Source organism: Pseudomonas putida (assembly GCF_028682635.1).
GTDB classification, from domain to species: domain Bacteria; phylum Pseudomonadota; class Gammaproteobacteria; order Pseudomonadales; family Pseudomonadaceae; genus Aquipseudomonas; species Aquipseudomonas putida_AE.
Genome location: NZ_JANHLK010000014.1, coordinates 115343 through 171997, shown reverse-complemented (window position 1 = coordinate 171997; position 56655 = coordinate 115343). Strand labels below are relative to the sequence as shown.

Below are 56655 nucleotides of genomic sequence, written 5' to 3'. Positions count from 1 at the left end.
GTACTCGACTTTAAGCCAATATGATGGACCGCTATCAACGACGGAGGACTGCTGAAATGAGCCAATGGCCAGATACTCGTCTGCTTGACCTGCTTGGGATCGATCTGCCAATCATCCAGGCCCCCATGGCTGGTGCCACCACTGCGGACATGGTCATTGCGGCGAGCAACGCCGGCGGCCTCGGCTCGATGCCTGCCGCCATGCTGAGCGTCGAGCAATTGCGCGAAGAGCTCAAGCGCATCCGTCAAGAATGCCAGCGCCCGATCAACGTCAACTACTTCTGCCATCAACCACCGGCGGTGGACGAGCAACGCGCCCGGGACTGGAAGAACCTGCTGCAACCTTATTATCGCGAACTGGGTGTCGACTTCGATGCGCCGACGCCAGTATCCAACCGCGCGCCGTTCGATCAGGCCGCCTGCGAAGTGGTTGAAGAATTACGCCCCGAGGTGGTGAGTTTCCACTTTGGCCTGCCGGAAAAATCCCTGCTGGATCGAGTGAAAGCCACCGGAGCAAAAGTGCTGTCCTCGGCCACCACGGTCGAAGAGGCCATCTGGCTCGAGCAGCATGGCTGCGACGCAATCATCGCCATGGGTTACGAAGCGGGCGGACACCGGGGCATGTTTCTCAGTGATGACCTGAGCAGCCAGGTCGGCACCTTCGCCCTGGTGCCACAGATCGTCGATGCCGTTAAAGTACCGGTGATTGCCGCGGGCGGCATAACCGATGCGCGGGGTGTGGCGGCGGCATTCATGTTGGGGGCATCGGCGGTGCAAGTGGGCACGGCGTACCTGTTCACGCCTGAGGCCAAGGTCAGCGCCTCGCACCACAAGGCATTGCGCACCGCCAGGGAAAGCGAGACGGCGCTCACCAATATTTTCACCGGTCGCCCGGCACGGGGCATTCTCAATCGGGTGATGCGCGAACTCGGACCGATGAGCGCCCAGGCTCCGCGCTTCCCCCTCGCGGGCGGTGCATTGATGCCGTTGCGCGCCAAAGGCGAGGCAGACTTCAGTAACCTCTGGGCGGGGCAGGCGTTTACCCTGGGCGTCGAGTTGAGCAGCGCTGAACTGACCCGGCGCCTGGCCGAAGAGGGCTTGGCGAAATTGCTACATCGCTGAGGGTTTGTGGCGAGTGACACCCTCACTCGCCATAACCGCGCTGCAACGCATTCCGTTTACAGGCATTTCGCTATATATTCATCTATATAACGAATCACCCCTCGCAACACCTGCCCATGACGGAGCCGTTTCATGACCCTTCGCGCCTCACGTTTTGCACCCACCTGCCTGGCGAGCGTGCTTGCCGTGTTTGCCTTCGGCTCTGCCCAGGCGGACGAGGTGCAGGTCGCTGTCGCTGCCAACTTCACCGCGCCGATCCAGGCCATCGCCGCCGATTTCGAGAAGGACACCGGGCACAAGCTGGTGACTGCGTTCGGTGCCACCGGCCAGTTCTACACCCAGATCAAGAATGGCGCGCCGTTCGAAGTGTTCCTCTCGGCAGACGACACCACCGCGCAAAAACTTGAGGCCGAAGGCGACACCGTCAAGGGCTCGCGCTTCACTTACGCCGTCGGCACGCTGGCGCTGTGGTCGGCCAAGGAAGGCTACGTCGATGACAAGGGCAAAGTGCTGGCCGATAACACGTATCAGCATTTGTCGATCGCCAACCCGAAAGCCGCTCCCTACGGCCTGGCAGCGACCCAGGTACTGGCCAGGCAGGGCCTGACCGACAAGGTCAAGGACAAGATCGTCGAAGGCCAGAACATCACCCAGGCCTACCAGTTCGTGTCCACCGGCAACGCCGAACTGGGTTTTGTCGCCCTGTCGCAAATCTACAAGGACGGCAAGATCACCAGCGGTTCGGCGTGGATCGTTCCGGCCAACCTGCACGACCCGATCAAACAGGACGCGGTCATCCTCAACAAAGGCAAGGACAATCCGGCCGCAAAGGCACTGATTGACTACCTGAAGGGGCCAAAAGCCGCTGCCATCATCAAATCCTACGGTTACCAAATCTAAATGTCGCTGACGAGTGCCGACTTTTCCGCCATCTGGCTGACCCTGAAACTGGCGTCCCTGACGACCGTCATCCTGTTGCTGGTTGGCACTCCGCTGGCGTTATGGCTCTCGCGCACCCAATCCTGGTTGCGCGGCCCGGTCGGGGCGATCGTCGCCCTGCCCCTGGTGCTGCCGCCCACGGTGATCGGGTTCTATCTGTTGCTGGCGCTCGGCCCCCATGGGTTTGTCGGCCAGTTCACTCAATCCCTGGGCCTGGGCACCCTCACGTTCAGTTTTGCAGGCCTGGTGATCGGCTCGGTGCTGTACTCGATGCCGTTCGTGGTCCAGCCCCTGCAGAACGCTTTTTCCGCCATTGGCACCCGCCCTCTGGAAGTGGCCGCGACCTTGCGCGCCGGTCCCTGGGACAGCTTTTACAGCGTCACCTTGCCCCTGGCCCGCCCCGGTTTCATCACCGCGGCCATCCTCGGCTTCGCCCACACCGTCGGCGAATTCGGCGTGGTGCTGATGATCGGCGGCAACATCCCCGACAAGACCCGGGTGGTCTCGGTACAGATCTACGATCACGTCGAAGCCATGGAATATGCCCAGGCCCATTGGCTGGCCGGGGTCATGCTGGTGTTCTCTTTTGCGGTGTTGCTGGTGCTGTACTCCAGCCGTAAAACCAAAGCAGGCTGGAGCTGATCGATGATTCACACGCGTCTGAAGTTGAGCTATTCGGGATTCGCCCTCGATGTCGACCTGCAGTTGCCCGGCCGAGGGGTCACGGCGCTGTACGGTCACTCCGGGTCTGGCAAGACCACCTGCCTGCGCTGCATCGCCGGGCTGGAACGGGCCGACCAGGGGTTTGTCCAGGTCAACGATGAAGTGTGGCAAGACAGCGACAAGGGGATTTTCGTCCCGCCGCACAAGCGCGCACTGGGTTACGTCTTTCAGGAAGCCAGTCTGTTTCCTCACCTGTCAGTGCTGGCCAACCTGCAGTTCGGCCTCAAGCGCATCCCCCGGCAACAGCGCCGGGTCGACATGGCCCATGCGACCGAGCTGCTGGGCATCAGCCACCTGCTCGATCGCCATCCGCAGCACCTGTCCGGCGGCGAACGCCAGCGCGTGGGCATGGCACGCGCGCTGCTCACCAGCCCGACGCTGTTGTTGATGGACGAACCCTTGGCCGCGCTGGACGCTCAACGCAAAAGCGAGATCCTGCCTTACCTGCAACGGCTGCACGATGAGCTGGACATCCCGGTGCTGTATGTCAGTCACTCCCAGGACGAAGTCGCGCAACTGGCCGACCACATCGTCCTGCTCAGCGACGGCAAGGCGCTGGCCAGCGGCCCCATCGGCCAGACCCTGGCCCGCCTCGACTTGCCGCTGGCGCTGGGGGACGACGCCGGCGTGGTGATCCAGGGGCATGTCGCGGCCTATGACGCCCACTACCAGTTGTTGACCTTGCAACTGCCCGACACCGACCTGAACATCCGCGTGGCCCACACGCCGATGGCCGTGGGCCAGGCGCTGCGCTGCAAGGTTCAGGCGCGGGACGTCAGCCTGAGCCTGCACGGCGACGAACAAAGCAGCATCCTCAATCGCCTGCCGGTCACGGTGGTCAGTGAAATGGCCGCCGACAACAGCGCCCATGTGCTGGTGCGCCTGGATGCCGCGGGCAGCCCGTTGCTGGCGCGTATCACCCGCTATTCCCGGGACCACTTGAACCTGCACCCGGGCCAACGACTCTGGGCGCAGATCAAGGCCGTGGCGGTGCTGGCGTAAAGCCGGGGGCACGACTGCCGCGGCGCGGGGTCAATGGCTGTAACGGCCCCCTCGATCCCTCGCCCAGGACATTCGCCATGCCCGATGCACTGCCCCGTGACCTGCATTACGTCGATGACACCCAGCCGGGCATTACCCGACGCAAACTGCGTGGCAAATTCTGCTACTTCGAGCCCTCGGGCCAGCGCATCGTCGACCCGGAGGAGATCCAGCGCATCAATGCCCTGGCGGTCCCACCGGCCTACACCGACGTGTGGATCTGCACCGACCCGCGCGGCCACCTGCAAGCCACCGGCCGCGACGCCCGCGGGCGCAAGCAGTACCGCTATCACCCGCGCTGGCGAGAAGTGCGCGACAGCGACAAATATTCACGCCTGCGGGATTTCGGCCTGGCACTGCCGAAGTTGCGCAAACAGCTGGAAGCCTTGCTGGCGGCGCCGGGTTTCAGTCGCGACAAGGTCATGGCCACGGTCATCACCCTGCTCGACGCGACGCTGATCCGTGTCGGCAATGCCCAGTACGCCCGGGACAACCGCTCCTATGGCCTGACCACCCTGCGCGACCGGCATGTGGAGGTCAACGGCAGTGCGATCCTGTTCCAGTTTCGCGGCAAGAGTGGCATCGAACATCAAATTACCGTGAAGGACCGGCGACTGGCGCGGATCGTCAAGCGCTGCCAGGAGATTCCCGGGCAAAACCTGTTCCAGTACCTCGATGAAAACGGTGAGCGACACACCATCACTTCCGCCGACGTCAACGCCTACCTGCAAGACCTGACCGGCGCCGACTTCACCGCCAAGGATTACCGAACCTGGGCCGGCAGCGCCCTGGCCCTGTCGGTGTTGCGCGAGCTTGAGTGGCAACCCGAATCACAGGCCAAGCAGCATGTGGTGGCGATGGTCAAGGACGTCGCCCGGCAGTTGGGCAACACCCCGGCGGTGTGCCGCAAGTGCTACATCCACCCGGCGGTGCTCGAGGGTTTTCCCCTCGGCGCCCTGGCGCAATTGCCAAGGCCGAGGGTGCGCAAAGGCCTGCGGGCCGAGGAAGTCGCGCTGGCGATGTTGCTTGAGAAAATGGCGTCTGAACCGACGAACTGACCTGCCTATTTTTTGCACGATTGCAAATGGCTTCTATAGTAGATCTGTACACGAATCAGCTGCGGTGAAGCCATGGAAGACATTTTTGTCGTCAAGCGCTGCAACAAGATCATCATCCATGGACGCCGGGCTGGAGAAACCGTGCATCAACCCGCTGACGCCGCCGTCTGGTACCGCATCGCCGATACTCGCACCAATGGCTTCATCGGCGACGGCTACGATCTTGAACGCGATGCCCAATACGTATGTCGAGAGCTCAACGCCCGATCGCAAATGACGGTCCGGCAAGGCTGACGAGCATTCGCCAAGCGGTTACGGGTCTATACTGAGACAGTGCTGAAGGATCAGCGCCTCATCGGTGGAAGCTCGCTGGCGGCGGGCTTTTTACTGCCAATCTTCAGGTTTCTTAACGGAGGTGTTCCCCATGTCCGAAAAAGAGTCCATCACCACCCTGCTCACCCTGCTCGACTCCCGTCAGGTTCGCCTGGCTGCCGCGTGCAAGGAAATCGCCGACTGGGTCGATCATCAAGGCGGACACCCGACTGCGCTCAGGATCCGTGACCGGCTGAACGATATCGAAAAGGATACGCCGCTGATCCGCAACACCCTGTCGGCGCTGCGGCCAGTCGATCCGCCGCTGCCACGGTTCAGATAATTGCGATTCGGATACCGCTGCACAGACACGACCTGACGCGGGACACATGACCGGCGACACTATCGTCACCGCGTGTGTGTGTCTCTGCGATTCTGGCCCCCCAACCCAGCCCGGCGCTGGGATTTTTTACGCCCTCAAGCGGCGAACGTCAGCAAGCCTGGGTTGTCCAATGATCACCTCGCCACGAAGGAGGCGTTCAGATGGTTACCCACTTCAAAGTCAGCGGGCACCTCGCCTGCGGTCACACAGGCAACAACCTCACCTCAACCCGGGAACTGAATCGGGTCAAATGCAGAAGCTGTCGCAACACCGACGCTTACAAAGAGGCGCGCAAGAGCGAGCGCAACGCCGCCCGCCGCGCCGCACGCAAGGCAAGAACCCCTCATGTGCTCATAGACTGGCGCCAGGACTGGATCGAGCGCCTGTCCGCCATGGCAGGCCTGCAACGGCTGCCGCGGGGTTTTCATGGGCAGGGATTTGTCTAGAGGCAACAGGATTGGGGTCGATCCTGTCGACTCCGATCCTTGGTGGTCAATGGCACACCAGCCCGAGGATTTCGTGCAGTGACATGCGCTTGAAGGACTCCACCAACCTGCACCCTTCCTCTGGCCCGGACGACACCGCCAGCCGCATCGTCGCTTCGCCCAGGTGCCAGATCAAGAAAGCCGCATCCGCCAACTGCTGGGCGTCGGCGCCTGGTGTTACCCGCAACATGGCCTGGGCCAACAAGTCGCCAGCGATTCGACTCTCCTGCAGTTCCAGCTCGAGCAGTTGCTTGTCGGCCTGCATGCCGGACCAGATGTCACGCATCGCCGGTGTCGCCAGGACAATGTCGTAATACTGGTCGAGCAACGTCGAATAGGCCGCCTGCAACCCTTGCACATCCTCGACCTCCCCCAGCGCCTGTTCGATGCAGCGACGACTTTCAGCGTTATAGCGCTCGGCCAAAGTGCGGATGATCGAGCTCTTGTCGGGGAAGTATTGATAAAGCGAGCCAATTGAAATCTGCGACAGCGCGGCGATTTCACTCATCTTCACCTGGTCGCTGCCTTTGCTCGAAATCAAGTCCGTCGCCACGGCAAGTATGCGCTCCTGACGCTCGCGACTGCGTTGTTGCGCAGGGACGCGTCGAATCGTTGCCTGTTGGGGCGTTTCAGTGGCCTTGTCTGTCACTTGGGTTCCTCCCCTTTTCTATAACATGACGATGACTCACCTTAGCATTGTGTGAAGGCGTGCCCATACGTCGGTTTTTGCACTTCGGTCGATTGACGGAAAAACATGAGGGTTTATCATCTTTAAAACATGAGCATCACTCACATTGGTGGCTGGAGATGAACGCGATGACAACCTCTCAAGAAACCCTGCTGATTCTCGGCGCGACCGGCAAAACCGGTGGGCGCATCGTTCAACGCCTGCAAGCACTTGGCTTGCCCGTTCGCCAGGGTTGCCGAGGGGCGACCCCGGCCTTTGACTGGGAGGATCGATCGACCTGGGCCGCGGTGCTCCAAGGCGTCCACTCGGCCTACATCAGCTATCAACCCGACCTTGCGGTTCCAGGCGCCTTGGAGAGCATCCAGGCATTCACCGACCAGGCTGTTCAATCAGGCGTGCGCAAGTTGGTGTTGTTGTCGGGCCGCGGGGAGGTCGAGGCGCAACAGGCCGAACGCGTAGTGCAGAACAGTGGCGTCGACTGGACCCTGCTCAGGGCCAGTTGGTTCTGCCAGAACTTCAGCGAAGCGCACTTTCTCGAACCGATCCTCGAAGGTGAACTGGCCCTCCCCGTCGGACCGATCCCGGAGCCTTTTGTCGACGCAGAAGACATCGCCGACGTCGCGGTCGCGGCACTGACTCAACCCGGACATTCAGGCCAGCTCTATGAACTGACCGGACCACGCGCGCTGACATTCGCGGAGGCCGTCACGGAGATTGCCCAAGCCACCAACCGCGACATCGGCTTCCTGTCCGTACCGGCCGATGACTATCGCCAGGCGCTGGAACAGCAACAACTTCCATCGCCCCTGATCGACCTGGTCATGTACCTGTTCACCACCGTGCTCGACGGCCGAAACACAGCGGTCGCCGACGGCGTGCAACGCGCGCTTGGGCGTCCGGCGCGGGACTTCAGCGACTACGTCCGGCGCACTGCGGCGACGGGTGCCTGGAACCGTCCGATGTGAGGCATTGGCAACAATGGCCTTCCTCGGCTAGGGTCACTTTGCGTATCGAACCAAGGCGTCTTGATTGGCAGAAGTCAGCCCATGGAGGAAGCGATGTCATCCACTCGTAATGCCGAACAAACCTATCGCCAGTGGTCCAGCCCGATCCTGCTTGAACTCAAGGAGCGAGAACATCAAATGACCCCGTCGGACCGCGAGGCCCTGCAAACCATTCTGCTGGAAAGAAGACTGATCGATGTCGGCAATCCCAACGGCAGCGATCGACGCAAGGCAGACCTGAACGCTGAACACAAACAGGAGTAACGGCGCAAAGGACAGCAATAGACGAAGCCGAAACACACAAGGGTTTGCATTAGCTTTAGTCCGCAAACCCTTGATCTCCGGGAGCTCCCTAAGCAGCTCGTTCCAGGGCATCCAGCAAGTTGGCAAACTCCAGCGACAGCTTATGCCGAGGGGCGAAATGCACGAGGGGAACCGACACATCATGAGACTCGCGCATCTTCACCGAGCTGCTCAGGTAAACCGGCAGCACCGGCAAACCTTCGGCCATCAGCTCATCCACCAGCATCTGGTGCAAGCCGGTGTGACCGGTGAACTGGTTGACCACCACCCCTTCCACTGTCAGTGATTCATTGTGATCAAGGCGCAACTCTTCCACCTGGGCGATGACACGATACAACGCCTGGCGAGAAAACCTGTCGCAATCGAACGGAATCAGCAAACGGTCCGCCGCCACCAGCGCGCTGAAGGTGTAGAAATTCAGTGACGGCGGTGTGTCGATATAGATGCGCTCATAGTCTTCGGACAGTGCGATCAGCAACTTGCGCAGCTTGTTGATCTTGAACTTGCTCTCCAGTTTTGACTGCAGCTCGGACAGTTCGGCACTGGCCGTCACCAGGTCGAGATTGGCGTAAGGCGTGCGGGTGATGTTCACGCGATTCTTCCTGCCCTCGAACCCGCTGGACAAGGTCTGCTTGAAAAAATCGGCGATCCCCGCAGGAATGTTCTCGTTCATCAGCCCGGTGAGATAGTGGGTCGAATTAGCCTGGGGATCGAGATCAACCAGCAGCGTCCGGTAACCTTCGGCAGCACTGACGGCGGCGAGGTTGCAGGCAATGCTGGATTTTCCGACACCGCCTTTCTGATTGAATACGACACGACGCATGGGACTTGCTCATCCATGAAAAGGCCAGAGGCCGACTGAGGGAAACTGTAAGAAGTCGTGTCAATTCTATGACTGAATTATTACAGTATTGCGACAGTGGTTGGCGCAAGCCGCGAGTTAGAGCGCTGGGCTCATAAAAGAGCTCTTCAAGGCCTGTATCTCACATCAACGTTCGCCGAAGCGCTAGTGAAGTACTCGAACAAAACTCAGCCATGCCGGGCCTCCTGCTCGCGCATCCCTTGGATGATCGTCGACGCAGACAAAACAAGGTGAAGTGGGTTGTCCTTTGATACCGAGGCAACTTCTTTTTCATCTCATCACTGAGCTGATCGAGCGCCACAGCGGTGTTGGCCAGGGTGTAGTAGCCCAGCAGAACTCCGTCCTGCAGATACATGAACGTCCGGGAAATGTTACGCTTTTCGTCCTGACCAGCGTGCTGGGCAATATATGTGTTGAGGGCTGGATGAACTCCGCAGTCGAACGCAGCGCGATCTATCGACTTATCAAAGTCGACGGTGATGAAATCCATTAAAAGCCCTTAGCGTAAGGCAAGCAGATTGCGCAGCGCCTGATTAGGCTCGGGAGGATTGTCGAGCAGCTGGTATGCAGTGTCAGCATCCAGCACCGTCATGCCCTCGAAATCAACAGAGTCAGAAACCTGGGCCGACTGATCGTGCACAACGGAGCGGACCGCGAGGGCATCGACGACTTTTTTCAGGTCGCGAAGCTCCCGCTCCAGATTCTGAAGGTGCGGGACTCGTGGAGTACGAGGGGCTTTGTATACACCCGACTGACTCAGACCACTGCCGGCAAAAGCCTTTGCGGCTTGTCGCTCAACCACTTCGCTTGCACGCGAGGACACAACCACAATGCGATCGTCGCCGAGTCGGACGTCGAAATGCGCCTTCTTGCTGCCTGTCGGTGGCAGTGGTTTGTTTTCTGCTTGCTTGGTCACGGTGTTGCTCCTGTTGAGAAGCAAGAATATCACAAACTGCTTGACACCCCAGGGTTACGAAGTAACCGCCGATTTCAGGCGCTAATAATGTTTGCGGTAACCGGCGCGCTCCCAGTGAGTGAAGCGAACGAGCACCTGGCTGCCGATGCCAAGAAGATCAGGACATTGCTGCCATCAACGTTTACATGATCGTGCTCACAGGCGGCATCATGTACTCACCCTTGACCACGCTTTGTCCCGGGCTGTACAGGCGCAACAACAAGCTGAAGTCGCCCTTGGGTACCGGCAGCCAGTTGCTTTCCTTGTCAGCCCCTGGCGAAGGGTGTTGCAGGTAAATCGTCAGCGAACCGTCGGCATTCTTCTTCAGGTCCCGATTCTTGGTGCCGATTGAATAGCGATTGATCGGGTTGGGCTCGAAAAAGTGCTCACCGTCGTACGCCGATATTGACCAGAACGCCTCGGCCGGCGGTAGTTGATCGGCCGCAAATGTCAGGCTGTACGGCTTCGAGCCCTCAAGCCGTTCCCCGCGGCCATCGTAGTCGGTGCCCAGATACAGCGCGTCGTCCGGCTTGTTTTCCACATTGACCACCGGAATCTTGCCGATGCCCATGCCCCGCAGCACCACTTCGCCACGGATCATTTCCTGGCCGGTCACCACACCGGCGGCGGCATTGCCCATCCACGCCGCCTGTAGCTGCGTCTTGTCCAGCCCGGCATCGTTCAAGGCCAATTGGATCGCCTGTCCGGCCAAGCCCTTGAGCGTCTTGTCCAGGTGTTTGCCGAACGGCACCATGCCCACACCGGCAACGTATGCATTCATCTTCATGTCGAGGTTCTCAGATCCGTGAAATCAGGGTGCCGCCCTTGATGGCGAGCATTTCGTTGCAACCGTCCTCGATCATCGAGGCGCGGGCATCGCGCAGCAGCTTTTCGACCGGGTACTCGCGAGTGACGCCGTTGCCACCGAACAGCTGGATCGCTTGCGAGGCCACGTCGAAGGCGGTCTGCGTCGCGGTGATCTTGGCGGCGATGGAACCTTGCAGCGCCGGGCGTGGCGCCAGCTGGTTGAACAGCACCGCACGGCGCGCCAGGGCACGGGAGGCCTCGACGCGGGAGAACATGTGGAACAGGCGATAGCGCACGTTCTGGTGGACGATGATCGGCACCCCGCCCTGCTTGCGCTGGTGGGCGTAGGTGTAGGCGAGCTCATAGGCAGCACGGGCCACGCCGGTCCAGATCACGCCCATCAATGCGTTGGCCTCGGCGAGCACGCCCTGCTCGACCCTGGCGTAGTCTTCCGGCCCGGCCACCAGGTGGTCGAGCGGCAGGCTGACGTTGTCGAAATACAATTCACCTTGCGGCAGCGCACGCTGGCCCATCTTGTCCAGCGGTGCGCCGCGGCTGACACCGGCGCTGTCGAGCGGCACCAGCACCACGCAGCGCTGGTCGCGGCCGGAGCCATCGTCGAAACCGCAGAACAGGATGCAGGTTTGCGCAATCGGTCCATTGGACACCCAGGCGGACTTCTGCCCGTTGATGACGATGCGCTCGCCCTGGATTTTCGCGTTGCAATTCAATCGGCCATGCCCCACGCCGGGGTGGCGTACGTGGCCGCTGCTGTCGAGCATGTCGCTGCCATGGTCCGGTTCGGTAATGCCCCAGCAGCCCAGCGGGCGGTCGATGTAGCGCTGCATCAGGTCCTGCCGATCGACCAGGTCCAGGACAATGCCCGGGATCATGGCGGCGCCCAGCACCACGGCCAGGCCCCCGTCACCGTGCCCCAATTCCTCGAACACCAGGCTCATCAGGCGTGCGCGATCGGCCGCCGGCAAAGCCTGCAGATCGGCCAGGTTCAGGCCGAGCCCGGCGAACTCCTCGAACACCTGCCACAACGGCGAGTCGGCGGCGATCACCTGCGCCGGGGTCATCTGGTCGAGCTGCTGGCCGAGCGGTCGCATCACATTGCAGGCAAAGCGCCGCGCACTTTGCTGCATCGCCGATTCCAGCTCGTTGAGGTCGGCATCGAGGCCGGTTGGTTCAAGTTCCACTCGCAAGGCATACCCAGTCATTATTGTTTCTCTCGGGAAATGGCGGCAGCGGGCCGCACGCAAGGCGCGGCTGTCGCGACAAGGACGAGCTGGATGGTATGCGCAGGAACGAGGGGGATTGACCCCCTTGATGGGGGATGGGGGGTGTTCAGACTTGCAGATCAAGGGGCCCGCCTTGCCTGCCCGATTGCCGGGCAGGCAAGTGAATAACTACGGTTACCCAGGTCCTTGTTACAAGTGCCTGGGGAACAGTGCAGCGCTCAAAAACCTCGGATGAATCTTAACCACCTTGCGGTACCACACGAGCATCATTGCCTGAGCCCTGGATATACACCTTCGTCCCTTTAGCCAGGGAGGGATTGATCGGCTGGGTCACTGAGACCAGTACGCCACTGTTGACCCGCACGATAATCTGCTGCGCCTCTACCGGTTGATCGTACTTTTTCTTCTCGGCGTAATTACCACCCACCGCCCCGGCGAGCGCGCCGGCGACCATGGCGACATCCCGCCCGGTGCCCCGGCCAATCAGGCTGCCGATCCCCAGGCCACCCAGGCCACCGAGGACAGCACCGACGCCACTGTCGTGATTGGTCTGCATTTGTGTCAGCGAAATCTGCTCGATTGTGCCTGAGCGAATTTCAACTTCACCGGCGCCGCCGTCGGTTGAGCTGACGGCCGAACAGGCACTGATCAGTACAGCCGCCAATGTGATCGTCAGCCAGGACATGATTGCTTTCATAGCGGTGTACCTCGTTATTGATATTTGATGGCAATGCCCTTGAGCTTGCGTCCCTGAATCGTTTCGATGTCACGGCTCCAGAGTGGCCCGCTCACGTAGGCAGCGACGGGCTGGATCTGGTCATAAACGACAACCACTGCATCTGCGCCAAGCTTGGCTGCTTCTTCGCGCAGTTTTTGTTCGACCTGGGTGATGGGCGGTGCCGGGTCGACACTGGCATCGATCAGGATTTCGCCCAACCGCACGTTGGGCCGCGTCGGCGCTGTACGGAGTATCTGAACCTCACTGGCCAGGGTTGGCGCGGGGTGCTCGACGCCGACGTAAGCGGTTGTCTGCGCATCCACCGACGCACAGGCACTGAGCATCAGCACGCTGGTCATCAGCGCGGCCACAAGTAACGGTCTTTGCAAGCTTGCGCATCGAAGCGATGAATAAAGACGCATGTCAGCAATCCTCTGCTTGAGGGTTTCGAGCAGCCGCCGTGACGGCTACGCTAAGGTTCAACTGCGAATGAACGCCCAAAGATCAACATTCAATTTATCGATGGCGGCCTTGAAGTCCTGGGCGGTAATTTTCTGGCTTTCATTTTCCAGGGTGCTACCAAATACCTTGCGAACCACTTTGGCGACGGTTTGATTGGTTTTCGCATCGATGAGTTCGGCTTCGATGAACAGGTTCGTGTCCTGATCCCGGTGACCGGTGGCCGCCTGTGTGGCTCCGACAACGGCGGCGATGGGCACCACTTCATACCATTTCATGCCTTCGTTGGAGGCACTCACGCCGGTGACCGCCGCACGCATGATCAGGGGCTTTGAGCCGGTCGGCGCTTCTGAGATGTTCGACACCTGATGCCGCCCGCCTGCACCTGATGGCAGAACAGAACAAGCACAGCTGGAATCGCAGCCTTCCTTGGTTGCATGGACTTACCTCGACAAGAAAGCTTTCTCGAACATCCAAATTAGTTCTGATTCAGAAAGTCTGAACTACGCTGGACGGAGCCGGGGACAGACCACTAAGTGGTAGTTCATGTTTTCGAGATCGGAAAGGTGTACGTATGAATAAAGCTCTTCAATTCATGCCCGTCATGACATTGGCAACCCTTTGGCCCAACATCGGGTTCTCCGCCGACAGCCAGGCCGAATTGGCCAAGCAATCGCTGAACCCGGTGGCGGCGCTCTACAGCGTGCCCATTCAATACAACTGGAACCAGAAGCTCGGGCCCAGCGGCGAGGGTTATCAAAGCGTCACCAATATCCAGCCCGTGTTGCCTTTTAGCATCAACGAGAAATGGAACCTGATTTCCCGAACCATCCTGCCGGTCATTGACCAACATGGCCTGGTACCCGGCGGGCAAGCCGACAAATCCGGTATCGGTGATATCACTCAGAGCTTCTTCTTTTCACCCAAGGAACCCACCGCCAGCGGCTGGATTCTGGGGGCCGGCCCGGTGATTCTGGTGCCGACCGGCAGTGATGACCTGCTGAGCGCTGAACAATGGGGCGCCGGGCCTACGGTGGTCGCGCTTAAACAAAGTAATGGCTGGACTCGCGGTATTCTGGCCAACCACATCTGGTCCGTGGAAAGCAGCCCGCCCGACGACAAGGAAAAGATCAACCAGACGTTCCTGCAGCCGTTCTTCAGCTACACCACCCATACCTACACAACCTTTGGCATCAACACCGAGTCCACCTACGACTGGCAAACCCGCGAATGGTCGGTGCCGATCAACCTGTTCGTGACCCAGTTGTTCAAAGTAGGTCATCAACCCATGAGCTTGCAGGCCGGACCGCGCTACTGGGCTGATAGCCCGAAAGACGGTGCTGAGGGCTGGGGGTTTCGGGTCGCGTTCACGCTGTTGTTTCCTAAGTAAATTCAATTCTGGCCAGAATCATTTCTGTTTCACCGCTACTGCAATGCCCTCGACGGTGTAGATAACAGCTCGAGCCTCAGCCAACTCATTGATGGAGATTGCCAATGAAATACAGCGCCCCGCTGGTAATGCTATTGGGCTCGGCAGGCCTCTTGGGCTGCGCCAGTTCCTCCAGCCATCCGGTGACACTGCCGTTGACCGCTACCCAACAGAATACTGGCCAGATCGGCAGTACGACTCTGACCACTGTGGATAATGAAACCAGTTTTGACTTCTACATTTCTGGTGTCCCTGACGGAACCACTCTGCCGTTGCGTCTCTACACTTTTGTCAACAAAGGCAGCTGCCAGCAGCCAGGCCCAGCCGCTTATGACATGAACAACAGGATTACCACTCAACGTGCTGCTGAAGCCGGCTGGACTTTTTACCGAACTGCGCCTGTCGCCGTCCCTGAACTGCTGTCCGGGAAGTACTCCATCGTCGTGCGTACGACTCCCGAGGATGGCAGCGTCGATATTTTTTGCGGAGATATCGCACAAGCGGTCAGGTGAAGCGATTATGACAGCGTTGACCGGCCGCTTCTTGACCTCGCCATTCGCTGCGCAAGGCGTCGCCTTACTTGGCTACCCCGTCAAGCAGCACTCCATACGACTGAAGAAACTCCACCGTCCCGTGGAAAATCAGGCCGACGCCCATCGCCGAAACGAAGAAGCCGACGATGCGGGTCGCTGCGTCAATGCCTTGCGGGCCAATCTTTTTCAGGATGACATTGGCGTAAGCCAAAGAAAGGTAGGTTGTGAACATAGTGGCACAGATCGCCAGTGCCACCACGGCGAAGGACAGTATGGCGCGGTCGGAATCTTTTATGGTGCTGGTCAAGCCGATCACGGTGGCAATAGCGCCGGGGCCGAACATGATCGGCATGGCCATGGGGATGAAGGATACGTCCTGGTCGCCTTTGCCAGCGCTTGGAATCAGATTGCTGTTGGGCGAAGGGGCGAAAAGCTCGAAGCCGATGCGCATCAGGATCAGCCCACCGACCACCCGAATCATACTCAATGGAACCTCGAACAGGCGCAGCAGCAGGTTTCCGAAAATCAAAAAGAAAAACATCAGCAGCAGCGCATAGAGGCAAGCCTTGCGCGCCACTCGACGCCGTTCGACAGCGTCTTTGTCTTGCAGCAGGCCAAGGAATACCGGAATGGCCTCAAGCGGATTGATGATTGCCAGCAGGGTAGTGAACATGCCGAAGAACAGTGTGAGGTAGGCGTTCATGGATGATCTGCCAAGTGGGTTGTGTACCGGCTTACCATAGCTGATCAAAAACAGCGCGCCTCAAATCATGGGCATAAAACCAGCGGATCCCGATTGTCCGCCTGAAAACGTAGATGCCTGTGCAGGCCTTGCCTGCCCGATTGCCGGGCAGGCAAGTGAATGACTGACGCTACACGGGCAAGCCGCACCAGGGTCAGTTGGTTTTCACCACATCAGGCGGCGTCCAGCTGCCGTCGATGATCGAGGCCTCAGGCCAGTAATTGCGCAGCAGCAACGAGAACGGCCCCGTGGGAGCTGGCAGCCAGTTGCTTTCCTTGTCCGCGCCCGGGGACTTGGCGCCGAGGTAGAGAGTCAGGGAGCCGTCGGGATTATCCTTGAGCGTCTTGTTCTTGGTGCCCAGCGAGAAGCGCTGCAAGGGGTTGGCGTGGAAGAAGTGCTCGGCGTTGTACAGCGTCAACGACCAGAAGCCCTTGACCGGTGGCGTCTGTCCTTTGGCAAAGGTCACCGTGTATTGATGATTGCCGTCCAGGGGTTGCCCCTGACTGTCGTCTTCCTTGAATTGGTACTGGGTCTCCTCGGGCGTGTTCTGGTACATGCTCGACTTGGAGATGGCCGAGCACCTCAGCCAACTGGCGATGCAGCACAATCATCGATTGATGCAGATCCGCATCTCAACTAATTCCGGCCTGGCAGGCAAGACAGCGCCGGAGCATTGGTCATCATTCACCTGAGTCCTGACCGCTAGGCTCGTTGTCCCAACATGCTAAGAAACTGTCCCGCTGCGCTCATAGCCTCGTGCCCGGGATATCTACGATAGGACCACTACCTCCGCCCCATCAGCGGGGGCCAGTTACCTATAACGGGCGCATATCTTGCGCACCGCCGTACAAGCACGGATTGGAGACAACAATGACAAAAATCGCCGAAATCCAGGACACCCCTTCACCAGCCTCTCCCTCGGCACCGAACATCATCCGGTCGTCGGTGCGACAGCATTCGATCAAGGTGGAGCTATGCACGCCCGCCATCGGCGCCGAGCTCAGCAACGTCAGCCTTGTCGACGCCGCTGAGGACCCCGAACTGATCGCGCAAATCCGGGAGCTGTGGCTCAAGCACAAAGTGCTGTTCTTCCGCGACCAGAACATCACTCCAATGGAGCAACAGCATTTCGCCGCGCAATTCAGCGAACTGGAAGCCCATCCCCTTGCGCCGAGCCATCCGGAGGCGGACAAGCTGCTGATGCTGTACCGCAACCTCGATCCGAACAAGCCTAAAAACTATGTCGAAAAGGCCAGCCGCGAGAACCTCTGGCATGCCGATGTCACTTACAAGAAGGCGCCGCCCCGCGGCGCGGTGTTGCGCTGCGAACTGGGTCCGGAAACCGGCGGAGACACTCTGTTTTCCAACATGGTGATGGCCTACGACAATCTGCCCGACACCATCAAGCAACGGATCGAGGGCTTGTATGCCAAGCACGGCGCCGAGCAGACCTTTGGCGCCCAGTTGCCACGCGAAGAACGTCACGCGATGGCCCTGAAGAGTCCCGGCGCTGAACACCCGGTTGTGCTGACCCATCCCGAGACGGGTGAAAAGGTGTTGTTCGTCAACTCGGCGTTCACCACCCATTTCTCGAATTTCTTCAACTTCGAGGACATCCGTTACGGCCAGGACTTCATGCCCGAGGCTCATCATCTGATGAACTACCTGATCTCCCAGGCCGCCATTCCTGAATATCAGGTTCGCCTGAAATGGCGCACCAACACCGTTGCCATGTGGGACAACCTGCAAGTCCAGCACTACGCGGTGGCTGACTACGGCAATGCACCACGCAAGATGCTGCGCGCGACCCTGGCGGGCACCCCGCTGACCTGACCCTGACTGCCTGACAGGCTGCCAGAACACCCGACCCTCCGTGAGGGTCGGGCGATCCCGGCCGCCGAAAAATTCCCGATCACAACAACAATCAACGGAGATACCTATGCTCTACGAACACGTCGACACCGCCGTCATCGATGGCGAATCCCTGCCCTGGATTCCGTTTACCCCGTATGCGGAAAACGTATTGCTCAAGTACTTCAAGCTCGACCCGATCCGCGGCGAATGGATCGTCATGATGAAGGCGCCGATCGACATGCAGCTGCCCAAGCATCACCACACGGGCACGGTGATGGTCTACACCTTCGAAGGCCAGTGGAAATACAAGGAACATGACTGGGTCGCAGGTCCGGGCAGCATCGTCTACGAGACGGCCGGGTCGACTCACACACCGGAAGTCGTCAGCACCGGCAATGGCGACGGCTATGTGCTGACCCTGGTCCAGGTCAATGGCGATCTGGCGTTTGTCGATGACAACGACAACATCGTCGCGTTGGAAAACTGGAAGTCCGGCCTCAAGCGTTACCTCGCCTATTGCGAGCTGCATGACATCGAGCCGAAAGATCTCACGGCATTCAACTGATCCGGTTCCAGCAACGCTCCCGGCACGCCCCGATTCACGGGGCAGCCGGGTCGGTTACCTGAGCGCCAACATCCAGGGGAGGAAAACAGGCTGTCCCGGTTCGCGGTCTTGACGTGGAATCTGACAGAGAGCCCTGGCCGCCTGTCCGCTCCCCCGATCTCAGACTTATGAACGGAGCGATGCCCATGCATGGCTTGATGATGCACAAGCAGCTGTTGATTTCCTCTCTGATAGAACACGCCGACCGCCATCATGGCGATACTCAGATTGTGTCCCGCCGGGTGGAGGGCGATATCCATCGCTACACCTTCCGTGACTGCCACCGTCGCGCGCGCCAGTTGGCCAGCGCCCTGACCGGCCTGGGCGTGCAGCCGGCCGACCGCATCGGAACGCTTGCCTGGAACGGCTATCGTCACCTGGAGTTGTACTACGGCATCGGCGGCATGGGTGCCATCGTGCATACCATCAACCCGCGCCTGCATGAAGACCAGGTGGCCTACATCGCCAATCATGCCGAAGACCAATACATCTTCTTCGACATGACCTTCCTGCCGTTGATCAAGCTCATCGCTGGCCGCTGCCATACGGTCAAGGCGTTCATCGCCATGACCGATCAGGCCCACATGCCAACGGACGCCGGTATCGACAACCTGCTGTGCTATGAAGATCTGCTGCAACAGGGCGCCTGCGACTATGCCTGGCCGGATCTCGACGAGGAAGCCGCCTGTACGCTCTGCTACACCTCCGGCACCACGGGCAACCCGAAAGGCGTCCTGTACAGTCATCGCTCATCGCTATTGCACAGCTATGCCGCCGCACTGCCGGATGCCCTGAACTGCTCGGCGCGGGACGTCATCCTGCCGGTTGTGCCCATGTTCCATGTCAATGCCTGGGGGCTCCCGTACATCGCGTGCATGGTCGGCGCCAAGCTGGTATTTCCCGGACCTGCGCTGGACGGCCAATCGCTGTTCGACCTGCTGGAAGCGCAGCAGGTGACCCTCTCCGCCGGCGTACCGACAGTCTGGCAAGGGTTGCTGGGGCATCTGGAGCAAACCGACAAGTCTTTCTCCAGCATGAAACGCACCATTATTGGCGGTGCAGCCTGCCCCACGGCCATGCTGCACAGGTTTCAGGAGACCTTCGGCGTGGCGGTGTTGCACGTCTGGGGGATGACGGAGTTGAGCCCGATCGGAACCATCGGCACCCTCAAGGCCAGGCACCTGGTCATGTCCGCGGCCGAGCGTAATGCCGTGCAGTCCAAACAAGGCCGCGCAGTGTTTGGCGTCGACATGAAGATCGTCGGTACGGACGGCGTGGAACTGCCTTGGGACGGCGCGACGTCGGGTGACCTGATGGTGCGTGGCCCCTGGGTGGTACGCGACTATTTCAGAAACGAAGGTGAGTGCTCGCCGCTTCTCGAGCACGCCGGCCAGACATGGTTCCCGACCGGCGATGTGGCGACCATCGATGGCGATGGCTTCATGCAGATCACCGATCGCAGCAAGGATGTGATCAAGTCGGGTGGCGAGTGGATAGGCTCCATCGACCTCGAGAACATTGCGCTGAGCCATCCGTCAGTCGCCCAGGCGGCCTGCATCGCGGCCAAACATGCGAAGTGGGATGAGCGGCCGTTGCTGGTCATCGTCAGGAAAGCGCAGGCAGCCCTGACGCGGGATGAACTGCTGGCCTTTTATGAAGGCAAGATTGCCAAGTGGTGGACGCCGGATGATGTGGTCTTCGTCGATACGATTCCACTGGGTGCTACGGGCAAGGTCTTGAAGAACCGTCTGCGCGAGCAGTTCGGCGATCATCTGCTGGTCAAGGTTGTCAGCTGAGTAGCCAGGTAAAAATCCAGCCCTGTCCATGTGCAAAGGCAGGGCGGACGTTACGGCAGATGCCGCTAGCGTTCGCCCTGCCTTTTGCGTTGACGCCATGAAGTGGCTTAGCGTGCCGCTGGCTCACAGGACATCGACTGCTCGAGAAACTCCAGCAGCAACTCGTTGACCTGGGCGGGGCTTTCCTCTGCGGCGCTATGGCCTACACCGGGTAGCAACACCTTTTTGCGCAGTGCGGGCAGGTAGGCGTCCATCTGCTCGTAGAGGCCGCGGATTTCAACCGGCTCCAGGGAAGGGTCGGCAGCACCGCCGATGAACAGGCTCGGCTGGCTGACCTTCGCGCCGTCGAGAAACGCGGTGATTTCCCAGTTGCGGTCACGACAGCGGTAATAGTTGAGGGCTCCGGTAAAGCCCGTGCGTGTGTACTCGGCGACGTAGTAGTCCAGCGACCGCGGGCTCAACCAGGACGGAAACTCCCCCTTCGGCTCGGTGAAGGCATTGAGAATGGGTTCACCGGCCTCGACGAACAGACGCCAGCGTTCGGCGCCGACGGCGCTGCCGGAGATCGAATAGAAGACGCTGCTCAAGGTCTTGCGCGGATCATGGGCCAACTCGCGATCCGGCTTGTCGAGCTGTTGGAAATACAGGTGGTGGTAGACCCTTCCTTTCGCCATGGCCTGCAAACCCACGGTCGGCTTGACCTTGCCGCGCGGTGGCACCGGCGTATTGAGCATCACCAGGCCACGGAACAGATCCGGTCGCAACAGGGCCGACGCTTGAGCCACCCAGGCCCCCAGGTCGTGCCCAATGATGACCGCGGACGTTTCGCCCAGGGCCGCCATCAAGCCCACCATGTCGCCGACGGCCTGGCTCATGTCATAGGCTTCGATGGCATCGGGTCGGTCCGACTGCCCGAACCCGCGTTGATCGGGCACGACAACCCGAAAGCCGGCCTCGGCCAAAGCCACGATCTGGCGCCGCCACATGTACCAGAGGTAGGGGAAACCATGCAGCAGGATGACGAGCGGGCCCTGGCCCTCGTCGATGTAATGCATGCGGATGCCGTTGACTTCGGCAAAGCAGTGATTGAATGCATCAGGATCGTCGGCATCCGCAGGCGCCATTGCAGCGAGCGGCTGACCGATACGCATTGAAGTGCGCGTATCCATTTTCTACCTCCATCTTATCAATTGTGGGCCTGAAGGTAGCGCCGTGTGGGTGCTCTGCACTGAGCTTCCCGGGACACAATCTTGTGAAACTGGGACAGCGCCAACACCTGCAGCGCGGCGCCTTACGCCATCGTTCCAGGCTCTTCGACTGTGTCCCAGTATGCTAAGAAATTATCCCGCCATGCCCATGCCACCGGGCCCATGCTCCCTAAAATGGATCCGCGCTACCTGCTCTGCATCACGCCAGACCAGGGTTGAAGATCGCTGGCGCCAGCAGTTCCGCCACAAGCGCCCTCTTCCCGCGCAAAACACCTTCGATGAAAAAAGCAACGCCGCCATCGGCCGAGGGAGATCCTGCACATGCCCAAGCTTGTTCGCGCCGCCGTCTTGACCAAATACCTGGAAGTCACCCAGGACCTCGGATTCAACCCGTGCGACATCATGACCGTCGTCGGGCTGAGCAAGGCTCAACTGCGAGTCCCGGAAAACCGTATACCCATCGATTCCGCCGTGCGCCTGCTGGAAGATTCTGCCGTCGCCAGTGGTTGCCAGACCCTCGGCCTGCGCATGGCCGAGTCGCGTCAGCTTTCAGACTTCGGCGCGGTCAGCCTGCTGCTCAGCCAGCAACGCACCCTGCGTGAGGCCTTTCAGGTAATGGAGCACTATCGTCATCTGATGAATGACTCCCTGGGGATCTTCGTTGAAGAAGCCGGCCGGATGGTGATCATTCGTGCCGAGATGGTCACCGAATCGCTGCTGCCCAGCCGCCAGGCCTCGGAACTGGTCATCGGTGTGCTGTTCGGCCTGTGCTCGACACTGCTCGGCGCGCAGTGGCGCCCGTACAGCGTCAACTTCATGCACCAGCCGCCAGAGAACCTGCATCTGCATCGGCGCCTGTTCGGCTGCAACCTGGAGTTTGGCAGCGATTTCAACGGCATCGTCTGCTCCGATGCCAGTCTGGACATGGTCAACGCCAATGCCGACCCGGCCATGGCAAGTTATGCCAGACACTACATCGACTCGCTGCAAAGCGATGTAAACACTTCGTTGCTGTTCGAAGTGCGCAAGGCAATCTACCTGCTGTTGCCCATGGGCCGCGCCACGATCGAACAGATCGCGCTGTCACAGGGCATGAACGTGCGCACCTTTCAACGCCGCCTGCAAGACGACGGCTGTGCCTTCAACGACCTGATCAACGAGGTGCGCCGTGACCTGGCGCTCCGTTATCTGGAAAACCCGAACCACTCGATGAGTAGCATCGCCGACATGTTCGGCTTCTCCATGGCCAGCTCCTTCACCCGCTGGTTCATCAACCAGTTCGGCATGCCGCCAGCGGCGTGGCGTCGCGCGCAGAAACAAGCGGTCGCTCCCTGACAGGGAGCGCTGTTCCCGCCTTTCAACGCACACAAAAAAAACGGCGACTGCTGGTACAGTCGCCGCGAAAACCGGTGCTTGTCACACCGGTGGTGAGCCTCACTGTAACGAGGAGCCAGCCCAGTGAAGCCCTGCATGCCCGGGGCACTGATGGAAATCACCAGGCACCAGCGCGAGAACTCATTGACCCCGCCCTGCACCGCCGGCGCGATCCAGCCGGTGCTGTTGATGCAGGCCAGCATCAGTGATAACCCGTGAGCAATCATTGGATAGACGATCATCGCCAGGGTCGACAACGCCGACACGCCGATCACCGTGAACAGGGTCGCACGCTCTTTCTGCGGATGGTTAGGCAACGCCGCGGCCAGGGCCAAGGCTGCCGATGCACCGCAGATGGCGGTGGCGCCACCGGTAAGCATGCCGAACAAAGCCGAGCAGCCTGGCGGCGATCACCGAGACGCCGATGGTCACCACCAGGATCACCACCAGCGCCATCGGCTTCCAGCCCAACGCCGCCATTTGTTCCAGGGTGATACGCATGCCCAGTAGCGCCACGCCGATGCGCAGCACCATACGCGCGGTAAACTCGACACCGGCCTTGCACGAGCCTTCGTCCGCCAGAAAGTTCAGCGCCATGCCCAGCAACAAGGCGAACAGCATGAGCGGCGCACCATAGTGCTCGGACAAAAACGAAGCGGCAGCCGCCACGATCAGGCTGACGATAAAACCCGATGCCAATTCGCGCACGCGGGTATGGGCTTGGGTGCGAGCAATGGCGCTCATGGCATGGACTCCTCGCCAATCAGCATCTGCTCCAGCTTGCGCTTGCCGATCAGGTTCCAGGGGCGATCGAAAAACACATCAACACTTGAAAAACGACTCACAACTTCACCTCTAACGCGGCGTCACTGACAGGGGCTGCGACGCTGTCACCCGTTAAACGGGCAATATCTTTGTGGTAGTGACACTTGGCGTAAAAGAACACCGCCGCGGCCGCGAGGCTGACCAGTGGCACCAGTTGAAACGCGGCATGCAGGCCGATCAGGTCGGAAACCCGGCCGGTAATAAATGGCCCCGGGGCCAGGCCGAGCAGGTTGTTGGCCAGGGTCAACGTGGCAAACGCCGTGCCGTGTACCGAGTAATGGGTCAGGTTGGCGACCATCGCGCCAGCCGGGCCCGTGGTCCCGGTGGCAATCAGCATGCCGAGGCAAATCAACAGCAATTGCACGGGCCCCGCCTGCAGCGCGAACGCCGCCGACAAGAGCAGGCAACTGCCCAGGCAGAAGGCGATGGCCAGGCTGACCTTGCGCTCCGGTGAGTTGCGACACAGCCGATCGCTGAGCATGCCGCACAGAATCATCCCCACACCGCTGCACAGCACAATGAGCGCTGCCAGGCCGCCGGCCTTGTCCGTCGGCATGTCGTAGTAGCGGTTCAGGTAGCTGGGAATCCACACCATCACCGTGCCGCCGACAAACAACTGCAAACCACTGCCGAAATAGGTCGCCACCACCGAACGGCTGGACCACAGGGTACGCAACGGGCGCTGGACCTGCGCGCCCTGGTTCAGGGCCCGCGCCGCACGTTGCGGCGCAATGCGCGCTTCCTTGACGATGATTGGATACAGTACCGCCAGGCACAGGCCGAACAACGCCATGCCGGCAAATGACCAGCGCCAGCCCAGCTTGGCGGCGATCGCGCCGCCCAGGGCCATGCCCAGCACAGCGCCGAACAAGCCGCCGGCCATGAACGCGCTGGCCAGGGTGGCGCGCATGTGTTTTGGGAATACCGAAATCACCACCGCGATGCCCACGCTGCCGTAGGCGGCTTCGCCGACGCCGACCATGAACCGGGCGATGAACATCTGCGGGTAGTCCTGCGCCAAGGCGCAGCCCAAAGTGGCCAGGCTCCACAGTAGCGCCATCAGCGCCAGGCTCTTGACCCGGCCGAAACGGTCGGCCATCAGCGACAGCGGGAACGTCAGCAGGCCGACCATCAGGGCGACAATGCCACTGAGCAGGCCGAGCTGGCCGTCACTCAGTGCCCACTCGCTCTTGAGCAGCGGGAACACCGCATTGAGCACTTGGCGCGACATGTAATCGGAAATCAACAGGCCGAAGGTCAGTGCAAAGACAATCCAGGCATATCTACGCGCAACGTTGACGCAACCAGCGTCGTCATCGTCGGCGATTGGGTGAAAGGCCATGCAGCCTCCTCATGGGTTTTATTGTTGTTATAAAGCGGATGGCCAATACGGCTCTGCCTCCACTATTATCAGTGACCTGAAGGTAGCTCTGGCGGGGCGTCCTGCACTAAGCTTCGCAGGACACATTCTTGTGAAATTGGGACAGCCCAGCATGTACACCCTGACCCGCAGTGCCAGCCTGACCCACTATGAGCAAGTGGCCCGCTCCGTAGGGCTGGACCCGTTTCGCATGCTGCGCCTGGCCAAGCTGCCGGCCAGTACCCTGGCCGATCCGAACATCATGATCAGCAGCGATTCGGTCGGCTGGCTGCTGGAAGAGTCGGCGCGCCTGTCTGGCCATGAGGCGTTCGGGCTGTTGCTGGCGCAATCGAGGCAGCTGTCCAACTTCGGCATGCTGGCGCTGCTCATTCGCGAAGAGCCGACACTGCGCGCAGCCTTGCTGTCCTGCGCGCGTTACGCCCGGTTGCATAACGCCGGTGTGGAGCTGCGGCTTGAAGATGTCGGGGACCTGGTCCTGTTGCATATGGGTGTGAACATGCAGGGTCATCATGGCGTTTGGCGCCAGGCGATCGAACAGGCGACGGGGATTATCGTGCGCACCTTGAACAATCTCAGCGGCCAGACTTTCCGGCCAGTCAGGGTCAGCTTTACCCACGAGCGACCCGCCAGCCTGGAAGTCCATCACCGCGTGCTGGGCACGGCGATCGAGTTTTCCCAGGAGTTCAATGCCATCGTTTGCCGCGCCCGCGATCTCGACGCGGCCATTCCCGCGGCAGACCCGACGCTGCATCGCGAAGTGAAGCGCTCCCTGGACCTGCTGCTGGCCAACCTGCGCGACGAGCCGGCGCAGCGGGTGCGCCAGGTGGTCAAGATGTTGTTGCCGGGCGGGCTGTGTTCCGTCGATGGCGTTGCCCAGCACCTCGGCGTGCATCGACGCACGCTGAACCGGCACCTCGCGGAGGAAGGGCAAAGCGTCACCACCATCATCAATGCCGTGCGTGCCGAACTCGCCGAAGAGTACCTGGCCAACAGCAAGCGCCGGTTATATGAGGTCGCCGAGCTGCTTGGTTTTTCCTCTGCCGGTGACTTTTCCCGCTGGTTCCGTGGCCAGTTTGGCCAGACGCCATCGAGTTGGGTCACAGCCTACCGAGAGAGCCAGGTGACACCCGGGTCACTCACCTGAGTAAGTGGAACGGGCGGTCCCAAGGGAGCGCGCCCGCGAGCGGACCGACTTTGTCCCAATACGCTAAGAAAACGTCCTGAAATGCACAGGATTGCCCGTGCCTGCCAACTAGGATAGGCGCGCGGCATCGCTGTCGGCTCCTGCCGCAGACTCCCGCGGATTCACCTGTCCCACACCGCCGCAGCCAAAAAACTGGATCAACAATAACAAGCGCCGCCGTCACTCAAGGCATGGCTTTCACCTGTCACGCCCACGGCCCGGCCATAGACCAAGTAAATGGAGACGCAATGCGAGTCGAACAACTGACCTGCGCCATCGGCGCGGAACTGCTCGATGTGAACCTGGGCGACGCAGTGCGCGATGACGACCTGTTCAACGAAATTTACGCCGCACTGCTCAAACACAAGGTGCTGTTCCTGCGTGACCAGGATCTGGACAAACTTTCCCGTCGCGATCACGAGGCTTTTTCCCTGCGCATGGGGCAGCTCGAAACCCACCCGATGCTGCCCAGCCATCCCGAAGCGCCCGGCCTCGTGCAAATCTACAAGACCCCCGAGAACCCGGCGGATCGCTATGAAAATGCCTGGCACTGCGATGCCACCTGGCGTGAATCGCCGCCGATGGGCGCGGTGCTGCGATGCGTCGAATGCCCTCCGGTCGGCGGCGACACCATGTGGGCCAACATGGTGCTGGCCTATGACAAGCTGCCGGCGGACGTGAAACAGGAAATCGGCAACCTGATCGCCAGCCATAGCTTCAACGCCTCCTTCGCCGCCGCCATGCCCAGGGAAAAGCGCCTGGCGATGAAGGCGCAGTACCCGGATTCTGAGCATCCGGTCGTGCGCACCCACCCGGAAACCGGCGAGAAGGTGCTGTTCGTCAATGCCTACGCCACACACTTCGTCAATTACCACCGCGATGGCCGTGTCCGTTTCGGCCAGGATTACAACCAGGCCGGCGTCGACCTGCTCAAGTACCTGATCAGCCAGGCCTACAATCCCGAGTATCAGGTGCGCTGGCGTTGGAAGAAAAACAGCGTGGCGATTTGGGATAACCGCTGCACCCAACACTATGCCGTGATGGACTATCCGCCTTGCCATCGCAAGATGGAGCGCGCGGCTATTATCGGTGACAAACCCTACTGATCAGTCAACCGGTTCAGACCCCAGAGACGCTGCTGAGCGTCTCCTTTGGGTCGTTTTTTCCTCTCACCATTGGAGGAAACGGCCAATAGTTGCCCGTCACCCAAACCGCTGTTACGGCGTTTTTCCGGGAGTTCGACCCGGTTTGCGCCCAACAAAAAAGGCCTACGCCATCAAGCGTAAGCCTTTGATATATGGTGCCCGAAGCCGGAATCGAACCGGCACGCCCTTACGAGCGGGGGATTTTAAGTCCCATGCGTCTACCAGTTTCGCCATTCGGGCGGTAGCGCGGTGAAGCAGAGGGGGGAATATATACATCCCGTCCGGGTGAAGCAAGTTTGCGACGGTGTTTTTTGGCGATTGGATCGAGCCGATTGCGTAAAAAAAAGCTTCTTAAATCATGCGTCTACGGAGCTTTTTTACAGTGCTGGGCAAGATCGATGGTGACCCCGCGCCCAGCACATCGCAAGAACCGGAATATCACTTTATATTTCAATAGCTTACCAGCATAACCCAGGCACATCCAGCGGCCGCGCCAGCCAATGCCTGACACCGGGGAAGTCTCCGATTTCCACCCTCACAAGGACCGCGCCGATGGGGTGGTCTTGCTGCAGCGCGAAATCAAACACATGACACCCTCCATAGCTGATCCAGCCTCGTGGTGTAGCTCTGGCTCATCATTTCCCGGCGCATGCCCCAGTCGGGATTGGTCGGCACACTGGCCGCGCGAAGCGTCCCCCTTCCCCACCGGCCATTGATCTGATCCAGCACCGCCATGACACGGCTTGCCCCGGCCGGTTGCGAGGTGGCGAACAAATCATCGGTGTACTCGCCTGGCTGGCACAGGTTCAGCAGCATGACCTCCGCTTTGCTGTAGGCGAAGCCAGGGCGGAATACCCGATCCAGTGCATCTACGGCCGTCTTGGTCAGCAGACGCACGTCATCCGTGGGATACGGCAGCTCCACCACCACACCGTTGGCGTATTTGGCTTCCTCGGGGTTGAACATGCCGGTCCGGATGCTGACCCGGATCTTCTTGCACAGGGAATGCTGCGCCCTGAGCTTTTCCGAGGCGCGCATCATGTAGGTGGCGACGGCCTCCTTGATCGGTGCAAGCTCCTTGAGCCGCATGCCGAACATTCGGCTGCAGCAGATCTCCTGCTTCGGCGGGTCTGGTTCATCCAGTTCCAGACACGGGGTGCCGGCCAGTTCCCGGGCGGTCTTCTCGATCACCACGCTGAAGTGCTTGCGCAGCGACCAGGCGTCCGCCTTGGCCAGGTCCATGGCCGACTTGATGCCCAGTGTGTTCAAGTGCACTTTCATGCGCCGGCCCACTCCCCACACTTCACCCACGTCGGTGTTGCGCAGCACCCAGTCACGTTTTACCGGATCGCAGATGTTCACCACGCCGCCAGTCTGCGCCTGCAAGCGTTTCGCCGTGTGGTTGGCCAGCTTGGCCAGGGTCTTGGTGGGGGCGATGCCAACGCCGACCGGGATACCGGTGCAGCGCAAAACCTGGCTGCGAATCCGTCGACCCAGTACGTCCAGGCCTTCGATACCGGTCAGGTCGGCAAACGCCTCATCGATGCTGTAGACCTCGACCGCCGGCACCATCGACTCGATCAGCGTCATCACCCGCTCGCTCATGTCGCCATACAGCGCATAGTTCGACGAGAAGGCGACGATGCCTTGCTGGCGGAGCTTGTTCTTTATCTGGAAATACGGCTCGCCCATTTTCACGAAAGGCTTGGCGTCGTAGCTGCGCGCAATGACGCAGCCATCGTTGTTCGACAGGACGACGATCGGAACCTTGGCCAGGTCCGGGCGAAACACCCGCTCGCAGCTGGCATAGAAGCTGTTGCAATCGATCAGACCGAAGACCGGCGCGGGCTTAGACATGGCTGCGCACACTGCCGGTGATCACACCCCAGATCGACAGCTCGTCACTCTCCAGCACATAGCGTGGCGGGTATTTGGGGTTCTCCGACAGCAGGATCACGTCCTTGCCGCGAATGCACAGGCGCTTGCACACCGGATCGTTGTTCAGCAAGGCCACGACGATATGGCCATGGGCCGGTTCAAGCGAGCGATCCACGATCGCCAGGTCCCCCTCGAAAATCCCGGCGCCCTGCATGCTCTCCCCGGTGATCGATACCAGGTAGACGTGCGGTGCACGGATGTTCAGCACCTCATCCAAGGAGATGTGCGCCTCGATGTGGTCCGCTGCCGGCGATGGAAAACCCGCCGGCACCTGGAACAGGCAGAGCGGCAGTTTCCGACCGCCCTGGCCGATAGGTCCTAAAATTGCAAAGCTCATGACGCACGACTTCCAATACTGTACGAATATACAGTTAACGTCCAGAAGGACTTGCGGTCAATTTCTTTGTAGGAAAAATCTGATGGGTGGGTGAGTTAATGAGCAATCGGTGTGGTGGTTGCGGAAAGCCTTGCAAAAGTTGCGGAACACATCACTTTCCTGAGAGCAATAAAAAACCCCGCAGACGTTAATCTGCGGGGTTTTCAATAGTGGAGGCCGAGGTCGGAATCGAACCGGCGTAGGCGGATTTGCAATCCGCTGCATAACCATTTTGCTACTCGGCCTCAAAACATCTGTTGTCAGTAGCGCGACATCAAATGCGTAAAACTTGGAGCGGGAAACGAGACTCGAACTCGCGACCCCGACCTTGGCAAGGTCGTGCTCTACCAACTGAGCTATTCCCGCTTGGTGTGGCGCATTCTATAGAAATCAGAAGCGCCGTCAACCCCTTGATTCAAAAAAGTTTTATTTCTTTTGCACGTCGGTCCGCAGATGCGGCCAGGCCGCCCGCAAGTACTGGACCATGGACCACAATGTCAGGCCCGCGGACACCATCAGCAGGGTGTAGCCCAGCAGGACCCAGAAGCTGAAGTCCGATGGATTGGCCAGCAGGATCACCAGCGCCAGCATTTGCGCGGCGGTTTTCCATTTGCCCAGGTTCGACACGGCTACGTGCGCACGGGCGCCGAGTTCGGCCATCCATTCGCGCAGCGCCGAGACCACGATCTCGCGACCGATGATCACCGCAGCCGGTAGCGTGAGCCACAGGTTGCCGTGTTCCTGTACCAGCAACACCAGGGCCACGGCGACCATCAGCTTGTCGGCCACGGGGTCGAGGAAGGCCCCGAACGGCGTGCTTTGTTCCAGGCGTCGGGCCAGGTACCCGTCCAGCCAGTCGGTGGCGGCGGCAAAGGCGAAGACCGAGGCTGACGCCAGGTAACTCCAGTGGTACGGCAGGTAGAACAGCAAAATGAAGATCGGTATGAGCAGGACGCGTAGAACGGTAATCAGATTAGGGATATTCATCGGCACAACTGGCTACGAGGTGAGGGGGCATTCTACTCGCTGTGCAGATTTGCATAAATCAACTCTGCGAGCTTTTTACTGATCCCGGGGGCTTTGGCGATTTCGTCGATGCTGGCACGAGACAGCTCCTGCAATCCACCAAAATGTTTGAGCAAATCGCGCCGACGTGTCGGCCCCACCCCGGCAACGCCTTCCAGCGTCGAGGTGCGGCGGGTCTTGCCGCGGCGCGCGCGGTGCCCGGTAATCGCAAAACGGTGGGCTTCGTCGCGAATCTGCTGGATAAGGTGCAGCGCGGGGGAATCACCGCGCAAGGTGAATTCGTGGGCGGCGTCGTTGAGGTACAGGGTTTCGAAACCGGCCTTGCGCGTCGCGCCCTTGGCCACGCCGAGCAGGATCAGGTCGGGCACCGCCAGCTCGTTGAGCACGTCGCGGGCCATCGACAGCTGGCCCTTGCCGCCATCGACCAGGAGGATGTCGGGCAGCTTGCCCTCCCCGTCCTTGAGCTTGCTGAAGCGTCGGGTCAGGGCCTGGTGCATGGCCGCGTAGTCATCGCCCGCGGTAACGCCTTCGATGTTGTAGCGTCGGTAATCGGACTTGATCGGGCCTTCGGGGCCAAACACCACGCAGGAGGCCACGGTCGCCTCCCCGCTGGAGTGGCTGATGTCATAACACTCGAGGCGCTGGGGCGGTTCATCCAGCTTGAGCACTTCTGCCAGGGCATCGAAACGCGCGGCAACGTGTTGCCGGTTGGCCAGGCGCGCACCCAGGGCCTGCTCGGCATTGGTTACCGCCAGTTGCTGCCAGCGCGCACGGGTACCGCGTACCCGGTGGCTGATGGTCAGTTCGCGACCGCGCAGCTCGTGAATGGCCGCGATCAGTGTCGGAAAGTCCTCGTGGACCACATTGACGATCAGCTCGCTGGGCAAGTCGCGTTCGGGGCTGCTGACGTAGTACTGACCGAGAAACGCCGCCATGACCTCGGAAACGTCTTCCTCGATACCCACCTGCGGGAAGAAGTTCTTGCTGCCCAGCACTCGCCCGCCGCGCACGCTGATCAGGTGAACGCAGGCACCGCCCGGGTTGACGAACGCGGCAATCACGTCGACGTCACCCGTGCCGCCTTCCATGCTCTGTTGATCCTGGACCCGGCGCAGCAGTGAAATCTGATCGCGAAGTTCGGCAGCACGCTCGAACTCGAGGTTGATCGCCGCCTCTTCCATGGCTGCCGACAACTCGTCGGTCAGCGCATTGCTGCGCCCTTCGAGGAACATCACCGAGTGACGCACGTCTTCGGCATACACCTGCGGGTCGACCAGGCCGACACAAGGCGCCTTGCAGCGCTTGATCTGGTATTGCAGGCAAGGCCGCGTGCGGTTCTTGTAGTAGCTGTCTTCGCACTGCCGGACGAAAAAGGTCTTCTGCAACAGGCTCAGGCTTTCGCGGATCGCGCCGGCACTCGGATAGGGGCCGAAGTATTTGCCCTTGGCCTTCTTCGCCCCGCGGTGGATGCTCAAGCGCGGAAACTGGCCGTCAGAGAGAAACACGTAAGGGTAGGATTTGTCGTCGCGCAGCAGGATGTTGTACGGCGGCCGCCATTCCTTGATCAGCGTCTGCTCGAGCAGCAAGGCCTCTGTTTCATTGGCCGTGATGGTCGTTTCGACCTGGGCGATGCGGGCCACCAGCGCAGCGGTCTTGGGCGCCAGGCCGGTTTTGCGGAAGTAGCTCGACAGGCGATTCTTGAGGTTCTTGGCCTTGCCGACGTAGAGCAGGCGTGCGTCGCTGTCGAACATGCGATACACACCGGGTCGCCCGCTGACCGTCGACAGGAAGGCGCTTGGATCGAAGATTTCAGTCATTTTCAGAGGCTGGCATCAACCATGCCGTGACGAACCGCCAACAGCGTCAACTCGACATCGCTGCTGATCGAAAGCTTTTCGAAAATGCGATAACGGTAGGTGTTCACGGTTTTTGGCGACAGGCACAACTTGTCGGAGATGATCTGGACTTTCTGGCAGCCGACGATCATCAACGCGATCTGGATCTCCCGTTCAGAGAGGGCGTCAAAGGGCGAATCGTTGGTTGGCTGGAAAGACTTGATCGCCAGTTGCTGGGCAATTTGCGGGCTGATGTAGCGCTGACCGGCAAACACCAGGCGGATGGCCTGGACCATTTCCGGCAATCCGGCGCCCTTGGTCAGGTAGCCTGCCGCACCGGCTTGCAACAGTCGCGTGGGAAACGGATCTTCCTCGCACACGGTCACCGCGACGACCTTGATGTCGGGATGGCTGCGCAATAATTTGCGGGTGGCTTCAAGACCGCCGATCCCGGGCATCTTGACGTCCATCAGGACCACATCGGGTTTCAACTCGCGCGCCTTCAGCAGGGACTCTTCCCCGGACTCTGCCTGGCCGACTACTTGCAGGCCATCGATGTCAGCCAGCATTCGTGTAATGCCTGTACGAACGAGATCATGGTCATCGACTACTAGCACCCTAATCAAGCAGACACCCCGCGATATGATCTTGTTGGATTGCCCGCCACCTTAGCAAAAAGCAACTGGCAGACCTAGCGGCAAGCGTTATATAAAAAGTTTCCACTCGTCTTGCAGGGCTTGTCGCCAGCGTGTTTCAGCGCATTGCCGCGGAGGCTTCACGCTCCATGCGCAGGAAACACTCGTCCCTGCCCACCACTTTCAAGCCCTTGCGTTCGTACAGGGCTCGCGCCGGATTATTTTCAAACACCGTCAAGCGCAGGGCCCCGCGCCCTTCCCTGCACGCCAGCGCCAATACCTGATCGATCGCCCAGGACCCAGCCCCCTGCCCTCGATACGCCTGGCCCACCTGAAGTTCGCGGATGTACAGCGCCCGGGCATCCCGGCTCAGGCTGACGAACCCCAGCCGACGATCAAAGTGCACGATCACCCGGTTGTCACGCCCCGCCCAGGCGACATCGAACGCTTCGTCCAGCCACAACAGATCGTGCTGGATGTAATAGCGCAGCATATTGATGCGTGTCAGGTCCCGGGCGAAATCGAGGTCGTGATCGGTCGCCGGGCGCCAGTCAACATCGATCAATGGCGTCATGCTGATCCCGTGGCAAAAAACCAGAAGTGTGGCACATCTTCATCGGCGCTCAAGCGATAGAAAACGCCGGCGCCGAGCGATAGCATTTTCTGATTGAAACCTCGTACCAGCCTCTAGTAAGCTCGGTGCACTCATCGGAGACAGACCATGTTCAACGCCCGCCCACCGCTTCATACCGCCAGCGCCCCGCGCTCGGTTGCGGCTGCCCGGGTGAATGACGTGTGCACTCCGGCACGCTTTTATTTTGGGTATTGGTTTAGCCACTGGCGCGCCTGATACCCACACGGCGCCCACTTCAAACGGGTCGCCACCAGAGAATTCTCAACCCCCGGTCGGCCTCCCGACCGGGGGTTTTGTTTTTTGGGCCCGAACACATTTAGCGACACTCCGCCATCAAGAGGATTTTACAAATGAACTACGCCACTTATTACCGTCACGACAGTTTTACCGCCTGGCGATTTACCACCCTCCGCTCGGGACAGCCTGCCGCCTCCGATCGGTCACCCACAGGTGGCAAGCACACACACGCAGCCAATCCGGCCAATTGTCGAACACCCCAGTAGGGCCGAGCGCGCGGGAATGAACCCGCCGCCGCCCAGGAAGCCTGAACATGAATTCGTCCGTCTCTGCTCTGCCACTGTCGACCCTCACCTCTGCCAACGAAGCGCTGACCCTGCGCCTGCCCAGTTCGTTGCAACTCAAGCAGCAATTGCCACTGACCAACGCCTTGGCCCGGCAAGTCGCGACTCACCGCCAGGCGGTTCGCGCAATCCTCGACGGTGAAGACTCCCGTCTGCTGGTCATCGTCGGCCCCTGCTCGATCCACGACCCGAAATCCGCACTTGAATACGCCGACAACCTGGCCCGCCTGAGCGCCGACGTCAGCGACCAGATGCTCCTGGTGATGCGCGCCTACGTCGAAAAACCTCGCACCACGGTGGGCTGGAAAGGCCTGGCGTACGACCCGCACCTCGATGGCAGCGATGACATGGCCGGCGGCCTGACCCTGTCCCGCGAACTGATGCGGGAAATGCTCATACTCGGCCTGCCGGTGGCGACTGAACTGCTGCAACCCATGGCCGCCGGGTACTTCGACGACCTGCTGAGCTGGGTGGCCATCGGCGCCCGCACCACCGAGTCGCAGATCCATCGCGAGATGGCCAGCGGCCTGGGCATGCCGGTAGGCTTCAAGAACGGCACCGATGGCGGTGTCGGCGTCGCCTGTGACGCCATGCGCTCGGCCGCCCATCCACATCGCCACTTCGGCGTCGACAGCCAGGGTCACCCCGCGATCATCCAGACCCCGGGCAATGCCGACACCCACCTGGTGCTGCGCGGCGGTCATCACGGACCGAACTACGACCGCGCCAGCGTCGCCCGCGTGCACGGCGACTTGACTCGACTGAAGATCCCGGCCCGGATCATGGTCGACTGCAGCCACGCCAACAGCAGCAAAGATCCACTGCGCCAACCCGCCGTGTTCAACGACGTGCTGGAACAACGCCTGCAGGGCGATCGCTCGCTGATCGGCATGATGATCGAAAGTCATTTGTTCGAAGGCTGCCAACCGCTGAGCCCGTCGCTGAAGTACGGCGTTTCGGTCACCGACGGCTGCCTGGGCTGGAGTGCGACAGAGCAACTGTTGCGCCAGGCGGCAGAACGGCTGCGGGCACAGTAAACCCGCTGACCACCGGCATGATCGGGCTGCACCAACCCGTCTTCATCCGAAGACGGGTCGGCAGCCACCAGAATTCGTACCCTGCCTATGCCTTTTTCCCCAGGCCACAGCGGCCATTTCATGCATCGCTGCGGCGCTGGAGTCTTTAGAGTGACATCGAAGTCACTTTCTTGAACCCTGGAAAAGGAATGAACATGCAACGGAATGCAAAGACTCATTATCCCATCCTGCTGGTGCACGGGCTGTTCGGCTTCGAGCGGATCGCCAGCGTGCACCTCTTCCACGACGTCAGGCAGGCCCTGCGCAGCGCTGGCACGAGGGTGTTCGTCCCGCATCTGTCCGCCACCCACAGCAACGAAGTACGCGGCGAACAGCTGCTGGCCCAGATCCAGCGGGTACTGGAGGGCACCGGGGCCGACAAGGTCAATCTGATCGGCCACAGCCAAGGGGCGTTGGCCGCACGCTATGCCGCCGCGACAGCGCCCGGCAAGGTGGCCTCGGTGACGTCCGTCAGCGGACCCAACCACGGCTCGGAACTGGCGGACCTGCTGCGCAAGGCACTGACACCGGGCCACCTGCCGGAAATCGTGGCCGAGACCATTGCCACCTTGTTCGCCGACTTTCTTTCGTTACTCAGTGGCAAAGGCCGGATGCCGCAAAATGCCGTCGCCGCGTTGAACGCCCTGACCACGCAAGGCGTGAACGCCTTCAACCAGAAGTACCCCCAGGGGTTGCCGCAGACCTGGGGTGGCAAGGGCCGCGAGCAGGTCAACGGCGTGCGCTACTATTCCTGGAGTGGCATCCTGCAGGGCAAGCGGCGGGCTGAAGGACTTGACGTAGCTGATCCATCCCATGGACTGATGCGCGCGCTCTCACGTTATTTCTCCCTCGAGCCCTTGCAGAACGATGGCCTGGTCGGCCGCTACAGCTCCCACCTGGGCACCGTCATCCGCTCGGACTATCCGCTGGACCATCTGGGCACCCTTCGCCAGTCAGGCGGTCAAAGTGTAAGGCGCGTCGACCCGATCGATCTGTATGTGCAGCACGCCGAGCGCCTGAAAAAAGCCGGGCTTTGACCCAGGCCCGCCGTCCAGAGCGCTGGCAACGGAACTTTGGGGAGAAATAGCCCACTGAATCCGGTAGGCTCAGCACTTTACCGTACATTGAATGGAGAGTTTTCCCATGGCCAAAGCCACTGCCCGTCACATCCTTGTTGCCAGCGAAGCCAAGTGCAACGAACTGAAAGCCCAAATCGAAGGTGGCGCAGACTTCGCCGAAGTCGCCAAAGCCAACTCCACCTGCCCTTCCAGCCGCCAGGGCGGTGACCTGGGCTCGTTCGGTCCAGGCCAGATGGTCAAGGAGTTCGACACCGTGGTCTTCAGCGCACCGCTCAACGTAGTGCAAGGTCCGGTCAAGACCCAGTTCGGCTACCACCTGCTGGAAGTGACCAGCCGCCAGGACTGATAGACGCCTGGATTTACTGTGCAGCGGCCCGCCTTCTGGTGGGCCGTCGTGTTTCAGATACGTAATACGGCTGGCGAGGGACGCGCCGCTAGCGTACAAATCGTGGTTGACGACCACCCGGCTCTAAGGCTGAAAATGCGACTGGCTTTCCCGACTTCATTGTTCACTGCCGTGGCCCTGCTCCTGGGCGCCGCCGGTGTGAATGCCGCACCGCAACATGCGTTGACCGTCTACGGCGAGCCCGCCAAGTACCCTGCCGGCTTCAGTCATTTTGCCTACACCAATCCGCAGGCGCCCAAGGGCGGGACGATGCGCCGTTCGGCGATCGAGATCGGGCATTTCGACCATGTCCTGCCTTACATAGACAAGGGCATCGGCGTGAGCCAGATCGATGGCCTGCTCTACTCGCCCCTGGCGCAGCGCTCGCTGGACGAGCCTTACACGGTGTACGGCCTGGTGGCGCAGCAGATGGAGCGCTCCGACGATGGCCTGTCCCTGCGCTTCTTCCTTAACCCCAAGGCGAAGTTTGCCGATGGCAAGCCGATCACCGCCGAGGACGTGCGCTACACCTTCGACCTGCTGATGACCCAGGGCAGCCTGCGATATCGCACGCAGTTCGCCGACGTAAAAGGCGTGGTAGTCGAATCGCCATTGACCGTGCGCTTCGACTTCAAGAACAACGAAAACCGTACCCTGCCGCTGGACATCGCGACCTTGCCGGTGTTTCCCGAACACTGGTGGAAGAGCCGTGACTTTACCGATGGCGGCGGTTACGAGCCGCCCCTGGGCAGCGGGCCGTACAAGGTCGGCAAGGTCGATTCGGGGCGCAGCATCACCTTCGAACGCAATCCCGACTGGTGGGGCAAGGACCTGCCGGTCAGCCGTGGCCTGTACAACTTCGACCATTTCAGCATCGAGTACTTCGGCGACACCGATGTCGCGCGCCAGGTTTTGCGCGGCGGCGCCTATGACTACAACCGCGAGTTTTCCGCCACCGGCTACTCCATTGGCTACGACAGCCCGGCCCTGAGCGACGGTCGCCTGCAAAAAGCCCACCTGGCCACCGAAGCGCCGCAATCGGCCCAGGGCTTCGTGTTCAACCTGCAAAAACCGATGTTCCAGGACCGCCGGGTGCGCCAGGCCCTGGCGATGCTCTGGGACTTCGAATGGAGCAACCGGCAGATGATGCGCAACCTGTACATCCGCCAGCAGAGCTACTTTTCCAATACCGAGCTGGCGGCCCGGCGCTTGCCTGATGCCGGTGAGCTGGCGATCCTGGAACCCTTGCGCGGACAGATCCCCGATGAAGTCTTCAGCCAAGTGTTCGAGGCGCCGAAAACCGATGGCAGCGGCTTGATTCGTGACAAGCAACTGCAAGCCCTGGAGCTGCTGGAACAGGCTGGGTGGAAACCCCAAGGCGATCAACTGGTGAATGCCGAAGGCGAGCCGCTGAGCTTCACCTTCCTGGTCAGCCAGAACGGCATGGACCGCTTGCTCCTGCCCTACAAGCGCACCCTGAAACAGATCGGCATCGACCTGAACATCCGCCGCATCGATTCGTCCCAGTACGTCAATCGCCTGATGAGCCGCGACTACGACATGATCGTCACCGGCTATCCGGTCACCACCTCCCCCGGTGGCGAACTGATCAACTACTTCGCCTCGGTCTCGGCCACCGACCCCGGTGCCAACAACTACATGGTGTTGAAGAACCCGGCGGTGGACACCTTGATCAATGGCCTGATCCGCGCCAACACCCAGGCCGACATGCTGCACTATGCCCACGCGCTCGACCGGGTGCTGCAATGGAACTATTACTGGATTCCCAACTATTACCCGCCGGGCAGTTCCACCGTGTGGTGGAATCGCTTCGGCATACCGAACGTGCAGGCGAGCAATGACGAAGCCATCGAGAGCTGGTGGGAAATGAGCACCACGCCACTGACCAACCAGCAGATGACCGCTGAGCGAATCCGTCGCGGCAGCCCCGGAGGACCGCACTGATGTGGGCTTATATCCTGCGGCGCCTGCTGCTGATCATCCCGACCCTGGTGATCATCCTCCTGGTCAACTTCGTCATCGTCCAGGCCGCCCCGGGTGGCCCGGTGGAACAGGCCATCGCGCACCTTCAGGGCATCGGCGGCGCCAATGTCGGTGGCGGTTCCAGCGAGACCATGGGCCATTCCCGCGCCAGCCGCGGCCTCGACCCGCAGTTGATCAAGGACATCGAAAAGCAATACGGCTTCGACAAGCCGGCACCGGAACGCCTGTGGCTGATGCTCACCAGTTACGCGCGCCTGGACTTCGGCAAGAGCTTCTTTCGCGGCGCCACCGTCACCGACCTGATCCTGGAAAAGATGCCGGTCACCATTTCCCTCGGGCTCTGGGCGACGCTGATCACCTACCTGGTGTCGATTCCCCTGGGGATCCGCAAGGCGGTGCACCACGGTAGCCACTTCGATGTCTGGAGCAGCACCGCAATCATCATCGGCTATGCCATGCCGGCCTTCCTGTTCGCCATGTTCCTGATCGTGGTGTTCGCCGGTGGCACCTCGCTGAACTGGTTCCCGGTGCGCGGGCTGGTCTCGGACAATTTCGAGTCGCTGTCGACCCTGGGCAAGGTCGCCGATTACTTCTGGCACCTGGTGCTGCCGGTGACCGCCCTGGTGATTGGCGGTTTCGCGACCCTGACCATCCTGACCAAGAATTCGTTTCTCAACGAAATCACTCGTCAGTACGTAGTCACCGCCCGCGCCAAGGGCCTGAGCGAGCGCCGGGTGCTGTACGGCCACGTATTTCGCAACGCCATGTTGCTGGTGGTGTCGGGGATTCCCCAGGCCTTCATCAGCGTGTTTTTTGCCGGGTCCCTGCTGATTGAAGTGATCTTCTCCCTCGATGGCCTGGGCCGCATGAGCTACGAAGCGGCCGTGTCCCGGGACTACCCGGTGGTGTTCGGTTCGCTGTTCATCTTCACCCTGTTCGGCCTGCTGATAAAACTGGTCGGCGACCTGTGCTACACCCTGGTCGATCCGCGCATCGATTTCGCCGCGAGGAACGCCTGATGCTCAAGCTTTCGCCGCTGGGCCGACGCCGCTTCGAGCGCTTCAAGAAAAACCGTCGCGGCTGGTGGTCGTTGTGGCTGTTCGTCGGGCTGTTCCTGCTGACCCTGGGGGGCGAGCTGATCGCCAACGACAAACCGCTGGTCGTCAGCTATCAGGGTTCGTTGTACTTCCCGGCGCTCAAGCGCTACACCGAGCAGGAATTTGGCGGACAACTGCCCTTCCAGGCCGATTACCGCAGCGATTATGTGCAGAACCTGATCAAGAAGGACGGTGGCTGGCTGCTGTTCCCGCCGATCCCCTTCAGCGACGACACACCGAACTACGACCTGAACAAACCGGCCCCGAGCCCGCCATCGAACGTGAATTGGCTGGGCACTGACGATCAGGCGCGGGACGTGTTGGCGCGGGTGATCTTCGGCGCGCGGGTTTCGATCCTGTTTGCCTTGATGCTGACGTTCGTCAGCGCGCTGATCGGCATCGCCGCCGGCGCGTTGCAAGGCTATTACGGTGGCTGGGTCGACTTGCTCGGCCAGCGGCTGCTGGAGGTCTGGTCCGGGTTGCCGGTACTGTACCTGCTGATCATCCTCTCGGGGTTCGTCGAGCCGAATTTCTGGTGGTTGCTGGGGATCATGGCGCTGTTTTCCTGGCTGGCGCTGGTGGACGTAGTGCGCGCCGAATTCCTGCGCGGGCGCAACCTGGAATACGTCAAGGCGGCTCGGGCGCTGGGCCTGAGCGATCGCAAAGTGATCGTGCGGCACATCCTGCCCAACGCCATGAACGCGACCCTGAGTTACCTGCCGTTCATTCTGACCGGGGCCATCTCGACCCTCACCGCCCTGGATTTCCTCGGCTTCGGCATGCCGGCCGGCAGTGCGTCCCTGGGCGAGCTGATCGGCCAGGGCAAGCAGAACCTGCAGGCGCCCTGGCTGGGCCTGACGGCGTTTTTCACCCTGGCGTTGATTCTTTCTCTATTGGTGTTCATCGGCGAAGCCCTGCGCGACGCCTTTGACCCTCGTGCGTGAAGCGGACCGTTGATATGAGCAACCTGATCGAAATCCGTGACCTCAGCGTGGCCTTCAGTGGCCAGACCGTGGTGCGCAACCTGTGCCTGGACATCCGCCCCGGCGAATGCCTGGCGCTGGTCGGCGAGTCGGGTTCGGGCAAGTCGGTGACCGCCCACTCGATCCTGCAGCTGCTGCCCGAATGCGGCACCGAGACCACCGGCAGCATCCGTTATCGCGGCCAGGAACTGGTGGGCGCCGATGCGAGCAAATTGCGCAAACTGCGGGGTAATCGCATCGCGATGATCTTCCAGGAGCCGATGACCTCCCTGAACCCGCTGCACAGTATCGAGAAGCAGATCGGCGAGACCCTGCTGGTGCACAAAGGCCTGGCCGGCAAGGCGGCACAGGCGCGGATTCTCGAATTGCTGCACCTGGTGGGTATCCAGAAGCCCAAGGAGCGGCTCAAGGCCTACCCCCACCAGTTATCCGGTGGCCAGCGCCAGCGGGTGATGATCGCCATGGCCCTGGCCTGCGAGCCGGAACTGTTGATCGCCGATGAACCGACCACAGCGCTGGACGTGACGGTGCAGCGCAAGATCCTGCTGCTACTCAAGTCGCTGCAACAGCGACTGGGCATGTCGCTGCTGCTGATCAGCCACGACCTCAATCTGGTGCGCAGCATTGCCCAGCGTGTCTGCGTGATGAAGGCCGGCGAAATTGTCGAGCAGGCCACCTGCGAGACGATGTTCACCGCACCGAAACACCCTTACAGCTGCGTGCTGCTCAATGCCGAGCCGGAAGGCGTAGCGCTGCCCCGGGACGAACGCGAGAAAGTCCTGGAGGTGCACGACCTGCGGGTGCAGTTTCCGGTCAGTGGCGGACTGTTCCGACGCAAGACTTACCTCAAGGCCGTGGACGGCATCAGCCTGAATATCCAGCGGGGCAAGACCCTGGGCATCGTAGGCGAATCGGGTTCCGGCAAGTCCACGCTGGGCCAGGCGATCCTGCGCCTGCTGGACTCCGAAGGCAGCATCCGCTTCCAGGGCCAGGCACTCGATGGCCTGACGCAGAAACAGTTGCGGCCGTGGCGCAAGAAAATGCAGGTGGTCTTCCAGGACCCGTTTGGCAGCCTCAGCCCGCGCATGTCCGTGGCGCAGATCATCAGCGAAGGCCTGGAAGTGCATAGCCAGTTGAGTACTGAGCAATGCAACGCCGAGGTGATCCGGGCGCTGCAGGAAGTCGGGCTCGACCCGCAAAGCCGGCATCGCTACCCCCACGAGTTCTCCGGTGGCCAGCGCCAGCGCATCGCTATCGCCCGGGCGCTGGTGTTGAAACCGGCGCTGATCCTGCTGGACGAGCCGACCTCGGCGCTGGACCGTACCGTGCAAAAGCAGGTGGTCGCCCTGCTGCGCCAGCTTCAGGAAAAGCACGGGCTGACCTACCTGTTCATCAGCCATGACCTGGCGGTGGTGCGCGCCCTGGCCCACGACATGATCGTGATCAAGGACGGCAAGGTGGTCGAAAGCGGTGCCAGCCACGACGTGTTCGATTCGCCGCAGCATCCGTACACCAAGGAGCTGTTGGCGGCGGCGCATGTGGGGCAGGCATAATCCCGTCAGACCGCGTCGCGGCCTTCGCGAGCAAGCCCGCTCCCACAGGGGATTTGTGACCGACACAGATCACCTGTGGGAGCGGGCTTGCTCGCGAAGACGGCCTTATCGGCAATACACATCCAGGACCTTGCGCATGAACACCACCGAAAGCCTCAAGGACTACCAGCGCGTACGCCTGCTGGCGATCCGCTCGCTGTTCGAGATCATCGAGCAGTCCAGTGAAGGCACGGTGATCGTCGACCGCGACGCCAACATCGTCTGGATGAACGAACGTTATGCCAAGCGTTTCGGCCTGCAATCGGCCGAAAGCGCGATTGGCAAGGCCTGCGAAAGCGTGATCCCCGGCAGCCTGTTGCGCGAAGTGGTGCGCACCGGCCGACCGATCCTGCTCGACATGCAGGACACCCCCAAGGAACCGCTGGTGGTGATGCGCCTGCCGATTCACGACGATGCCGGCGAGGTGATCGGCGCCATCGGTTTTGCCTTGTTCGACGAGTTGCGCAGCCTGTCACCGATGCTCAAGCGCTACATGAGCATGCAGCAAGAGCTGGCTTCCACGCGCTCGCTGCTGCGTGCGCGCCAGACCCGCTACAACTTCGCGCACTTCATCGGCACCAGTGCCGCCAGCCTGGAAGTCAAGCGCCGCGCCCGGCGCAGCGCCAGCACCGACTCGCCGGTGTTGCTGCTCGGTGAAACCGGCACCGGCAAGGAATTGCTGGCACAGGCGATCCACAATGCCTCGCCACGCGCGCACAAGGCGTTTGTCAGCATCAACAGTGCCGCGATCCCCGAATCGCTGCTGGAAGCCGAATTCTTCGGCACCGCCCCTGGCGCCTTTACCGGCGCCGACCGCAAAGGCCGCGCCGGCAAACTGCAGATCGCCCAGGGCGGGACGCTGTTTCTCGACGAGATCGGCGACATGCCGTTGCCGCTGCAAAGCAAATTGCTGCGGGTGCTGCAGGAAAAGGAATTCGAGCCGGTCGGTTCCAACGAGGTGATCCAGAGCGATGTGCGGGTCATCGCCGCGACCTCGACCGACCTGGAAGCGGCGATCAAACGCGGCGAGTTTCGCGCCGACCTGTACTACCGCCTCAACGTCCTGCCGATCCAGGTGCCACCGCTGCGTGACCGTCTCGACGACCTGCCCGCCCTCAGTGAAGCGATCCTTGAAGAGCTGCGCAGCCAGCACGAACTGAACGGCGAAGCGCTGGAGCTGCTGGGTCAACACGCCTGGCCGGGGAACATTCGCGAGCTGCGCAACGTGCTGGAGCGGGCGGCGTTGCTTAGTGATGATTTGCGGCTGACGGAGATGGATATCCGGGCTGCGATCGGCACGTTTATGCCGGTTGCGCGCGTGGCGCCGTTGAGTATCGAGCCGGTGGCGCATGAGACGTTCAGTGCGGCGCGGGAACGGTTTGATCGGCAATTGATTGAAAACGCCCTGGCGCAATGCGGGGGCAAGGTGATTGAAGCGGCGGCACGATTGGGGTTGGGGCGGTCGACGTTGTACAAGAAGATGGTGGCGCTGGGGATTGCCGAGTCTCTATAAAGAGACATAAATCTTCATTGGTAGATATGGCCTCTTCGCGAGCAAGCCCGCTCCCACAGGGATACCGTATGGCAGGAAGAATACGATCCCTGTGGGAGCGGGCTTGCTCGCGAAGAGGCCGGAAAGACCACCGAAAATCTCAAAACCGAGACAACTCAAACCATCGCAACCTGGCCTTCTTTAATATTTCTTTATATTTCAACAACTTAACCACTTGGCACAAATCTCGCTATAGCCCCTCCCCACAACGTACTACCTTAAAAAAATAACAATCCAGGAGACACACCATGAGTGTGATCATTGCCTTGGCAGCCCTCACGCTGCTGATGCTGGCTGCCTACCGTGGCTACAGCGTTATCCTCTTTGCCCCGATTGCCGCCCTCGGCGCCGTCCTGCTCACCGATCCTTCTGCCGTCGCCCCTGCCTTCACCGGGGTGTTCATGGAAAAAATGGTCGGTTTCATCAAGCTGTATTTCCCGGTGTTCCTGCTCGGCGCAGTGTTCGGCAAGCTCATCGAACTGTCGGGTTTTTCGCGCTCGATCGTCGCGGCGGCCATTCGCTTGCTTGGCACCCGCCAGGCGATGCTGGTGATCGTGCTGGTCTGCGCCCTGCTGACCTACGGTGGCGTCTCGCTGTTCGTGGTGGTGTTCGCGGTCTATCCGTTCGCCGCGGAAATGTTCCGCCAGAGCAACATCCCCAAGCGCCTGATCCCGGCGACCATCGCCCTCGGCGCCTTTTCGTTCACCATGGACGCCCTGCCCGGCACCCCGCAGATCCAGAACATCATCCCCAGTACCTTCTTCAACACCACCGCCTGGGCTGCGCCATGGCTGGGCTTGATCGGCGCGATCTTCGTGGTCTGCGCCGGCATGCTGTTTCTGCAGCGCCAACGCAAAAAGGCTCAGCTGGCCGGTGAGGGTTATGGCACCGAACTGCGCAACGAGCCGGAAACTGCCGCCGACATCAAGCTGCCCAACCCCTGGATCGCCCTGTCTCCGCTGTTGGCCGTGGGCATCATGAACCTGCTGTTTACCCAATGGATCCCACAGTGGTACGGCAAGACCCACAGCCTCGCACTGCCAGGCATGGCCGCGCCGGTGACCACTGAAATCGCCAAGCTGACGGCTATCTGGGCCGTTCAAGCCGCGCTGCTGGTCGGCATCCTCATGGTGTTGGTGTTCGGCTTCCAGGCGATTCGCGGCAAACTCGCCGAGGGCAGTAGAAGTGCGGTCGGCGGTTCGTTGCTGGCGGCGATGAACACCGCGTCGGAGTATGGATTTGGCGCAGTGATCGCCTCCTTGCCGGGCTTCCTGGTCTTGGCCGACTGGCTCAAGAGCATTCCCAATCCGTTGGTCAATGAAGCGATAACCGTGACCTTGCTGGCCGGCATCACCGGTTCTGCGTCGGGCGGGATGAGCATTGCGCTGGCGGCCATGGCCAATGACTTCATCGCAGCCGCCCACGCCGCCAACATCCCGCTGGAAGTCCTGCACCGGGTGGCCGCCATGGCCAGTGGCGGCATGGACACCCTGCCGCACAACGGCGCGGTGATTACCTTGCTGGCGGTGACCGGCCTGACCCACCGCGAGGCCTACAAAGACATTTTCTGTATTACGCTGATCAAGACCCTCGCGGTTTTCGTAGTGATCGGCACTTTCTACGCCACTGGCATTGTGTGAGGTATTGATGACGTCTCTTTCGGGCAAGACCGCACTGGTCACCGGTTCCACCAGCGGCATCGGCCTGGGCATTGCCCTGAGCCTGGCCAAGGCTGGCGCCAACCTGATTCTCAACGGATTTGGCGATGCATCCAAAGTGATCGCCGAGGTAGAGCAGTTCGGCGGCAAGGTTGGCCATCATCCGGCCGATGTCAGCGACGCGACGCAGATCGCCGACATGATCGCCTACGCCGAGCGTGAATTCGGCGGCGTCGACATTCTGGTCAACAACGCCGGCATCCAGTATGTGGCGCCGGTGGACGAGTTCCCGGTGGAGCGCTGGGACTCGATCATTGCCATCAACCTGTCGTCGGTGTTCCATAGCACCCGCCTGAGCCTGCCGGGCATGCGCGCCAAGGGCTGGGGCCGGGTGATCAACATTGCCTCGGTGCATGGCCTGGTGGGTTCGACGGGTAAAGCCGCCTATGTCGCCGCCAAGCACGGGGTGATCGGGCTGACCAAGGTGGTCGCCCTGGAAACCGCCACCAGCAACATCACCTGCAACGCGATTTGCCCGGGCTGGGTGCTGACGCCGCTGGTGCAGAAGCAGATCGACGACCGCGCCGCCACCGGCATCGACCCGCAGCAGGCGCAGCATGATTTGCTGGCCGAGAAGCAGCCGTCGCTGGAATTCGTGACGCCACCGCAATTGGGCGAACTGGTGCTGTTCCTGTGCAGCGAAGCCGGCACCCAGGTGCGTGGCGCGGCATGGAATGTCGATGGTGGGTGGTTGGCGCAGTAACCATCCACCCTGTGAAATGTGTCTACCTCGGCTTGTGCGTGAATAATAAAGAAGAGGCAACTCATGTCCGACATCCTCTGGCAACCCCGCGCCGAGCGCATCGGCAAGACCCGCATGGAGGCCTTTCGGCGCTTCATCAATCAACGCCACCACCTGCACATCGACGACTACCCCGCCCTGCAACAATGGTCGATCGATCAGCGCCCGGATTTCTGGCAGGCCATCGTCGACTTCTTCGACATCCGCTTCCATGAGCAACCCGACGCGGTGCTGCTCGAAGGCCCGCAGATGCCCAGCGCCCAGTGGTTTCCCGGCGCGACCCTGAACTTCGCCGAACACCTGCTGAGCCGTCGCGACGATGCCGTGGCCGTGGTGGCCGTGGCTGAAAACGGTCAGCGTGAACACCTGACCTGGGCCGAACTGGCCGAGCATGTCGCCGGCTTCCAGAATGGCTTGATCGCGGCCGGTGTCGGCCTCGGCGACCGGGTGGCGGCGTGCATGCCCAACACCTGGCAAACCCTGGTGGCCATGCTCGCCACCACCAGCCTCGGGGCCATCTGGTCCTGCTCGTCGCCAGACTTCGGCACCCAGGGGGTGATCGACCGCTTCGGCCAGATCGAACCGAAAGTGCTCGTCACCTGCGCCGGCTATCGTTACGCCGGCAAGGAGATCGACCAGACCGCCAAGGTCAACGAAATCCTCGAACGCCTGCCGACCTTGCAGCAGTTGGTCATCGTGCCATACGCACAGCCCAGAACTCACATCGAAGACTTCCGTACCCCGGCCAACGTCACGCTCTGGGACGACTTCTATGACCCTGGCGGCGAACCGGATTTCGTCCCGGTGCCCTTCGCCCATCCGCTGTACATCCTCTACTCCAGCGGCACCACCGGCGTGCCCAAATGCATCATCCACAGCACCGGCGGCGTGCTGCTGCAGCACGTCAAGGAACACGGCCTGCATTGCGATCTCGGCCCCGGTGACCGCTTGTTCTACTACACCACCTGCGGCTGGATGATGTGGAACTGGCTGGTCTCGGCCCTGGCGGTGGGCAGCGCCGTGGTGCTGTACGACGGCTCGCCGTTCCAGCCGGATGCCGATCGCTTGGTCGATCTGATCGACGACGAGGGCATCACGGTATTCGGCACCAGCCCCAAGTACCTCGCCACCCTGCAAAGCAGCGGCGTGAAGCCTGCGCAAAGCCATGACCTGGGCAGCCTCAAGACCCTGCTCTGCACAGGTTCGGCGCTGTCGCCGCAGAGCTACGACTACGTCTATCGCGATTTCAAGGCCGACCTGTGCCTGGCGTCGATGTCAGGCGGCACCGACATCGTCTCCTGTTTCGTCAACGGCAACCCCTGGCAGCCGGTGCGCCGTGGCGAGATCCAGGGCAAGAGCCTGGGCATGGCCGTGGAGGTATGGAACGACCAGGGTCAACCGGTGATTGGTGAAAAAGGCGAGCTGGTGTGTACCCGGCACTTTCCGGCGATGCCCATCGGCCTGTGGCACGACCCCGACGGCGAAAAGCTCAAGGCTTCCTACTTCAGCCAGTTTCCCGGGGTCTGGGCCCAGGGCGACTACGCCGAACAGCTGCCTCATGGCGCGATGATGATCCACGGCCGTTCGGACGCGGTGCTCAACCCCGGCGGCGTGCGCATCGGTACCGCGGAAATCTATCGCCAGGTGGAAAAGGTCCCGCAGGTGCTCGACAGCGTGGCCATCGGTCAGCAATGGCAGGATGACGTACGGGTGGTGCTGTTCGTGCGCCTGCGCGATGGCGTGGAACTCGATGAGGCGTTGCAGCAGCAGATTCGCCAGGTCATTCGCGCCAACACCACACCCCGGCATGTGCCGGCGAAGATTGTCGCGGTCACCGACATTCCCCGGACCATCAGCGGCAAAGTCGTCGAGTTGGCGGTGCGCAATGTGGTGCACGGGGAAAAGGTGAAAAACACCGATGCGCTGGCCAATCCCCAAGCCCTCGAGCAATTCCGCAACCGCCCTGAACTCCAGGACTGAAACACCTGCAGGGGTTCGATTTCCATGGCAAAAAATATCTGTGGAGCATTCAATGATAAAAAAAATGACCTGAAGCAGGCCATCCAGCGTCTACTGCCCTGCAGGAATAGTAGAGGTCGCCACACCGAATCATGTTCAGGACAACCAGATGAACGCATCACCCACCGGCAGCGATGCCCAGGCCCTGATTGCCAGGCTCGACTGGGCGAGCAGCCCCCTGGGCGCCGCCGGCACCTGGCCGCAGAGCCTGCGTACCGCCGTGGACATCGTGATTCACTCGCCGATGCCGATGCTGCTGCTCTGGGGGCCGCAACTGACGCAGATCTACAACGATGGCTTCGCGCTGCTGGCCGGCAGCAAGCATCCGCACGCTTTCGGACAGCCAACCCACCTGATCTGGCCCGAATTGAAGGACTTTACCGACCCGATCTACAGCGCGGTCCTGCAAGGCCAGGTGCGAACCTACAGCGAACAGCGCTTCACCCTGCAGCGCGACGGCATCGATTCCGACTTCTGGCTTGACCTGACCTACAGCCCCATCCGCGACGAAAACGCCCAGGTCGCCGGCATCCTGGTCACTGCAATCGAAACCAATGAACGCCGGCGCATCGCCCTCGAACTGGAACAGCGCTCCGCCGCGAGCCTCAAGGCCCAGCAAGACACCGAGGAGCGCCTGCAACTGGCCCTCGCCGCCACCGACGCGGTCGGTACCTGGGACTGGGACATCAGTGAGGACCGCTTCATCGCCGACGCCCATTTCGCCCAACTGCACGGCATTGAACCGGCGCTGTCCGGCCAGTTGCCGATCAGCGAATACCTGCACGGCGTCCACCCGGAAGACCGCACCCTGATTGCCCGCAGCATCAAGCACTGCATTACCCACGGCACCGAATACGCCGAGGAATACCGTCTGTTGCTAGCCGATGGCCAGCTGCGCTGGGTGTTCGCCCGCGGCCGTTGCTACAAGGATCACCACGGCCGGCCGATCCGCTTCCTCGGCGCCGCCCTCGACCTGACCGAGCGCAAGAACACCGAGCAGGCCTTGCGCCAGAGCCAGACCGAGCTGCAGTTGATCATCAACGCCATGCCGATCCTGATCAGCTACGTCGACCGCGAGGAACGCTTTCGCCTGAACAACGCCGCCTACCTGGACTGGTATGGCCTCACGCCCCAGGAACTCTTCGGCCGCACCGTCCGCGAAGTGCTGGGCGACGAGGCCTATGCCCTGCGCGCCGGGTACATCGCCCAGGCCCTGGCCGGCAAGGCCTGCAGCTTCAGCATCAGCACCCCGCACCGCGATGGCAGCACCCGCCAGGCGCTGATGAATTACCTGCCGCGTCACGGCGCGGATGGCGCGGTAAATGGTTTCTACATCTTCGTCATCGACGAAACCGAGCGCAAACAGACCGAAGAAGCCTTGCGCAACCTCAACGAAACCCTAGAGGAACGGGTGAGCGCCCGCACCCGCCAACTGGCCGAGGCCAATGAAAAACTGCTCAGCGAGATGTTCGAACGCGAGCGCGCCGAAGAAGCCCTGCGCCATGCGCAGAAGATGGAAGCAGTGGGCCAGCTCACGGGCGGCATCGCCCATGACTTCAACAACATGCTCACCGGGATCATCGGCAGCCTGGACCTGATGCAACGCTACATTGCCGACGGCCGCGCCGCCGAAATCGCCCGTTTCACCGAAGCCGCGGTGTCCTCGGCCAACCGCGCCGCTGCCCTCACCCATCGGCTGCTGGCGTTCTCCAGGCGCCAGTCGCTGGATCGCAAGACGCTGAACGCCAATGACCTGATCCACTCCCTGGAGGACCTGCTCAGCCGAACCAAGGGCGACCATATCGAACTCAAGCTGCAACTGACCGAAGACGTGTGGCCGGTCAGTACCGACGTCAGTCAACTGGAAAACGCCCTGCTCAACCTGGTGATCAACGCCCGGGACGCCATGCCCGATGGTGGCCGGTTGTGCATCGAAACTGCCAATGTCTATCTCGACGGCAGTGACATCACCACCCTGGAACCGGTCAAGGCCGGGGATTACCTGATGATCGCGGTCAGCGACAACGGCACCGGCATGACCCCCAAGGTATTGGCCAAGGCGTTCGACCCGTTCTTCACCACCAAACCCATCGGCCAGGGCACCGGATTGGGCCTGTCGATGATCTACGGTTTTGCCCAGCAGTCCGGTGGACACGTGACCCTGTTCAGCATGCCCGGCCAGGGCACCAGCGTGCGCCTGTACTTGCCGCGACTGCTCGACGTTGAGCCGCAGGACGTGCTGTCGCCGGTGATCAGCGAAGCACCGTCGGCGATTGCCGGCGAAACGGTGGTGTTGGTGGAGGACGACCCGGCGGTGCGAATGCTGGTGTTCGATCTGCTCAAGGAGTTGGGTTATCACGCCTATGAAGCCGAAAATGCGAAGACGGCCCTGCCCTTGCTCGAATCCGACTTGCGAGTCGATCTGTTGGTCACCGATGTCGGGCTGCCCGGGATGAATGGCCGGCAACTGGCGGAGATTGCCCGTCAGCATCGCCCGGAACTGAAAGTGCTGTTCATGACCGGTTACGCGCAAATGGCCGCCGAACGCCAGGGCTTTCTCGAAGAAGGCATGGACATGGTGGCCAAACCGTTTTCCATCGATCTGCTGGCCAACAAGATTCGCACGATGATCGGTCAAGCGCAGTGAGTTAAGGCATAATCGCCCGCCCCGCTGTCACGACCGTTGCAAGGTACCTGCCCCATGAAAGCTCAAGCCCGCCATATCCTGGTGAAAACTTCGGAAGAAGCCGAACAACTCAAGCAACGCATCGCCAAGGGTGAAGCCTTCGATGTGCTGGCCAAGAAGTACTCCACCTGCCCGTCCGGCAAACGCGGCGGCGACCTGGGTGAAGTGCGGCCGGGGCAGATGGTCGGTGCGATCGATGCGGTGATCTTCAAGAAACCGCTGCGGGTGGTGCATGGGCCGATCAAGAGCAAGTTTGGGTATCACCTGGTGCAGGTGTTTTACCGCGACTGATGGGTTGGCTTTGGGGCCCCATCGCCAGCAGGCTGGCTCCCACAATGGATCTTCTGTGTCCACAAGGCCCTTGTGGGAGCCAGCCTGCTGGCGATCCGATGGCGCAGCCAGCGGCCATCCTCCACTTACCTGGGAATCAACGCCCCCGGCACCTGAATCACCCGACTCGCCAACCGATGCCCCGCCTCCGCCGCTTCAACCGGGCTCCCCCCCTTGAGCCGCGAAGCCAGGTACGCCGCGCTGAACGAATCCCCCGCCGCCGTGGTGTCCACCACCCGCTCGACCTTCTGCGCCGGCACTTCGAACGACTCGCCGTCACACCGAATCAAACACGCCTCGGCGCCGCGCTTGAGCACCACTTCAGGCGTGCCGATCTGCTCGTACGCTGCAAACACCGCCGCACAATCAGAGAAATGAAACAGCGCCTGCTCGTCATCGACAGTCAGCAGCGCTAGGTCGACATAGGGCAGGACCCTGCGATAAGCCGCCTGCGCCTCCTCCACCGAGGCCCACAAACGCGGGCGATAGTTGTTGTCGAAGACGATTCGGGCATCGCGCTGGCGGGCCTCGATCAGGGTTTCCAGCAATTTTTCCCGACCTTGTACGCCCAGCACCGCAAGGGTGATGCCGCTGAAATACAACACGTCGTAATCCGGCAGCGCCGCCAGGATCGGCGCGGCGGCCGGGGTGGTGAAGCAATCGCGCACCGCCGCTTCATTGCGCCAATAGAGAAAACGCCGCTCGCCGGCGGCGTCGGTCTGGATGCAATACAGCCCCGGCAAGCGACCGGGCAAGCGCTGGACCATGCCCAGGCCAATGTTTTCGCCGGCCCAACTCTGGCACATGGCATCGCTGAAACTGTCATCGCCCAGGGCGGTGACGTAATCCACCGTGCCGGCGGCGCCCAGTTCCCGGGACAGGTAGACCGCGGTGTTCAGGGTATCGCCGCCGAAACTCTGTTGCAGACTGCCGTCGGCGCGGTGCTGCAACTCGATCATGCATTCGCCGATCAGGGCGATGCGTGGGGTGTTGATGGTGTTCATTATTGTGGGGTCTCTGGTATTGCGATGTTGTCTGTCAGGGCCCCATCGCCAGCAGGCTGGCTCCCACAATGGATCTTCAGTTTCCACAAGACCCTTGTGGGAGCCAGCCTGCTGGCGATGGCCGCGCCGCGGTCGAAATCTTAGAAACAGGTTTCCATGTTCTCGATGACGTTCAACTGCTCATCCACCAGGCACCCCGTGCGCCACTTGTCGAACGTCAGGCACGGGTGCGAAGTGCCGAACGAAATGATGTCGCCCACCCGCAGATCAACCCCCGGCGCCACGGTCATGAAGGCATGCTGGTCCATCACGGCGGTGACCTTGCAGGCACTCACGTCATCGCCCTTGGCCGGCACCACACCGGCCTGGTAACGCAGCAACGGCACCGGCAATCCGGCGTCATAGGCCACGTCGCGCTTGCCCAGGGCAATCACCGCGAAGCCAGGTTCGGGCAACGACTGCACGTGCGCCCAGACTTCCAGCGCCGGGCGCAGGCCTTCCTGCAGATCGCTGCGACGGTCGAGCACGCAGCATTGCGCTTCCTTGTAGATGCCATGGTCGTGCGCCACATAACTGCCGGGGCGCAGGACGCTGAGGAAACGCCCGCCCGCGTTCTGCGCCTCGAACTCTTCGGCAATCAGGTCATACCAGGCCGAACCCGAAGCGGTGATGATTGGTTTGTTGATCGCGAAGGCACCGCTGTCCTGCAACTGCACCGCCAGACGCACCAACGAGCCTGCGAACGCGCGGATGCCGCTCACCGCGTGATCGCCGTGGATCACGCCTTCATACCCTTCGATCCCGGTCAGCGCCAAGGCCGGTTGCGCGGCGATCGCCTTGGCCAGGTCCAGGACTTCCTGTTCGCTGCGGCAACCGCAACGACCGCCAACCACGCCGTATTCGATCATCACGTTCAGGCGCACGCCACGGGAAGCGAAATAGGCGCCGAGATCGGCGACGTTGTCCGGGTGATCGACCATGCAATAGAAGTCGAACGCCGGGTCCGCCAGAAGATCGGCAATCAACGCCATGTTTGGTGTGCCGACCAGCTGGTTGGCCATCAGCACCCGGTGCACGCCGTGGGCGTAGGCCGCACGGGTTTGCGTGGCGCTGGCCAGGGTGATGCCCCAGGCGCCGGCGTCCAGTTGCCGGCGAAACAGCGCCGGGGTCATGCTGGTCTTGCCGTGGGGCGCCAGTTCAGCGCCGCTGTTGCTGACAAAGTCCTGCATCCAGCGGATGTTGTGTTCCAGCGCTTCGCGATGCAGCACCAGCGCCGGCAGGCTGACGTCGCGCACCAGGTTGGCGCCGGTGTGGGCAAAGCCCTTTTCCACGGCGGCAGTATTTTTCGCAGAAGACATGGTCGAACTCCTCACATTCGCGGCCGCAGGCAGCCGCTGTTATTCGTTGATGCGACGGGCCAGGCTGTTGGCGCTGTCGATCAGCACCCGGCGGTAGTCGTTGTAATTGTTCCTGGCATCGGCCCGGGGGGCGACGATGCACAGGGTTGCGATGGCCACGCCATTCGGGTCTTTGACCGGGGCGGCGAAACAATGGGTAAAGGTGTCGGCCACGCTATCGAAGGAGAAAAACCCGTCGATACCGGCCTGGCGTATTTCCTTGAGAAACTGCTCCAGCGGCAAGCGTTCACCGTTGGGCAGGATGAAGTCGTCGTGGTCGATCAGGTCGACGATTTCCTGGTCGCTCAAATGCGCCAGCAACAGGCGCCCGGACGCGGTCCAGGGAATGGGCGCGTTTTCGCCGATGTCCGAGGAAATGCGGAAATGCCGCTCGCCCTCCTTCATCAGCGCCACGGTATATTTACGCCCGTTGAGCAGGCACATCTGCGCGGTTTCATGGGTCTGGCTGACGATGTCCTGCAGGGCGTGATCGGCCTCGCGGCTCAGGTCGAAATGGCGCAGGTGCGCCTGCCCGAGGAAGTACAGCTGGCGACCGAGGTAGACGTGACCGTCCCTGCCCACCGGCTCGAGGATCCGCCGTTCGAGCAACGAGGCCACCAGCTCGTAGACCGTGGATTTGGGGCTGCCGATGCCGCTGGCAATGTCGTTCGGGCGCAGGGGCTGGCCGATCTCCTTGAGGAAATCGAGGATATCGAACGCCCGGTCCAGACCGCGTGCCCGGCGCTTGATGGTGTCTTCGGTCATGTCAGTGGTTCCCCTTCAAAATCCCGGGAGTTTACCGAGAGTGCGGTGGCGACTGTTAGGCCGCCATCGCCAGCAGGCTAGCTCCCACAGGGAAACGCATTCCAAATGTGGGAGCCAGCCTGCTGGCGATGAAGCCACCTCGGTTCAGGCCTTTTTCTTGTACGCGATGCAGTCGATCTCGACCTTGCAGTCAACCATCATGTTCGCCTGCACACAGGCCCGCGCCGGAGCATGTTCAGGCTTGAAGTACTCGCCGAAGACCTTGTTGAAACTGGTGAAATCCCGCGGATCCTCCAGCCATACGCCAACACGCACCACATCTTCCAGGCCGTAACCGGCCTCCTGGAGAATCGCGACCAGGTTCTTCATGGTCTGGTGGGTCTGCTCGACAATGCCGCCAGTGATGATCTCGCCGTCCACCGCCGGCACCTGCCCGGAAACGTGCAGCCAGCCATCGGCTTCAACGGCGCGGGCGAAAGGGCGAGGCTGGCCGCCCGCGGCGGTGCTGCCGGTGCCGTAACGAGTAATGCTCATGGGTGTTTCTCCTGATTGAAAATCGAGTGTTTAAAACCGCGTGCTTTTGAGAAATTCAGCCAGACGCGGTGACTGCGGGCGTTCGAACAGATCCTTGGGCGACCCCTGCTCCTCGATACGCCCCTGGTTCATGAAGACGATCTTGTCCGAGACCTCGAAGGCGAAGCGCATTTCGTGGGTCACCAGCAGCATGGTCATGCCGTCTTCGGCCAGGCCCTTGATCACGCTGAGCACTTCGCCCACCAGTTCAGGGTCCAGCGCCGAGGTGACTTCGTCGAACAGCATCAGGCTCGGGTTCATCGCAATCGCCCGGGCAATCGCCACGCGCTGCTGCTGACCGCCGGACAACTGCCCGGGAAAATGATCGCGGCGCTCCAGCAGGCCGACCCGCTCCAGCCATTTTTCCGCCAGGGCCACCGCTTCGTCCTTGTGCAGCTTCTTGACCTTGAGCAGACCCAGGGTGACGTTCTGCAGCGCGGTCAGGTGCGGGAACAGGTTGAATTGCTGGAATGCCATGCCGGTCATGGCCCGATGCCGGGCGATGACCTTCTCCGGGTGGCGGATGCGCTTGCCGTTGACTTCGTCATAGCCGATGGATTCGCCGTCGAGCAGGATCTGCCCGCCCTGGAATTCTTCGAGCATGTTCACGCAGCGCAACAGCGTGGTCTTGCCCGAACCGCTGGAACCGATCAGCGTCACCACGTTGCCGCGCTGCATGCTCAGGTCGACGCCCTTGAGCACTTCGAGCTGGTCGTAACGCTTGTGCAGGCCGCGGATGTCCAGCAGCGGCTGGCCGTGTTGTGCGTGGGTTTGAGTCTGAGTCATGGCAAGGCCACCCGCTTTTCAATGTGCCGGCCGAGTAACTCGATGCCGTAGTTGATGACGAAGAACAGGAATCCGGCGAACAGGTAGAACTCCAGGGTCATGAAATTCCGGGCGATGATCTGCTGGGTGCTGAGCAGCAGCTCGGCCACGCCGATCACCGACAACAACGTCGACGCCTTGACGATCTCGGTGGACGAGTTGACCCAGGTCGGCAGGATCTGCCGCATCGCCTGGGGCAACAGCACGTAGCCGAGGGCCTGGTAAAACGTCAGGCCGATGGCCTGGCTCGCCTCCATCTGCCCGCGCGGCAAGGCCTGCAACGCACCGCGCACGATTTCGGCGACGTGTGAGCCGCAAAACAGCGTCAGCCCCAACGCTCCGGCCTGGAACGCGCTGATCTGCCAGCCCAGTGCCGGCGCCATGTAGAAACAGGCCAGCACCAGCACGAACACCGGCGTACCGCGAATCACATCAACGTAAAAACGAAACGGTGCGCGCATCCAGAACTTGCCGTAGGTCAGCACCAGGCCAGCGAACACGCCGAGCAGCGTGCCCAGCAAAATCGCCAGCGCAGACACCTGCACGCTGGTCAGGAAGCCTTGCCAGAGCGGCTCACGCGCGACCCATAACTCATGCAACCAACTGGGAGATTCGTACATGGGGGGCC

55 protein-coding genes, 3 tRNA genes and 3 pseudogenes are annotated in these 56655 nt (G+C 61.2%); 32 read left to right on the top strand and 29 right to left on the bottom strand.

Going from position 1 to position 56655, the window contains the following annotated elements; genetic code table 11:
• Positions 1-56: 56 nt before the first annotated feature.
• The 8 genes from NPS56_RS18870 to NPS56_RS18835 all read left to right on the top strand — a co-directional run bounded on the left by NPS56_RS18870 (position 57) and on the right by NPS56_RS18835 (position 6022).
• Positions 57-1121: an NAD(P)H-dependent flavin oxidoreductase gene (locus tag NPS56_RS18870; RefSeq protein ID WP_274075998.1), complete on the top strand. Its 1065-nt coding sequence runs from the start codon at positions 57-59 to the stop codon at positions 1119-1121.
• A gap of 132 nt (positions 1122-1253) precedes the next feature.
• Positions 1254-2021: a molybdate ABC transporter substrate-binding protein gene (modA, locus tag NPS56_RS18865; RefSeq protein WP_274075997.1), complete on the top strand. Its 768-nt coding sequence runs from the start codon at positions 1254-1256 to the stop codon at positions 2019-2021.
• On the top strand, positions 2022-2702 hold the full coding sequence (modB, locus tag NPS56_RS18860; RefSeq protein ID WP_274075996.1) for a molybdate ABC transporter permease subunit: 681 nt from the start codon (positions 2022-2024) through the stop codon (positions 2700-2702).
• Positions 2703-2705: 3 nt separating this feature from the next.
• The gene (gene modC / locus NPS56_RS18855; protein WP_274075995.1) at positions 2706-3785 is read left to right on the top strand and encodes a molybdenum ABC transporter ATP-binding protein; all 1080 of its coding nucleotides are present in this window, start codon (positions 2706-2708) and stop codon (positions 3783-3785) included.
• Positions 3786-3862: 77 nt separating this feature from the next.
• Entirely contained in the window at positions 3863-4882 is a 1020-nt protein-coding gene (locus tag NPS56_RS18850; RefSeq protein WP_274075994.1) for a DNA topoisomerase IB, read from the top strand.
• Between the two features lie 72 nt (positions 4883-4954).
• Positions 4955-5176, top strand: a complete 222-nt coding sequence (locus NPS56_RS18845; protein WP_274075993.1) for a hypothetical protein — start codon at positions 4955-4957, stop codon at positions 5174-5176.
• Between the two features lie 130 nt (positions 5177-5306).
• Entirely contained in the window at positions 5307-5537 is a 231-nt protein-coding gene (locus tag NPS56_RS18840; RefSeq protein ID WP_274075992.1) for a hypothetical protein, read from the top strand.
• A 200-nt stretch (positions 5538-5737) separates the two neighbouring features.
• The gene (locus NPS56_RS18835; RefSeq protein ID WP_274075991.1) at positions 5738-6022 is read left to right on the top strand and encodes a hypothetical protein; all 285 of its coding nucleotides are present in this window, start codon (positions 5738-5740) and stop codon (positions 6020-6022) included.
• A 46-nt stretch (positions 6023-6068) separates the two neighbouring features.
• Here the strand turns inward: NPS56_RS18835 and NPS56_RS18830 are convergent, their stop codons facing one another.
• Positions 6069-6710, bottom strand: coding sequence for a TetR/AcrR family transcriptional regulator (locus NPS56_RS18830; RefSeq protein WP_274075990.1), 642 nt, complete (start codon positions 6708-6710; stop codon positions 6069-6071).
• A 167-nt stretch (positions 6711-6877) separates the two neighbouring features.
• Here NPS56_RS18830 and NPS56_RS18825 point away from each other — a divergent pair, with 167 nt between their 5' ends.
• Together NPS56_RS18825 and NPS56_RS18820 are read left to right on the top strand one after the other, a co-directional pair.
• The gene (locus NPS56_RS18825; protein ID WP_274075989.1) at positions 6878-7714 is read left to right on the top strand and encodes an NAD(P)H-binding protein; all 837 of its coding nucleotides are present in this window, start codon (positions 6878-6880) and stop codon (positions 7712-7714) included.
• Between the two features lie 93 nt (positions 7715-7807).
• A complete protein-coding gene (locus NPS56_RS18820; protein ID WP_274075988.1) occupies positions 7808-8017 on the top strand; it encodes a hypothetical protein in 210 nt (69 codons plus the stop codon).
• 88 nt (positions 8018-8105) lie between these two features.
• Here NPS56_RS18820 and NPS56_RS18815 read toward each other — a convergent pair whose 3' ends face one another.
• The 8 genes and pseudogenes from NPS56_RS18815 to NPS56_RS18780 all read right to left on the bottom strand — a co-directional run.
• On the bottom strand, positions 8106-8879 hold the full coding sequence (locus NPS56_RS18815; RefSeq protein WP_274075987.1) for a ParA family protein: 774 nt from the start codon (positions 8877-8879) through the stop codon (positions 8106-8108).
• Between the two features lie 160 nt (positions 8880-9039).
• Positions 9040-9408 (bottom strand): hypothetical protein, encoded by a 369-nt coding sequence (locus NPS56_RS18810; RefSeq protein WP_274075986.1) that lies wholly within the window; start codon positions 9406-9408, stop codon positions 9040-9042.
• 9 nt (positions 9409-9417) lie between these two features.
• The gene (locus NPS56_RS18805; protein ID WP_274075985.1) at positions 9418-9834 is read right to left on the bottom strand and encodes a hypothetical protein; all 417 of its coding nucleotides are present in this window, start codon (positions 9832-9834) and stop codon (positions 9418-9420) included.
• Between the two features lie 181 nt (positions 9835-10015).
• Positions 10016-10660, bottom strand: coding sequence for a DUF1214 domain-containing protein (locus tag NPS56_RS18800; RefSeq protein ID WP_274075984.1), 645 nt, complete (start codon positions 10658-10660; stop codon positions 10016-10018).
• Positions 10661-10670: 10 nt separating this feature from the next.
• Positions 10671-11903, bottom strand: coding sequence for an acyl-CoA dehydrogenase family protein (locus tag NPS56_RS18795; protein WP_274075983.1), 1233 nt, complete (start codon positions 11901-11903; stop codon positions 10671-10673).
• A gap of 259 nt (positions 11904-12162) precedes the next feature.
• Complete coding sequence (locus tag NPS56_RS18790; RefSeq protein WP_274075982.1) at positions 12163-12621, bottom strand: glycine zipper 2TM domain-containing protein; 459 nt, start codon at positions 12619-12621, stop codon at positions 12163-12165.
• A 14-nt stretch (positions 12622-12635) separates the two neighbouring features.
• Positions 12636-13001 carry a hypothetical protein gene (locus NPS56_RS18785; RefSeq protein ID WP_425313637.1) on the bottom strand — a complete coding sequence of 122 codons (366 nt, stop codon included), beginning with the start codon at positions 12999-13001 and terminating at the stop codon, positions 12636-12638.
• A 120-nt stretch (positions 13002-13121) separates the two neighbouring features.
• Positions 13122-13466, bottom strand: a pseudogene (locus tag NPS56_RS18780) (DUF3313 domain-containing protein); the annotation flags it as partial.
• Between the two features lie 230 nt (positions 13467-13696).
• On the opposite strand from NPS56_RS18780, the gene NPS56_RS18775 reads away from it, so the two are divergent.
• Positions 13697-14491: a transporter gene (locus NPS56_RS18775; protein WP_274076008.1), complete on the top strand. Its 795-nt coding sequence runs from the start codon at positions 13697-13699 to the stop codon at positions 14489-14491.
• A 104-nt stretch (positions 14492-14595) separates the two neighbouring features.
• The gene (locus tag NPS56_RS18770; protein ID WP_274075980.1) at positions 14596-15042 is read left to right on the top strand and encodes a hypothetical protein; all 447 of its coding nucleotides are present in this window, start codon (positions 14596-14598) and stop codon (positions 15040-15042) included.
• Positions 15043-15106: 64 nt separating this feature from the next.
• Here NPS56_RS18770 and NPS56_RS18765 read toward each other — a convergent pair whose 3' ends face one another.
• Together NPS56_RS18765 and NPS56_RS18760 are read right to left on the bottom strand one after the other, a co-directional pair.
• Entirely contained in the window at positions 15107-15766 is a 660-nt protein-coding gene (locus tag NPS56_RS18765; protein WP_274075979.1) for a MarC family protein, read from the bottom strand.
• A gap of 193 nt (positions 15767-15959) precedes the next feature.
• Positions 15960-16382, bottom strand: a pseudogene (locus tag NPS56_RS18760) (DUF1214 domain-containing protein); the annotation flags it as partial.
• On the opposite strand from NPS56_RS18760, the gene NPS56_RS18755 reads away from it, so the two are divergent.
• From NPS56_RS18755 to NPS56_RS18740, 4 genes are all read left to right on the top strand, one after another.
• Positions 16360-16497 (top strand): hypothetical protein, encoded by a 138-nt coding sequence (locus NPS56_RS18755; RefSeq protein ID WP_274076009.1) that lies wholly within the window; start codon positions 16360-16362, stop codon positions 16495-16497. The pseudogene NPS56_RS18760 and the gene NPS56_RS18755 sit on opposite strands and share 23 nt — an antisense overlap.
• A gap of 268 nt (positions 16498-16765) precedes the next feature.
• On the top strand, positions 16766-17638 hold the full coding sequence (locus tag NPS56_RS18750) for a TauD/TfdA dioxygenase family protein (RefSeq protein ID WP_274076007.1): 873 nt from the start codon (positions 16766-16768) through the stop codon (positions 17636-17638).
• Between the two features lie 106 nt (positions 17639-17744).
• Entirely contained in the window at positions 17745-18224 is a 480-nt protein-coding gene (locus NPS56_RS18745; protein ID WP_274075978.1) for a 2,4'-dihydroxyacetophenone dioxygenase family protein, read from the top strand.
• 185 nt (positions 18225-18409) lie between these two features.
• Positions 18410-20059 carry a 3-(methylthio)propionyl-CoA ligase gene (locus NPS56_RS18740; RefSeq protein WP_274075977.1) on the top strand — a complete coding sequence of 550 codons (1650 nt, stop codon included), beginning with the start codon at positions 18410-18412 and terminating at the stop codon, positions 20057-20059.
• Between the two features lie 107 nt (positions 20060-20166).
• Here the strand turns inward: NPS56_RS18740 and NPS56_RS18735 are convergent, their stop codons facing one another.
• Complete coding sequence (locus NPS56_RS18735) at positions 20167-21228, bottom strand: alpha/beta fold hydrolase (protein ID WP_274075976.1); 1062 nt, start codon at positions 21226-21228, stop codon at positions 20167-20169.
• A gap of 360 nt (positions 21229-21588) precedes the next feature.
• On the opposite strand from NPS56_RS18735, the gene NPS56_RS18730 reads away from it, so the two are divergent.
• On the top strand, positions 21589-22602 hold the full coding sequence (locus NPS56_RS18730; RefSeq protein ID WP_274075975.1) for an AraC family transcriptional regulator: 1014 nt from the start codon (positions 21589-21591) through the stop codon (positions 22600-22602).
• 131 nt (positions 22603-22733) lie between these two features.
• Here NPS56_RS18730 and NPS56_RS18725 read toward each other — a convergent pair.
• Together NPS56_RS18725 and NPS56_RS18720 are read right to left on the bottom strand one after the other, a co-directional pair.
• Positions 22734-23385 (bottom strand): annotated as a pseudogene (locus NPS56_RS18725) (putative sulfate exporter family transporter); the annotation flags it as partial.
• A 97-nt stretch (positions 23386-23482) separates the two neighbouring features.
• Positions 23483-24808, bottom strand: a complete 1326-nt coding sequence (locus NPS56_RS18720; protein ID WP_274075974.1) for an MFS transporter — start codon at positions 24806-24808, stop codon at positions 23483-23485.
• 151 nt (positions 24809-24959) lie between these two features.
• Here NPS56_RS18720 and NPS56_RS18715 point away from each other — a divergent pair, with 151 nt between their 5' ends.
• Entirely contained in the window at positions 24960-25991 is a 1032-nt protein-coding gene (locus NPS56_RS18715; RefSeq protein WP_274075973.1) for an AraC family transcriptional regulator, read from the top strand.
• 287 nt (positions 25992-26278) lie between these two features.
• On the top strand, positions 26279-27136 hold the full coding sequence (locus NPS56_RS18710) for a TauD/TfdA dioxygenase family protein (protein ID WP_274075972.1): 858 nt from the start codon (positions 26279-26281) through the stop codon (positions 27134-27136).
• Positions 27137-27328: 192 nt separating this feature from the next.
• Here NPS56_RS18710 and NPS56_RS18705 read toward each other — a convergent pair.
• From NPS56_RS18705 to NPS56_RS18665, 9 genes are all read right to left on the bottom strand, one after another.
• Positions 27329-27415, bottom strand: a tRNA-Leu gene (locus NPS56_RS18705).
• A gap of 339 nt (positions 27416-27754) precedes the next feature.
• Positions 27755-29032, bottom strand: a complete 1278-nt coding sequence (gene umuC / locus NPS56_RS18700) for a translesion error-prone DNA polymerase V subunit UmuC (protein ID WP_274075971.1) — start codon at positions 29030-29032, stop codon at positions 27755-27757.
• Positions 29025-29450, bottom strand: a complete 426-nt coding sequence (locus NPS56_RS18695; protein WP_046820111.1) for a LexA family protein — start codon at positions 29448-29450, stop codon at positions 29025-29027. The genes umuC and NPS56_RS18695 overlap by 8 nt, the downstream gene beginning before the upstream one ends.
• Before the next feature lie 210 nt (positions 29451-29660).
• Positions 29661-29734: transfer RNA gene (locus NPS56_RS18690), tRNA-Cys, on the bottom strand.
• Positions 29735-29779: 45 nt separating this feature from the next.
• Positions 29780-29855, bottom strand: a tRNA-Gly gene (locus NPS56_RS18685).
• Between the two features lie 60 nt (positions 29856-29915).
• Positions 29916-30476 carry a CDP-diacylglycerol--glycerol-3-phosphate 3-phosphatidyltransferase gene (gene pgsA / locus NPS56_RS18680; RefSeq protein WP_274075970.1) on the bottom strand — a complete coding sequence of 187 codons (561 nt, stop codon included), beginning with the start codon at positions 30474-30476 and terminating at the stop codon, positions 29916-29918.
• 32 nt (positions 30477-30508) lie between these two features.
• Positions 30509-32332, bottom strand: a complete 1824-nt coding sequence (uvrC, locus tag NPS56_RS18675) for an excinuclease ABC subunit UvrC (RefSeq protein WP_274075969.1) — start codon at positions 32330-32332, stop codon at positions 30509-30511.
• 2 nt (positions 32333-32334) lie between these two features.
• Complete coding sequence (gene gacA, locus NPS56_RS18670) at positions 32335-32976, bottom strand: response regulator transcription factor GacA (protein ID WP_008015884.1); 642 nt, start codon at positions 32974-32976, stop codon at positions 32335-32337.
• Between the two features lie 127 nt (positions 32977-33103).
• Positions 33104-33559: a GNAT family N-acetyltransferase gene (locus NPS56_RS18665; RefSeq protein ID WP_425313636.1), complete on the bottom strand. Its 456-nt coding sequence runs from the start codon at positions 33557-33559 to the stop codon at positions 33104-33106.
• A 610-nt stretch (positions 33560-34169) separates the two neighbouring features.
• Here NPS56_RS18665 and NPS56_RS18660 point away from each other — a divergent pair.
• From NPS56_RS18660 to NPS56_RS18600, 13 genes are all read left to right on the top strand, one after another.
• A complete protein-coding gene (locus NPS56_RS18660) occupies positions 34170-35237 on the top strand; it encodes a 3-deoxy-7-phosphoheptulonate synthase (protein WP_274075968.1) in 1068 nt (355 codons plus the stop codon).
• 194 nt (positions 35238-35431) lie between these two features.
• Entirely contained in the window at positions 35432-36313 is an 882-nt protein-coding gene (locus tag NPS56_RS18655) for an esterase/lipase family protein (protein WP_274075967.1), read from the top strand.
• Between the two features lie 106 nt (positions 36314-36419).
• Entirely contained in the window at positions 36420-36701 is a 282-nt protein-coding gene (locus NPS56_RS18650; protein ID WP_059405911.1) for a peptidylprolyl isomerase, read from the top strand.
• A 135-nt stretch (positions 36702-36836) separates the two neighbouring features.
• Positions 36837-38705: an extracellular solute-binding protein gene (locus NPS56_RS18645; RefSeq protein ID WP_274075966.1), complete on the top strand. Its 1869-nt coding sequence runs from the start codon at positions 36837-36839 to the stop codon at positions 38703-38705.
• Complete coding sequence (locus NPS56_RS18640) at positions 38705-39763, top strand: microcin C ABC transporter permease YejB (protein ID WP_274075965.1); 1059 nt, start codon at positions 38705-38707, stop codon at positions 39761-39763. The genes NPS56_RS18645 and NPS56_RS18640 overlap by 1 nt, the downstream gene beginning before the upstream one ends.
• Positions 39763-40785, top strand: coding sequence for an ABC transporter permease (locus NPS56_RS18635; protein WP_274075964.1), 1023 nt, complete (start codon positions 39763-39765; stop codon positions 40783-40785). The genes NPS56_RS18640 and NPS56_RS18635 overlap by 1 nt, the downstream gene beginning before the upstream one ends.
• Positions 40786-40799: 14 nt before the next feature.
• Entirely contained in the window at positions 40800-42377 is a 1578-nt protein-coding gene (locus NPS56_RS18630) for an ABC transporter ATP-binding protein (protein ID WP_274075963.1), read from the top strand.
• Positions 42378-42513: 136 nt separating this feature from the next.
• Positions 42514-43929, top strand: a complete 1416-nt coding sequence (locus tag NPS56_RS18625; protein WP_274075962.1) for a sigma-54 interaction domain-containing protein — start codon at positions 42514-42516, stop codon at positions 43927-43929.
• A gap of 287 nt (positions 43930-44216) precedes the next feature.
• Entirely contained in the window at positions 44217-45608 is a 1392-nt protein-coding gene (locus tag NPS56_RS18620) for a GntP family permease (protein WP_274075961.1), read from the top strand.
• A 7-nt stretch (positions 45609-45615) separates the two neighbouring features.
• Complete coding sequence (locus NPS56_RS18615) at positions 45616-46389, top strand: 3-hydroxybutyrate dehydrogenase (protein ID WP_274075960.1); 774 nt, start codon at positions 45616-45618, stop codon at positions 46387-46389.
• 63 nt (positions 46390-46452) lie between these two features.
• On the top strand, positions 46453-48408 hold the full coding sequence (locus NPS56_RS18610) for an acetoacetate--CoA ligase (RefSeq protein ID WP_274075959.1): 1956 nt from the start codon (positions 46453-46455) through the stop codon (positions 48406-48408).
• A gap of 148 nt (positions 48409-48556) precedes the next feature.
• A complete protein-coding gene (locus tag NPS56_RS18605) occupies positions 48557-51094 on the top strand; it encodes a PAS domain-containing hybrid sensor histidine kinase/response regulator (protein ID WP_274075958.1) in 2538 nt (845 codons plus the stop codon).
• 54 nt (positions 51095-51148) lie between these two features.
• Positions 51149-51424 (top strand): peptidylprolyl isomerase, encoded by a 276-nt coding sequence (locus tag NPS56_RS18600; RefSeq protein WP_007933743.1) that lies wholly within the window; start codon positions 51149-51151, stop codon positions 51422-51424.
• Between the two features lie 125 nt (positions 51425-51549).
• Here the strand turns inward: NPS56_RS18600 and NPS56_RS18595 are convergent, their stop codons facing one another.
• The 6 genes from NPS56_RS18595 to NPS56_RS18570 all read right to left on the bottom strand — a co-directional run bounded on the left by NPS56_RS18595 (position 51550) and on the right by NPS56_RS18570 (position 56647).
• The gene (locus tag NPS56_RS18595) at positions 51550-52467 is read right to left on the bottom strand and encodes a sugar kinase (protein ID WP_274075957.1); all 918 of its coding nucleotides are present in this window, start codon (positions 52465-52467) and stop codon (positions 51550-51552) included.
• A gap of 140 nt (positions 52468-52607) precedes the next feature.
• Positions 52608-53825, bottom strand: coding sequence for an amino acid deaminase (locus NPS56_RS18590; protein WP_274075956.1), 1218 nt, complete (start codon positions 53823-53825; stop codon positions 52608-52610).
• 39 nt (positions 53826-53864) lie between these two features.
• A complete protein-coding gene (locus tag NPS56_RS18585) occupies positions 53865-54629 on the bottom strand; it encodes an IclR family transcriptional regulator (RefSeq protein WP_274075955.1) in 765 nt (254 codons plus the stop codon).
• A gap of 144 nt (positions 54630-54773) precedes the next feature.
• The gene (locus NPS56_RS18580) at positions 54774-55163 is read right to left on the bottom strand and encodes a RidA family protein (RefSeq protein ID WP_274075954.1); all 390 of its coding nucleotides are present in this window, start codon (positions 55161-55163) and stop codon (positions 54774-54776) included.
• A 30-nt stretch (positions 55164-55193) separates the two neighbouring features.
• Positions 55194-55988 (bottom strand): amino acid ABC transporter ATP-binding protein, encoded by a 795-nt coding sequence (locus tag NPS56_RS18575; RefSeq protein ID WP_274075953.1) that lies wholly within the window; start codon positions 55986-55988, stop codon positions 55194-55196.
• Positions 55985-56647: an amino acid ABC transporter permease gene (locus NPS56_RS18570; RefSeq protein WP_274075952.1), complete on the bottom strand. Its 663-nt coding sequence runs from the start codon at positions 56645-56647 to the stop codon at positions 55985-55987. Before NPS56_RS18570 ends, NPS56_RS18575 begins: the two co-directional genes overlap by 4 nt.
• Positions 56648-56655: the final 8 nt, after the last annotated feature.

Bases quoted from the DNA above. Each gene is read 5' to 3' on its own strand.
- NPS56_RS18870 (WP_274075998.1), top strand. From the start codon at position 57: ATGAGCCAATGGCCAGATACTCGTCTGCTTGACCTGCTTGGGATCGAT.
- modA (WP_274075997.1), top strand. From the start codon at position 1,254: ATGACCCTTCGCGCCTCACGTTTTGCACCCACCTGCCTGGCGAGCGTG.
- modB (WP_274075996.1), top strand. From the start codon at position 2,022: ATGTCGCTGACGAGTGCCGACTTTTCCGCCATCTGGCTGACCCTGAAA.
- modC (WP_274075995.1), top strand. From the start codon at position 2,706: ATGATTCACACGCGTCTGAAGTTGAGCTATTCGGGATTCGCCCTCGAT.
- NPS56_RS18850 (WP_274075994.1), top strand. From the start codon at position 3,863: ATGCCCGATGCACTGCCCCGTGACCTGCATTACGTCGATGACACCCAG.
- NPS56_RS18845 (WP_274075993.1), top strand. From the start codon at position 4,955: ATGGAAGACATTTTTGTCGTCAAGCGCTGCAACAAGATCATCATCCAT.
- NPS56_RS18840 (WP_274075992.1), top strand. From the start codon at position 5,307: ATGTCCGAAAAAGAGTCCATCACCACCCTGCTCACCCTGCTCGACTCC.
- NPS56_RS18835 (WP_274075991.1), top strand. From the start codon at position 5,738: ATGGTTACCCACTTCAAAGTCAGCGGGCACCTCGCCTGCGGTCACACA.
- NPS56_RS18825 (WP_274075989.1), top strand. From the start codon at position 6,878: ATGACAACCTCTCAAGAAACCCTGCTGATTCTCGGCGCGACCGGCAAA.
- NPS56_RS18820 (WP_274075988.1), top strand. From the start codon at position 7,808: ATGTCATCCACTCGTAATGCCGAACAAACCTATCGCCAGTGGTCCAGC.
- NPS56_RS18815 (WP_274075987.1), bottom strand. From the start codon at position 8,879: ATGCGTCGTGTCGTATTCAATCAGAAAGGCGGTGTCGGAAAATCCAGC.
- NPS56_RS18810 (WP_274075986.1), bottom strand. From the start codon at position 9,408: ATGGATTTCATCACCGTCGACTTTGATAAGTCGATAGATCGCGCTGCG.
- NPS56_RS18800 (WP_274075984.1), bottom strand. From the start codon at position 10,660: ATGAAGATGAATGCATACGTTGCCGGTGTGGGCATGGTGCCGTTCGGC.
- NPS56_RS18795 (WP_274075983.1), bottom strand. From the start codon at position 11,903: ATGACTGGGTATGCCTTGCGAGTGGAACTTGAACCAACCGGCCTCGAT.
- NPS56_RS18790 (WP_274075982.1), bottom strand. From the start codon at position 12,621: ATGAAAGCAATCATGTCCTGGCTGACGATCACATTGGCGGCTGTACTG.
- NPS56_RS18785 (WP_425313637.1), bottom strand. From the start codon at position 13,001: ATGACCAGCGTGCTGATGCTCAGTGCCTGTGCGTCGGTGGATGCGCAG.
- NPS56_RS18775 (WP_274076008.1), top strand. From the start codon at position 13,697: ATGCCCGTCATGACATTGGCAACCCTTTGGCCCAACATCGGGTTCTCC.
- NPS56_RS18770 (WP_274075980.1), top strand. From the start codon at position 14,596: ATGAAATACAGCGCCCCGCTGGTAATGCTATTGGGCTCGGCAGGCCTC.
- NPS56_RS18765 (WP_274075979.1), bottom strand. From the start codon at position 15,766: ATGAACGCCTACCTCACACTGTTCTTCGGCATGTTCACTACCCTGCTG.
- NPS56_RS18755 (WP_274076009.1), top strand. From the start codon at position 16,360: ATGCTCGACTTGGAGATGGCCGAGCACCTCAGCCAACTGGCGATGCAG.
- NPS56_RS18745 (WP_274075978.1), top strand. From the start codon at position 17,745: ATGCTCTACGAACACGTCGACACCGCCGTCATCGATGGCGAATCCCTG.
- NPS56_RS18740 (WP_274075977.1), top strand. From the start codon at position 18,410: ATGCATGGCTTGATGATGCACAAGCAGCTGTTGATTTCCTCTCTGATA.
- NPS56_RS18735 (WP_274075976.1), bottom strand. From the start codon at position 21,228: ATGGATACGCGCACTTCAATGCGTATCGGTCAGCCGCTCGCTGCAATG.
- NPS56_RS18730 (WP_274075975.1), top strand. From the start codon at position 21,589: ATGCCCAAGCTTGTTCGCGCCGCCGTCTTGACCAAATACCTGGAAGTC.
- NPS56_RS18720 (WP_274075974.1), bottom strand. From the start codon at position 24,808: ATGGCCTTTCACCCAATCGCCGACGATGACGACGCTGGTTGCGTCAAC.
- NPS56_RS18715 (WP_274075973.1), top strand. From the start codon at position 24,960: ATGTACACCCTGACCCGCAGTGCCAGCCTGACCCACTATGAGCAAGTG.
- NPS56_RS18710 (WP_274075972.1), top strand. From the start codon at position 26,279: ATGCGAGTCGAACAACTGACCTGCGCCATCGGCGCGGAACTGCTCGAT.
- umuC (WP_274075971.1), bottom strand. From the start codon at position 29,032: ATGTCTAAGCCCGCGCCGGTCTTCGGTCTGATCGATTGCAACAGCTTC.
- NPS56_RS18695 (WP_046820111.1), bottom strand. From the start codon at position 29,450: ATGAGCTTTGCAATTTTAGGACCTATCGGCCAGGGCGGTCGGAAACTG.
- pgsA (WP_274075970.1), bottom strand. From the start codon at position 30,476: ATGAATATCCCTAATCTGATTACCGTTCTACGCGTCCTGCTCATACCG.
- uvrC (WP_274075969.1), bottom strand. From the start codon at position 32,332: ATGACTGAAATCTTCGATCCAAGCGCCTTCCTGTCGACGGTCAGCGGG.
- NPS56_RS18665 (WP_425313636.1), bottom strand. From the start codon at position 33,559: ATGACGCCATTGATCGATGTTGACTGGCGCCCGGCGACCGATCACGAC.
- NPS56_RS18660 (WP_274075968.1), top strand. From the start codon at position 34,170: ATGAATTCGTCCGTCTCTGCTCTGCCACTGTCGACCCTCACCTCTGCC.
- NPS56_RS18655 (WP_274075967.1), top strand. From the start codon at position 35,432: ATGCAACGGAATGCAAAGACTCATTATCCCATCCTGCTGGTGCACGGG.
- NPS56_RS18650 (WP_059405911.1), top strand. From the start codon at position 36,420: ATGGCCAAAGCCACTGCCCGTCACATCCTTGTTGCCAGCGAAGCCAAG.
- NPS56_RS18645 (WP_274075966.1), top strand. From the start codon at position 36,837: ATGCGACTGGCTTTCCCGACTTCATTGTTCACTGCCGTGGCCCTGCTC.
- NPS56_RS18640 (WP_274075965.1), top strand. From the start codon at position 38,705: ATGTGGGCTTATATCCTGCGGCGCCTGCTGCTGATCATCCCGACCCTG.
- NPS56_RS18635 (WP_274075964.1), top strand. From the start codon at position 39,763: ATGCTCAAGCTTTCGCCGCTGGGCCGACGCCGCTTCGAGCGCTTCAAG.
- NPS56_RS18630 (WP_274075963.1), top strand. From the start codon at position 40,800: ATGAGCAACCTGATCGAAATCCGTGACCTCAGCGTGGCCTTCAGTGGC.
- NPS56_RS18625 (WP_274075962.1), top strand. From the start codon at position 42,514: ATGAACACCACCGAAAGCCTCAAGGACTACCAGCGCGTACGCCTGCTG.
- NPS56_RS18620 (WP_274075961.1), top strand. From the start codon at position 44,217: ATGAGTGTGATCATTGCCTTGGCAGCCCTCACGCTGCTGATGCTGGCT.
- NPS56_RS18615 (WP_274075960.1), top strand. From the start codon at position 45,616: ATGACGTCTCTTTCGGGCAAGACCGCACTGGTCACCGGTTCCACCAGC.
- NPS56_RS18610 (WP_274075959.1), top strand. From the start codon at position 46,453: ATGTCCGACATCCTCTGGCAACCCCGCGCCGAGCGCATCGGCAAGACC.
- NPS56_RS18605 (WP_274075958.1), top strand. From the start codon at position 48,557: ATGAACGCATCACCCACCGGCAGCGATGCCCAGGCCCTGATTGCCAGG.
- NPS56_RS18600 (WP_007933743.1), top strand. From the start codon at position 51,149: ATGAAAGCTCAAGCCCGCCATATCCTGGTGAAAACTTCGGAAGAAGCC.
- NPS56_RS18595 (WP_274075957.1), bottom strand. From the start codon at position 52,467: ATGAACACCATCAACACCCCACGCATCGCCCTGATCGGCGAATGCATG.
- NPS56_RS18590 (WP_274075956.1), bottom strand. From the start codon at position 53,825: ATGTCTTCTGCGAAAAATACTGCCGCCGTGGAAAAGGGCTTTGCCCAC.
- NPS56_RS18585 (WP_274075955.1), bottom strand. From the start codon at position 54,629: ATGACCGAAGACACCATCAAGCGCCGGGCACGCGGTCTGGACCGGGCG.
- NPS56_RS18580 (WP_274075954.1), bottom strand. From the start codon at position 55,163: ATGAGCATTACTCGTTACGGCACCGGCAGCACCGCCGCGGGCGGCCAG.
- NPS56_RS18575 (WP_274075953.1), bottom strand. From the start codon at position 55,988: ATGACTCAGACTCAAACCCACGCACAACACGGCCAGCCGCTGCTGGAC.
- NPS56_RS18570 (WP_274075952.1), bottom strand. From the start codon at position 56,647: ATGTACGAATCTCCCAGTTGGTTGCATGAGTTATGGGTCGCGCGTGAG.